At 38.7% G+C, this 57,671-nt stretch carries 57 protein-coding genes; 30 read left to right on the forward strand and 27 right to left on the reverse strand.

Annotation, left to right across the window (positions count from 1 at the left end):
* The 11 genes from ftsY to hemB all read left to right on the forward strand — a co-directional run.
* Window positions 1-1,062: signal recognition particle-docking protein FtsY (gene ftsY, locus ABD005_RS03505; protein WP_343815024.1), on the forward strand; the 1,062-nt coding region annotated here is incomplete at its 5' end.
* Window positions 1,063-1,142: 80 nt separating this feature from the next.
* On the forward strand, window positions 1,143-1,841 hold the full coding sequence (gene ftsE, locus ABD005_RS03510) for a cell division ATP-binding protein FtsE (protein ID WP_215981147.1): 699 nt from the start codon (window positions 1,143-1,145) through the stop codon (window positions 1,839-1,841).
* Window positions 1,834-2,808 carry a permease-like cell division protein FtsX gene (gene ftsX, locus ABD005_RS03515; protein ID WP_343815030.1) on the forward strand — a complete coding sequence of 325 codons (975 nt, stop codon included), beginning with the start codon at window positions 1,834-1,836 and terminating at the stop codon, window positions 2,806-2,808. Before ftsE ends, ftsX begins: the two co-directional genes overlap by 8 nt.
* Before the next feature lie 181 nt (window positions 2,809-2,989).
* On the forward strand, window positions 2,990-3,847 hold the full coding sequence (gene rpoH, locus ABD005_RS03520; protein WP_215981149.1) for an RNA polymerase sigma factor RpoH: 858 nt from the start codon (window positions 2,990-2,992) through the stop codon (window positions 3,845-3,847).
* 452 nt (window positions 3,848-4,299) lie between these two features.
* Window positions 4,300-4,560, forward strand: a complete 261-nt coding sequence (tatA, locus tag ABD005_RS03525) for a twin-arginine translocase TatA/TatE family subunit (RefSeq protein WP_215980093.1) — start codon at window positions 4,300-4,302, stop codon at window positions 4,558-4,560.
* A 3-nt stretch (window positions 4,561-4,563) separates the two neighbouring features.
* Window positions 4,564-4,983, forward strand: coding sequence for a Sec-independent protein translocase protein TatB (gene tatB / locus ABD005_RS03530; RefSeq protein WP_343815035.1), 420 nt, complete (start codon window positions 4,564-4,566; stop codon window positions 4,981-4,983).
* The gene (tatC, locus tag ABD005_RS03535; RefSeq protein ID WP_215980095.1) at window positions 4,980-5,753 is read left to right on the forward strand and encodes a twin-arginine translocase subunit TatC; all 774 of its coding nucleotides are present in this window, start codon (window positions 4,980-4,982) and stop codon (window positions 5,751-5,753) included. Before tatB ends, tatC begins: the two co-directional genes overlap by 4 nt.
* 52 nt (window positions 5,754-5,805) lie before the next feature.
* Window positions 5,806-6,363: a hypothetical protein gene (locus tag ABD005_RS03540; protein WP_215980096.1), complete on the forward strand. Its 558-nt coding sequence runs from the start codon at window positions 5,806-5,808 to the stop codon at window positions 6,361-6,363.
* Window positions 6,364-6,372: 9 nt separating this feature from the next.
* Window positions 6,373-7,167 carry a TatD family hydrolase gene (locus ABD005_RS03545; protein WP_343815042.1) on the forward strand — a complete coding sequence of 265 codons (795 nt, stop codon included), beginning with the start codon at window positions 6,373-6,375 and terminating at the stop codon, window positions 7,165-7,167.
* Window positions 7,168-7,208: 41 nt separating this feature from the next.
* A complete protein-coding gene (locus tag ABD005_RS03550; protein ID WP_343815045.1) occupies window positions 7,209-8,093 on the forward strand; it encodes a GGDEF domain-containing protein in 885 nt (294 codons plus the stop codon).
* A 34-nt stretch (window positions 8,094-8,127) separates the two neighbouring features.
* Window positions 8,128-9,180: a porphobilinogen synthase gene (hemB, locus tag ABD005_RS03555; protein WP_215980098.1), complete on the forward strand. Its 1,053-nt coding sequence runs from the start codon at window positions 8,128-8,130 to the stop codon at window positions 9,178-9,180.
* Between the two features lie 79 nt (window positions 9,181-9,259).
* Here the strand turns inward: hemB and ABD005_RS03560 are convergent, their stop codons facing one another.
* Entirely contained in the window at window positions 9,260-9,922 is a 663-nt protein-coding gene (locus ABD005_RS03560) for a glutathione S-transferase family protein (protein ID WP_343815048.1), read from the reverse strand.
* A 190-nt stretch (window positions 9,923-10,112) separates the two neighbouring features.
* Between ABD005_RS03560 and ABD005_RS03565 the strand changes: the two genes are divergently transcribed.
* From ABD005_RS03565 to ABD005_RS03580, 4 genes are all read left to right on the forward strand, one after another.
* Window positions 10,113-10,661 carry a TetR/AcrR family transcriptional regulator gene (locus ABD005_RS03565; RefSeq protein WP_343815051.1) on the forward strand — a complete coding sequence of 183 codons (549 nt, stop codon included), beginning with the start codon at window positions 10,113-10,115 and terminating at the stop codon, window positions 10,659-10,661.
* Between the two features lie 16 nt (window positions 10,662-10,677).
* Entirely contained in the window at window positions 10,678-11,253 is a 576-nt protein-coding gene (locus ABD005_RS03570; RefSeq protein WP_343815054.1) for a histidine phosphatase family protein, read from the forward strand.
* 155 nt (window positions 11,254-11,408) lie between these two features.
* Window positions 11,409-12,074, forward strand: a complete 666-nt coding sequence (locus ABD005_RS03575) for an alpha/beta hydrolase (RefSeq protein WP_343815056.1) — start codon at window positions 11,409-11,411, stop codon at window positions 12,072-12,074.
* A gap of 1 nt (window position 12,075) precedes the next feature.
* Entirely contained in the window at window positions 12,076-12,369 is a 294-nt protein-coding gene (locus ABD005_RS03580; RefSeq protein ID WP_343815059.1) for a hypothetical protein, read from the forward strand.
* Between the two features lie 2 nt (window positions 12,370-12,371).
* Here ABD005_RS03580 and ABD005_RS03585 read toward each other — a convergent pair whose 3' ends face one another.
* Both ABD005_RS03585 and rhlB read right to left on the reverse strand, forming a co-directional pair.
* Window positions 12,372-13,373, reverse strand: a complete 1,002-nt coding sequence (locus tag ABD005_RS03585; protein WP_343815064.1) for a Ppx/GppA phosphatase family protein — start codon at window positions 13,371-13,373, stop codon at window positions 12,372-12,374.
* Between the two features lie 33 nt (window positions 13,374-13,406).
* On the reverse strand, window positions 13,407-14,684 hold the full coding sequence (gene rhlB / locus ABD005_RS03590; protein WP_343815066.1) for an ATP-dependent RNA helicase RhlB: 1,278 nt from the start codon (window positions 14,682-14,684) through the stop codon (window positions 13,407-13,409).
* A gap of 178 nt (window positions 14,685-14,862) precedes the next feature.
* On the opposite strand from rhlB, the gene trxA reads away from it, so the two are divergent.
* From trxA to ABD005_RS03615, 5 genes are all read left to right on the forward strand, one after another.
* On the forward strand, window positions 14,863-15,189 hold the full coding sequence (gene trxA / locus ABD005_RS03595) for a thioredoxin TrxA (protein ID WP_215980105.1): 327 nt from the start codon (window positions 14,863-14,865) through the stop codon (window positions 15,187-15,189).
* Between the two features lie 301 nt (window positions 15,190-15,490).
* The gene (rho, locus tag ABD005_RS03600) at window positions 15,491-16,750 is read left to right on the forward strand and encodes a transcription termination factor Rho (protein WP_215980106.1); all 1,260 of its coding nucleotides are present in this window, start codon (window positions 15,491-15,493) and stop codon (window positions 16,748-16,750) included.
* A gap of 117 nt (window positions 16,751-16,867) precedes the next feature.
* Entirely contained in the window at window positions 16,868-18,361 is a 1,494-nt protein-coding gene (ubiD, locus tag ABD005_RS03605; RefSeq protein WP_343815072.1) for a 4-hydroxy-3-polyprenylbenzoate decarboxylase, read from the forward strand.
* A 31-nt stretch (window positions 18,362-18,392) separates the two neighbouring features.
* Window positions 18,393-19,100, forward strand: coding sequence for an NAD(P)H-flavin reductase (gene fre, locus ABD005_RS03610; protein ID WP_215980108.1), 708 nt, complete (start codon window positions 18,393-18,395; stop codon window positions 19,098-19,100).
* A gap of 177 nt (window positions 19,101-19,277) precedes the next feature.
* On the forward strand, window positions 19,278-19,679 hold the full coding sequence (locus tag ABD005_RS03615) for a GNAT family N-acetyltransferase (RefSeq protein WP_215980154.1): 402 nt from the start codon (window positions 19,278-19,280) through the stop codon (window positions 19,677-19,679).
* A 25-nt stretch (window positions 19,680-19,704) separates the two neighbouring features.
* Here the strand turns inward: ABD005_RS03615 and ABD005_RS03620 are convergent, their stop codons facing one another.
* The 5 genes from ABD005_RS03620 to cyaY are packed head-to-tail and all read right to left on the reverse strand — an operon-like array spanning window position 19,705 to window position 24,397.
* Entirely contained in the window at window positions 19,705-20,916 is a 1,212-nt protein-coding gene (locus ABD005_RS03620) for a heme biosynthesis HemY N-terminal domain-containing protein (RefSeq protein ID WP_343815075.1), read from the reverse strand.
* Complete coding sequence (locus ABD005_RS03625) at window positions 20,913-22,247, reverse strand: uroporphyrinogen-III C-methyltransferase (RefSeq protein ID WP_343815077.1); 1,335 nt, start codon at window positions 22,245-22,247, stop codon at window positions 20,913-20,915. Before ABD005_RS03625 ends, ABD005_RS03620 begins: the two co-directional genes overlap by 4 nt.
* A 35-nt stretch (window positions 22,248-22,282) precedes the next feature.
* A complete protein-coding gene (locus ABD005_RS03630; protein ID WP_343815080.1) occupies window positions 22,283-23,077 on the reverse strand; it encodes a uroporphyrinogen-III synthase in 795 nt (264 codons plus the stop codon).
* 8 nt (window positions 23,078-23,085) lie between these two features.
* On the reverse strand, window positions 23,086-24,033 hold the full coding sequence (gene hemC / locus ABD005_RS03635; protein WP_343815083.1) for a hydroxymethylbilane synthase: 948 nt from the start codon (window positions 24,031-24,033) through the stop codon (window positions 23,086-23,088).
* A 40-nt stretch (window positions 24,034-24,073) separates the two neighbouring features.
* Window positions 24,074-24,397: an iron donor protein CyaY gene (gene cyaY, locus ABD005_RS03640; RefSeq protein ID WP_215980113.1), complete on the reverse strand. Its 324-nt coding sequence runs from the start codon at window positions 24,395-24,397 to the stop codon at window positions 24,074-24,076.
* 157 nt (window positions 24,398-24,554) lie between these two features.
* Here cyaY and ABD005_RS03645 point away from each other — a divergent pair, with 157 nt between their 5' ends.
* The 6 genes from ABD005_RS03645 (at window position 24,555) to ABD005_RS03670 (ending at window position 30,791) form a co-directional block, all read left to right on the forward strand.
* Complete coding sequence (locus ABD005_RS03645) at window positions 24,555-24,746, forward strand: LptM family lipoprotein (protein WP_343815086.1); 192 nt, start codon at window positions 24,555-24,557, stop codon at window positions 24,744-24,746.
* Window positions 24,746-25,576 carry a diaminopimelate epimerase gene (gene dapF, locus ABD005_RS03650; protein WP_215980115.1) on the forward strand — a complete coding sequence of 277 codons (831 nt, stop codon included), beginning with the start codon at window positions 24,746-24,748 and terminating at the stop codon, window positions 25,574-25,576. Before ABD005_RS03645 ends, dapF begins: the two co-directional genes overlap by 1 nt.
* A 49-nt stretch (window positions 25,577-25,625) precedes the next feature.
* Entirely contained in the window at window positions 25,626-26,336 is a 711-nt protein-coding gene (locus ABD005_RS03655; RefSeq protein WP_215980116.1) for a DUF484 family protein, read from the forward strand.
* A 13-nt stretch (window positions 26,337-26,349) separates the two neighbouring features.
* The gene (locus ABD005_RS03660) at window positions 26,350-27,114 is read left to right on the forward strand and encodes an HAD-IA family hydrolase (RefSeq protein WP_215980117.1); all 765 of its coding nucleotides are present in this window, start codon (window positions 26,350-26,352) and stop codon (window positions 27,112-27,114) included.
* A 196-nt stretch (window positions 27,115-27,310) separates the two neighbouring features.
* Complete coding sequence (gene uvrD / locus ABD005_RS03665; protein WP_343815093.1) at window positions 27,311-29,485, forward strand: DNA helicase II; 2,175 nt, start codon at window positions 27,311-27,313, stop codon at window positions 29,483-29,485.
* A gap of 49 nt (window positions 29,486-29,534) precedes the next feature.
* Window positions 29,535-30,791, forward strand: a complete 1,257-nt coding sequence (locus tag ABD005_RS03670) for a diguanylate cyclase (RefSeq protein ID WP_343815096.1) — start codon at window positions 29,535-29,537, stop codon at window positions 30,789-30,791.
* Between the two features lie 83 nt (window positions 30,792-30,874).
* Here ABD005_RS03670 and rarD read toward each other — a convergent pair whose 3' ends face one another.
* The 7 genes from rarD to ABD005_RS03705 form a co-directional block, all read right to left on the reverse strand.
* Complete coding sequence (gene rarD, locus ABD005_RS03675; RefSeq protein WP_343815099.1) at window positions 30,875-31,789, reverse strand: EamA family transporter RarD; 915 nt, start codon at window positions 31,787-31,789, stop codon at window positions 30,875-30,877.
* Between the two features lie 65 nt (window positions 31,790-31,854).
* Window positions 31,855-32,217 (reverse strand): DUF1304 domain-containing protein, encoded by a 363-nt coding sequence (locus tag ABD005_RS03680; protein ID WP_343815102.1) that lies wholly within the window; start codon window positions 32,215-32,217, stop codon window positions 31,855-31,857.
* Between the two features lie 36 nt (window positions 32,218-32,253).
* Window positions 32,254-33,489, reverse strand: a complete 1,236-nt coding sequence (locus ABD005_RS03685; RefSeq protein WP_215980122.1) for an ABC transporter permease — start codon at window positions 33,487-33,489, stop codon at window positions 32,254-32,256.
* Window positions 33,490-34,746 carry an efflux RND transporter periplasmic adaptor subunit gene (locus ABD005_RS03690; protein ID WP_343815105.1) on the reverse strand — a complete coding sequence of 419 codons (1,257 nt, stop codon included), beginning with the start codon at window positions 34,744-34,746 and terminating at the stop codon, window positions 33,490-33,492. It abuts the gene before it with no gap.
* Window positions 34,743-35,936 (reverse strand): efflux RND transporter periplasmic adaptor subunit, encoded by a 1,194-nt coding sequence (locus ABD005_RS03695; RefSeq protein ID WP_252738894.1) that lies wholly within the window; start codon window positions 35,934-35,936, stop codon window positions 34,743-34,745. The genes ABD005_RS03690 and ABD005_RS03695 overlap by 4 nt, the downstream gene beginning before the upstream one ends.
* Entirely contained in the window at window positions 35,933-36,898 is a 966-nt protein-coding gene (locus tag ABD005_RS03700) for an HlyD family secretion protein (RefSeq protein WP_343815111.1), read from the reverse strand. Before ABD005_RS03700 ends, ABD005_RS03695 begins: the two co-directional genes overlap by 4 nt.
* The gene (locus ABD005_RS03705; protein ID WP_343815114.1) at window positions 36,883-37,566 is read right to left on the reverse strand and encodes an ABC transporter ATP-binding protein; all 684 of its coding nucleotides are present in this window, start codon (window positions 37,564-37,566) and stop codon (window positions 36,883-36,885) included. The genes ABD005_RS03700 and ABD005_RS03705 overlap by 16 nt, the downstream gene beginning before the upstream one ends.
* A gap of 355 nt (window positions 37,567-37,921) precedes the next feature.
* Here ABD005_RS03705 and recQ point away from each other — a divergent pair, with 355 nt between their 5' ends.
* Complete coding sequence (gene recQ, locus ABD005_RS03710) at window positions 37,922-39,745, forward strand: DNA helicase RecQ (RefSeq protein WP_343815117.1); 1,824 nt, start codon at window positions 37,922-37,924, stop codon at window positions 39,743-39,745.
* 31 nt (window positions 39,746-39,776) lie between these two features.
* On the opposite strand, the gene ABD005_RS03715 is transcribed toward recQ, so the two are convergent.
* The gene (locus ABD005_RS03715) at window positions 39,777-40,994 is read right to left on the reverse strand and encodes an alpha/beta hydrolase-fold protein (RefSeq protein ID WP_343815120.1); all 1,218 of its coding nucleotides are present in this window, start codon (window positions 40,992-40,994) and stop codon (window positions 39,777-39,779) included.
* Between the two features lie 115 nt (window positions 40,995-41,109).
* Between ABD005_RS03715 and ABD005_RS03720 the strand changes: the two genes are divergently transcribed.
* A complete protein-coding gene (locus tag ABD005_RS03720; protein WP_343815123.1) occupies window positions 41,110-43,188 on the forward strand; it encodes a winged helix-turn-helix domain-containing protein in 2,079 nt (692 codons plus the stop codon).
* A gap of 415 nt (window positions 43,189-43,603) precedes the next feature.
* Here ABD005_RS03720 and ABD005_RS03725 read toward each other — a convergent pair whose 3' ends face one another.
* From ABD005_RS03725 to ABD005_RS03745, 5 genes are all read right to left on the reverse strand, one after another.
* Complete coding sequence (locus ABD005_RS03725; protein WP_343815126.1) at window positions 43,604-45,772, reverse strand: prolyl oligopeptidase family serine peptidase; 2,169 nt, start codon at window positions 45,770-45,772, stop codon at window positions 43,604-43,606.
* 198 nt (window positions 45,773-45,970) lie between these two features.
* Window positions 45,971-48,430: a fatty acid cis/trans isomerase gene (locus tag ABD005_RS03730; protein ID WP_343815128.1), complete on the reverse strand. Its 2,460-nt coding sequence runs from the start codon at window positions 48,428-48,430 to the stop codon at window positions 45,971-45,973.
* A 47-nt stretch (window positions 48,431-48,477) separates the two neighbouring features.
* Window positions 48,478-48,897, reverse strand: coding sequence for a VOC family protein (locus ABD005_RS03735; protein WP_215980130.1), 420 nt, complete (start codon window positions 48,895-48,897; stop codon window positions 48,478-48,480).
* A 44-nt stretch (window positions 48,898-48,941) separates the two neighbouring features.
* Window positions 48,942-49,313, reverse strand: a complete 372-nt coding sequence (locus ABD005_RS03740) for a VOC family protein (RefSeq protein ID WP_343815131.1) — start codon at window positions 49,311-49,313, stop codon at window positions 48,942-48,944.
* A gap of 13 nt (window positions 49,314-49,326) precedes the next feature.
* Entirely contained in the window at window positions 49,327-49,959 is a 633-nt protein-coding gene (locus ABD005_RS03745) for an NAD(P)H-dependent oxidoreductase (protein ID WP_343815134.1), read from the reverse strand.
* 187 nt (window positions 49,960-50,146) lie between these two features.
* Here ABD005_RS03745 and ABD005_RS03750 point away from each other — a divergent pair, with 187 nt between their 5' ends.
* Window positions 50,147-50,764, forward strand: a complete 618-nt coding sequence (locus ABD005_RS03750; protein WP_343815137.1) for a helix-turn-helix transcriptional regulator — start codon at window positions 50,147-50,149, stop codon at window positions 50,762-50,764.
* A 19-nt stretch (window positions 50,765-50,783) separates the two neighbouring features.
* On the opposite strand, the gene ABD005_RS03755 is transcribed toward ABD005_RS03750, so the two are convergent.
* Window positions 50,784-52,022, reverse strand: coding sequence for an ATP-binding protein (locus ABD005_RS03755; protein ID WP_343815140.1), 1,239 nt, complete (start codon window positions 52,020-52,022; stop codon window positions 50,784-50,786).
* 238 nt (window positions 52,023-52,260) lie between these two features.
* Between ABD005_RS03755 and ABD005_RS03760 the strand changes: the two genes are divergently transcribed.
* The gene (locus ABD005_RS03760) at window positions 52,261-52,989 is read left to right on the forward strand and encodes a GGDEF domain-containing protein (RefSeq protein ID WP_343815143.1); all 729 of its coding nucleotides are present in this window, start codon (window positions 52,261-52,263) and stop codon (window positions 52,987-52,989) included.
* A 16-nt stretch (window positions 52,990-53,005) separates the two neighbouring features.
* Here the strand turns inward: ABD005_RS03760 and ABD005_RS03765 are convergent, their stop codons facing one another.
* From ABD005_RS03765 to ABD005_RS03785, 5 genes are all read right to left on the reverse strand, one after another.
* On the reverse strand, window positions 53,006-53,935 hold the full coding sequence (locus ABD005_RS03765) for a mechanosensitive ion channel family protein (RefSeq protein WP_343815146.1): 930 nt from the start codon (window positions 53,933-53,935) through the stop codon (window positions 53,006-53,008).
* Window positions 53,936-54,081: 146 nt separating this feature from the next.
* Window positions 54,082-54,222 (reverse strand): type B 50S ribosomal protein L36, encoded by a 141-nt coding sequence (gene ykgO / locus ABD005_RS03770; protein ID WP_215980137.1) that lies wholly within the window; start codon window positions 54,220-54,222, stop codon window positions 54,082-54,084.
* Between the two features lie 2 nt (window positions 54,223-54,224).
* Window positions 54,225-54,485, reverse strand: coding sequence for a type B 50S ribosomal protein L31 (locus tag ABD005_RS03775; RefSeq protein ID WP_215980138.1), 261 nt, complete (start codon window positions 54,483-54,485; stop codon window positions 54,225-54,227).
* Window positions 54,486-54,978: 493 nt separating this feature from the next.
* A complete protein-coding gene (locus tag ABD005_RS03780) occupies window positions 54,979-56,082 on the reverse strand; it encodes a hypothetical protein (protein ID WP_343815151.1) in 1,104 nt (367 codons plus the stop codon).
* Window positions 56,083-56,250: 168 nt separating this feature from the next.
* A complete protein-coding gene (locus ABD005_RS03785) occupies window positions 56,251-57,603 on the reverse strand; it encodes an alanine/glycine:cation symporter family protein (protein ID WP_343815154.1) in 1,353 nt (450 codons plus the stop codon).
* Window positions 57,604-57,671 lie beyond the last annotated feature (68 nt).

Raw genomic sequence — 57,671 nt, forward strand, 5'->3', positions numbered from 1 at the left:
GAGCCAGAGCCAGAGCCAGAGCCAGAGCCAGAGCCAGAGCCAGAGCCAGAGCCAGAGCCAGAGCCAGAGCCAGAGCCAGAGCCAGAGCCAGAGCCAGAGCCAGAGCCAGAGCCAGAGCCAGAGCCAGAGCCAGAAAAGAAAGGCTTTTTTGCCCGCTTAAAACAAAGTTTAACTAAAACTCGCCAAAATCTTGGTGGTGGCTTAATTGACTTATTTCGCGGTAAGCAAATTGACGATGATTTATTTGAAGAGTTAGAGGAGCACTTATTATTAGCGGATGTGGGCGTTGAAACCACAACTAAAATAATTGACTCATTAACCCAGAGCGCTAGTCGTAAAGAGCTTAAAGATGCTTCTGCGTTATATGAATTACTTAAAATAGAACTTAAAAAAACTATTGAAAATGTTAGCGTGCCACTGGATGTTACTAATACCGATGGGCCTTTTGTCATGCTAATGGTTGGTGTTAATGGTGTTGGTAAAACCACGACTATTGGTAAATTAGCTAAGCAATTTCAAGCAGAAGGAAAATCAGTAATGCTAGCGGCTGGTGATACTTTTAGAGCGGCTGCTGTTGAACAATTACAAGTATGGGGTGAGCGTAACGACATTCCTGTTATTGCTCAACATACTGGCGCTGATAGTGCCTCGGTTATTTTTGATGCTATTAGTGCCGCTAAAGCACGTAAAGTTGATGTACTAATTGCTGATACCGCCGGACGTTTGCAAAATAAAGCGCACCTTATGGAAGAGCTTAAAAAAGTAGTGCGAGTAATGAAAAAGCTCGACGTTAATGCACCTCATGAAATTATGTTAACTCTTGACGCTGGCACAGGGCAAAATGCCTTAAGTCAAACCAAGCTTTTTGATGAAGCTGTCGGTTTAACAGGGCTTACTTTAACTAAGCTTGACGGCACAGCGAAAGGTGGTGTTGTTTTTGCGATTGCTGATAAGCATCAAATCCCTATTCGTTATTTAGGGGTCGGTGAAGGCATTGATGATTTAAGACCATTTAATGCGGACGACTTTATTGAAGCACTTTTTAGTAAAACTGAAGAGTAAATAAAAGTTAAGATAAGTAGAATAATTATGTTAAGTTATTCTACTTATCGTTAAATCAACAATAAAAACAACAACTCATCATGATCCACTTTAATAAAGTAAATAAAACCTATCCTGGCGGTTTTTTAGCGTTGAAGCAAGTAAGCTTTAACCTTGAAGCGGGAGAAATGGCGTTTTTAACGGGTCACTCTGGTGCCGGTAAAAGTACCTTATTAAAGCTTATTTCTATGATGGAAAAGCCAAGTTCGGGTAGCATTCAAGTTAATCACAATGAACTGGCAGACATTCAATATAAACAAATCCCTTACGTGCGTCGTGGTATTGGTATGATTTTTCAAAGTCACAACCTACTTAAAGACCGCACTGTGTTTGATAATGTTGCACTGCCACTTATTATTGAAGGGGTAAGCCACAGCGAAATTCGTAAACGCGTTGCTACTGCCCTTGAAAAAGTACATTTAGGCAGCAAACAAAAATGTTTTCCACATATGTTGTCGGGCGGTGAACAACAGCGTGTTGGTATTGCTCGAGCCATTATTAATAAGCCACCGATTTTACTTGCCGATGAGCCTACAGGTAATTTAGATCCCAAATTGTCTCTCGATATTATTCGCCTTTTTGAAGAGTTTAATGCCGCTGGCGTAACCGTATTAATTGCAACTCACGACTTAGGGCTAATAGCGCGGATGAAATACCGCACGTTAACATTACGTGAAGGTACTATGATTAATGACGGTATTGTTGATGGATTACAGTCGCAAGGAATAACTGATGAGTAATACCCATAATAGCGGTTTAAGTCAGCGGGGTAGTTTATGGCAACGACTATTAATGTTGCCAATAAGACATTTGCAACAGGCTGTAGGCAGCCTAGGAGACTTATGGCGTACCCCCTTTACTTCGGTTATGACAGTATTTGTTCTCGGTATCAGCTTAGCGCTACCTGCAACTTTGCACCTGTTTGTTAAAAATGCTCAACATGTTAGTGAGCAGTGGGACAGCTCTTCTCAAATTACCTTATTTCTAAAGTTATCGACTTCAGAAAAAAGTGCTAAAAATTTAGTTAACCGTATTCGTTTGTATAACGAAGTGAGTGAAGTGCATTATATTTCAGCGGAACAAGCGCTAAAAGAATTTAAAATGCTTTCGGGTTTTGGTCAGTCATTGGAATATTTAGATAAAAATCCTTTACCCGCAACGGTATTAGTGACGCCAACACAGCGTTCAAGTAAAGCACAAGCCGCTAATGAGTTACTTGAAAAATTACTTAATGAGCGTGAAGTAGAGCAAGGAAAGCTAGATGTTGAATGGCTAACACGCCTAGAAGCTATGGCTCGCCTAATTGAGGACATTGTCTTAGGGGTTGCCTTATTGCTTTGTCTATCAGTGGTGTTAATTGTTGGCAATACTATTCGTTTAGCTATTTTGAACCAAAAAGACGCTATTGCTGTAATGAAATTGGTTGGTGCTACCGACAGCTTTATTCAGCGACCATTTTTATATGCCGGTATTTGGTATGGGATTTTTGGCGGTATACTTTCTTGTTTGTGCGTTGCATTATTAGCGCAATATTTAGAAAGTGCAATTACTGAGCTGACCGAGCTCTATCATAGTAGTTTTGAGTTACAAGGTTTAGCCTTTAATGAAGTGATGTTATTAATCGCTTTTGCCGTAACTTTAGGGTTATTAGGTAGTTATTTATCGGTAAGTCAGCACATTAAAGCTATTGAACCTAACGCTGATTAATTTTTTGTGAGTTCACGCTAAACTTTTACTTACAAATCGTCACAATAATTTCATTAAAAAAAGCCCTCACCAACTTGTGTTGCTGTTTCTATTAGGCTAGTGTACATGTTCTGTTGTTCGCATCAGTGATGTAGCTGTGTTAAAATAGCGGACGCAAGTAGAATTGAAGAAGGAGAGTTTTATGAGTCAAACAATGCAACTTACATTACCTAAAAGCGGTAGTATTGAATCGTATATGCAGTCAGCGTATAGCATTCCTATGCTTACGCCTGAAAAAGAGCATGAATTGGCTACTCGTCTTTACAATGAAAATGATTTACAAGCGGCACAAGAGTTGATCATGTCGCACTTACGTTTTGTTATTCATGTTGCTAAAGGTTATGCAGGCTATGGTTTACCACAAGCCGATTTAGTACAAGAAGGTAACGTAGGTTTAATGAAAGCGGTTAAACGCTTTAACCCTGAAGTAGGCGTACGTCTAGTATCGTTTGCTGTGCATTGGATCAAAGCAGAAATTCATGAATACGTACTGCGTAACTGGCGTATTGTGAAAGTTGCGACAACCAAAGCTCAACGTAAATTGTTTTTTAACTTACGTAAAAATAAAAAGCGCTTAGGCTGGTTTAGTGCAGAAGAAGTAAACACAGTTGCTGAAACACTAGGTGTAAGCACGAAAGATGTTATGGAAATGGAATCTCGTATGAGCAACCATGACCAAGCGTTTGAATTATCTAACGATGATGATGACAGTGTTGGCGCAGGTAACTTTTCTCCAGCACAGTACTTAGAAGACAAGCAATCTGATTTAGCTGATGAAATAGAAAGTGCTAACTGGGAAAATCATGCCAACAAGCGTTTATCTACCGCATTAGTGACATTAGATGACCGTAGCCAAGATATTATTCAAACTCGCTGGTTAAACGAAGATAAATCTACGCTGCAAGAGCTCGCTAATAAATACCAAATCTCAGCTGAACGTGTACGTCAGTTAGAGAAAAATGCGTTAGGTAAATTAAAAAATACTATGGTCTTTGATTAATCAATACGTATTAATCAAGCCAAAAACCGACGTTCATCGTCGGTTTTTTTATGGTTACAGTTTAGCGCTAGCAAAATTACTTACAGTTAGTGCTGCTGAAATTGAATAAAGCTTATCTTAAATCATCATTTGTTTATCTATTAAATGCTTTTACTCGTTTCATTAGGTAAATTAGGTATATAATGTTGCTAAGTTAACGTTATCTAACCTGAACTCGGTTTAAGAGATATTTAACAAATTGAAATATCAGCAAAAATTACTTTTCTGAATCGCTAGCTTGATAGTTTTTCTTTTTTCATATGATAAGCAAGGCAAATTTCTCGTCAATAGCTGGCTTATTGCAAGTAAATTTAACTAAGAAGTTAGGAAAAGTAACTGCTAGAGAAACATTTGTTAAGCCGAACTCAGGTTATTTAGTTATCGCAACACTAAACAGTAGGAGTATAGTTATTATGGGTGGTATTGGTATTTGGCAACTTATTATTGTCGCCGTTATTGTCATATTATTATTTGGTACTAAAAAGCTACGTAATTTAGGTGGTGATTTAGGCTCAGCTATTAAAGGCTTTAAGAATGCAGTTAGCGATGATAAAGAATCAAGCGCTAGCACAGAAAAAACGTCAGAAGCACTTGCTGATAGCTCACCAGAGCAGAATAAAGCACAGAAAAACACCGCAGACACCACAAAAAACACAGAAAACCATCAGGCGTAAATTATGTTTGATATAGGTTTTTGGGAGCTCATGGTTATTGCCATCATGGGCTTAGTTGTTTTAGGTCCTGAGCGTTTACCTGTTGCTGTGCGCACAGTGAAAAGTTGGATAACAGGGGTTCGCCGTTTTAGTGATACCGTAAAAGCGGAAGTCACCGAAGAATTACGTATTCATGAACTGCATGCAAACTTAAAAAAAGCAGAACAGAGTAATTTACAAAACTTAAGCCCTGAAGTCGCTGAATCACTGAAATCTTTGCAAGAAGCAGCAGCTATGGTCAATGAGCCTTACAAAAAAGTCGATGACTCAACCGACAATGAACCATTTTCGAATGAAAAACATGATACAAAAACGTTAGATAATTCGGTTGATAAAACATCTAGCTCTTCAGATAATTCAAAGAGTAATAAAACGGATTCATGAGTAATTCTTCCACCCCTAATAGCACTCAAAGTGCTAGCTTGTTTGATCACTTATTAGAGTTAAGAAATCGCTTATTGCGTTCTATTGTAGGCGTATTGGTGGTTTTTTGTTGTTTAGCCTATTTTGCTCAAGATATTTATCAATATTTAGCACAGCCTTTATTAGCGACTATGCCTGCCGGCTCTCAGATGATTGCAACGGATGTTGCATCACCCTTCTTTGCGCCATTTAAATTAACTATTGTTATTTCAGTGTTTATCGCGATTCCTTACATTTTATTTCAGCTTTGGTCATTTGTGGCACCAGGGTTATATAAAAATGAAAAACGTTTAATTGCCCCATTAATGCTGGGTTCCACATTACTATTTTATGGTGGTATAGCCTTTGCCTACTTTGCTGTATTTCCGGTGGTGTTTGCCTTTTTTACCTCAGTGGCGCCAGAGGGAGTGGTGATTGCAACCGATATTAGTAGTTATTTAGATTTTGTTTTAAAGCTATTCTTTGCTTTTGGTGTTGCCTTTGAAATCCCGATAGCCATAATTTTGATGTGTTGGACTGGGGTGACCACACCTGATAATTTAAGGGAAAAGCGTCCTTATGTTATTGTTGGCGCCTTTGTTATTGGTATGTTATTAACACCACCAGATATTATTTCTCAAACTATGTTAGCTGTACCTATGTTATTGTTATTTGAAGTAGGTATTATCATCGCTGCTATTTACTCAAAACCAGAAGATGATATCGCACCAGATATTGAGTCAAAAAACTAACTACAATAAGTCTAATTAAAAAATTAGTATTAAAAATACAAAGGTGTCGCTTGTGAATAATTTCAATAAAATTTTATGTCTTTCTTTAATAGCATTGCTTGGCTCTACAGGCGCTTATGCGATTGAACATGCTGATATTACTGAGGAAGTAAAACGTTGCGCTGGAGAAAATGATAATACTAAAAGGCTAAGCTGTTTTGATGCATTGTCTCAATCAGTTAAATCTACGCCAGTTATTTTAGCACCTGCTGCAGTAGGTAAATCTAGTACAAGTACTGTTACTACAGACACTCAAGTGGCTGAAAAAAACACAGCTCCTATTGTCCTAACGCAGCATGAAAAAGAAGAAGCTTTTGCTAAATCAGAAGAGGCAGCTTCAAATGAGCCTGAAATTACCAGTATTACTTTAACTATCGCCTCATTAAAGAAAATGCTAAGAGGTGAATGGAAAATCACTTTTACCAATGGTCAGGTTTGGAAGCAAAAAGGTAGTGAACGTTTATCTCTTAAAGCTGGACAAGAAGTCCAATTAAGTAAAGGTGCTTTAAGCGCTTATTACTTACAAAAATTGGATAGTAATAAGCGCATTCAAGTTAAACGATTAAAGTAGCGCAGAATTTTGATAGATATCGGGGTAAACCTAACCAATCAACGTTTTGATAAAGATCGTGTTGAGGTTATTGAGCGCGCTAAATCTCTTGGTATTCAGCAGCTATTGATTACTGGAACTAATGTTGAGGAAAGCCAAAAAGCGTTAGCCCTTTGTCATGAATACCAGCAGCAGTGGCAGGACTGTCTTTATGCTACGGTGGGAATACACCCTCATGATGCCGATCATGTTAGCGCTGATTATATTGAGCAACTACAAATCCTTGCTAAAGATGATGTCATAAAAGCTATTGGTGAATGCGGCTTAGACTTTAACCGTAATTTTTCAGCGCCAGCCCAGCAAATAAAAGTTTTTAATGAGCAGGTCGTTTTAGCTGAACAGTTGCAAATGCCATTATTTTTACATCAACGCGATGCGTTTGAACCATGGTTTAATACACTCACTCCCTATTTTAATCGCATTCCTGCGATGGTTTCTCATTGTTTTACGGGCAATGCGGATGAATTAAAGCAGTGCTTAGATGCCGGCATGTATATAGGTATTACCGGTTGGTTATGTGATGAACGACGCGGACAAATATTACGTGATATTGTTAGTCATATTCCATTAGATAAGTTGTTAATAGAAACCGATGCACCTTATTTAACCCCTAGAACTATTAGGCCTAAACCTAAAAGTAGCCGTAATGAACCTAGTTACTTACCTTATATTGTCGCAGAGATATCAAAGATCACAGGTCTTGACCAAGATGAAATAGCTTGCCAAACTACGATTAACGCTAAACGAGTATTTAATTTACCTTAATGTGTTTATCTTTTTATAACGTAACCAAAGAATAAGATTATATGAAATTTGTAATATTGCGGTTTCTCTGGGTAACGCTAATGTTAGGCGCATTCTATATACCTGTCTGTCAAGCTAGCACAGTTGCAGCACCTCCTTCTCAAATATTAAACCTTACTCTGAGCTTTATATTGGGCGCCATCATAATGGGGCTTTTTGCTTTTTATCAGTGCCGTGCAACACGTCGGCAGTATCAAAAGAAAGACCTTGAATTAAAGCAAGCAATTACAGATATCGAACAGTCAAAGGTCGCGCTACAGGCTTTAGTGGAAGAGCAGAAACAAAGTCAGGATTTACTAGAAGATCGTGTGCAAGAGCGAACATTAGAGTTAAATATTACCCTACAAGAATTAGAAAGTGTTAACCAAGAACTCGAACGAAAAAACGTATCCGATGAGCTAACAGGTTTACATAATCGTCGTTTTTATGATCAAAAAATTCAGGCAGAATATCGTCGTAGTCGTCGTAATTTAACGCCATTAAGCTTAGTCATCATTGATATAGATCACTTTAAATCAGTTAATGACACGTACGGACATTTAGTTGGTGACCAGTGTTTAATTTGGCTGAGTAAGCATATTCAAAAGAGCTTAAAACGTAGTACCGATAAAGCCTTTCGTTATGGTGGCGAAGAATTTTGTTTGATCTTACCTGATACTGATTTAACCGGTGCAATTGCCTTAGCTGAAAAGCTACGTGAAACTATAGCAACAGAGCATTTCCAGTTTGAACAGGCTGACTTTTCGGTCACTATTAGCTGTGGTGTTAGTACTTATCAACAGCAAAATGACGTAACTCCAGAGCAACTTTTTTCAGTTGCCGATAAAGCGTTATACAAAGCTAAACATAACGGACGCAATCAAACTCAATATCACCAATTTACATAAATACATTCTACTCTTTTTATTTTAGGAACTTGTTATGAACCACAGTGGCAATACACTTTTTGGTCAATTTCCCGCTAGACGTATGCGCCGTATGCGCGTTGATGACTCAACTCGCCGCCTAATGGCTGAGTCACAATTAACGGTTAACGATTTAATTTACCCTGTTTTTGTGCTTGAAGGTCAAAATCAACGCGAGGCGATTGCCTCAATGCCAGGAGTTGAGCGTAAGAGTATTGATTTATTGCTTGAAGAGGCACAAGAGTTAGTCGACTTAGGTATTCCTGCCATTGCCATCTTCCCGGTAACACCAAGTGAATGTAAATCGTTGATGGCTGAAGAAGCCTATAATCCTGAAGGGTTAGCTCAACGTACAGTACGGGCGCTAAAAGCAAAATTTCCTCAACTAGCGGTTATTACCGATGTTGCACTTGATCCATTTACCACCCATGGACAAGACGGAATTTTAAGTGAGAGCGATGATAATCAAGCAGGTAAAGCGGGTTATGTTGTTAACGATGTCACCAAAGAAATTTTGGTTAAGCAAGCTTTGTCTCACGCAGAGGCAGGTGCTGATATTGTTGCCCCATCAGATATGATGGACGGTCGTGTAGGTGCTATTCGTGAAGCCTTAGAAAACCATGGGTTTGTTAATACAAAAATACTCGCATATTCAGCCAAATACGCGTCAAATTATTACGGCCCTTTTAGAGATGCGGTTGGCTCAGCCGGTAATATTAAAGGCGGTAATAAATACACTTATCAAATGGATCCTGCGAATAGTAATGAAGCATTGCATGAAGTCGCACAAGATATTAGCGAAGGCGCTGATATGGTGATGGTGAAGCCTGGTATGCCTTATTTAGATATAGTGCGTCGTGTAAAAGACACTTTTCAAGTGCCTACTTATGCTTATCAAGTTAGTGGTGAATATGCGATGCATATGGCGGCAATACAAAATGGCTGGTTAGCTGAAAAACCTTGCGTTATGGAAGGCTTGTTAGCCTTTAAACGTGCGGGTGCTGACGGTATATTAACTTATTTTGCTAAACAAGTGGCTCGTTGGATTAAAGAAGAGCATAGCAAGTAGAGACATTAAACGGACATAAATCGAGAGACACTTTAAAAGCTGAGTTACGAAAGTAGCTCAGCTTTTTAGTTGAGTGATGCTATATTTTAGCGATAGATTTATCAGGATTAGCGGTAAGTACTTTTTGACAAGAATCATGTGTCATTAACCGTGCTAAATACTCAGTGAGATTCGGAAAATCCTCAAGTAAATTAAAACCACTTGGTACGCTAGATAAATAAGCTAACATTGGTGCGAGCAAAGCATCGGCTATGGATAGGTTTTTACCGCCAATAATATCTCGCGTTGTTAGTTGTAACTCTATAACTTTAAGTGCGTTAGTTGCAGCTGGAATTGCTTGTTTCGCCACATCAAGTCTGACCTCACCATTTTCTCCCTTTGGGAAGGCAAACTCTATTAAGTAATCACGTATTAAAGCTTTATCAATATCTATTGATAAATGCGCGCAAAAAGCATCGTGTCGCGCGCGCGTTTTACTGTCATGAGGCTGCAATGCTTTGTCACTATCTAAATAGCGGCAAATACTCGCTGTTTCAGGCAGTATAAAATCATTTTCAACTAATACTGGAAACTTACCAAAGGGGTGTAGTGCAAAGTGCTGCTCACTATGAAATGGCACAGTAATAGAATTTACCTCGAACCCTGTTGTATAAGTAATATTCTTTTCTTCACAAACGAGCATCACCGAACGAACAAAGTTTGAAAAGCTAGCGCCGTAAATATGTACTTGTTTTGTTGTCATTGTATTTTCCTTAATGTTTACACTAGCAAGATGCAATAGTGTATTTATTTAAACTAGGATTACTGTAGAATTAATCAAAATATGTTCAAGAACATATTTTGATTTTGTGAAATACTCTATTTGAGCTTTGGTTAAGGGGTTATTCCTAGGAGTTCGAGTAGAGTATTTTTATTAAGGGAGCTAAAAAATCATGGCTTGGCATAAAACGCATAAAGAAAATTCAAAAGATAAAATATTAACCAGTGCGGCAATGCTGTTTACACAGGGCGGCTTTGAGCAAGTCTCTATTGATGATGTCATGAAAAATGCGCAGTTAACTCGCGGCGCTTTTTATAGTCATTTTCGCTCGAAAAGTGATTTATATGCACAAGCTATTGCTAAAGCAGCGCAGAACGCTCAACAACGAAGACCAGAAAGTAGTAAGGCTGATATGGCGTTATATGCGCAGTATTATTTAAGTAAGCAGCATCGCGATGATGACCTAGCACAAGGCTGTCCACTGGCATTTTTAGTATCCGACATCACCCAACAAGACGAACAAGTTAGGAGAGCTTATACTGAAACATTACAGCGCTTTATTGCCCAAGCAGAGCAATCTATCGAAACACGGGAGCAAACCCTGCAAAGTGTGGTTATGATGATTGGCGGCTTAGCTATTTCTCGAGCACTGAATGATACCGACCTCAGTAATGAAATTCTGGCAGCATGCCAGCAAGGCGTTTTTTCTTGTTCAAAATAAGCATTATGGAAGCACAATGGAAATTGTACTAATACGTCACGGTAAGCCCGTAACTGCTGAACAAGGTGAATATTCACCCAAACTATCTGCAGCAGGTTATGCTGCTTGGGTTCATGCCTATAATCATTCAAGCGTTATCCTAACAAGCAGACCTAAAGCGACAGCTATGATGAAATATAGTGAACATTATTGTATTGCTAGCAACCTTAAGCGCGCTATTGAGTCTGCGGTTATTTTTACGGGCGCTCAACCTGAACAGCAGTGGTCAATTTTAAGAGAGATGGATATTCCTCGTTATAAACTACCTTGGCGATTAAAGCCTTATAGTTGGTTGGTATTATCGAGAATACTTTGGTTTTTGGGGGTGAAAAAATTAATGAGTACTAATGTTGAAAGCTTTAAACAAGCTAAAATTCGTATTCAAGGAGCTGCACACAAGTTAAATGCTTTAGCTAGTGAGCAAGAGCAAGTGATTGTTTTTGCCCACGGTGTTACCAATCACTTTTTAAAAAGAGAGTTAATGAAACAGGGTTGGGTATTAACGCAAAAAAGTGATAAATTTTGGGGCGAAACCTGCTTGCAAAAAAACTAAGGAGAATAGGCATATTTTTGATGCTTAAAGTTATAATGTTATTGCTATTAGCCATTTATACGATAACTGCTTATATACTGCACTCACAATCGACAGGCTTTTTGTTTCCCTCAATCCCGTTAGTAGAAGTAACGAATGAGGAGCGTGTTGAGACTATGGCTAATGGAACATTGATCAGAAGTTATGGCGATGAGAACGGCGCTTGCATCATTTTCTTTCCGGGACAAAGAGGAGGGGTAAAGTATTATGAACGTACGTTGTTTAATCGTTTTCAATCGGTAGGTTTTCAAGTTTTTTCGCTGTCTTATCCTGGTCAAGAAGGGGCTATAGCTAGGGTTGATAGTGTAGAGCGCTTTATTGTTGAAATTAAAGAGGAAGTTGAGAGGATCTCTTTAGATTGTTTACCTAGTAAAACTATTGTTTATGGACGTTCTCTTGGAGCAACTTTGGCGGCTTATAGTGCAAATACACCATATATTGTAGGGGTGATATTGGAAGGAGCTTCAATCTCGTTAGATAAAGCTATTTACCACTATTTATATAAAAGATGGTATTTGAAACCTTTAAACTTACTACCAATACATGCATTATTAAGAGAAAATTATCCATTACTTGACGCTTTGGTAGGTTTGTCAGAAAAACCCGTCGTTATTTATCAAGGCGAGAACGATGAAGTGACACCACTGCGCGATATAAGTATCTTATTGAATCATAGCGATACAGTTGATTTAAAAGTGGTTGCCAACGGCAAGCATCATAATACTTATTATTTAGCCTTACCGGATATTATTGAAACGGCAAGCCGCATGGTAAAAAATTAAAATGACTTTTGAATTACCGATCATCGTATTAAATCTGGTGATTATTTTATTAGCCTACTTATGGTTTTACCCTACATCTGTTGGTAATAATATCAATAAAATAGCATGGTATGATTGTTTCGTTTCTGGCTTGGCATTGTTAGTGGTTGGGTTTAAATATTGGGGCTCGGGGCAGGTTTTTTCGTTATTAGGCTGGGAAATGAACTGGTTTTGGTTTACCTTGCTGAGCTTTACCCTAATTGAAATTCCAATCTTGCTTTGGTACTTTCGACAATATCCACCCGAGGGTGAATAGGGCTATTTTATATGACTAAGCCAGCTGTTTTTTGGTAGCAATTCGAAAAGTAAACCTTCTCTTAAAGCGCCATGCGATAGTTGTAGTTCATTAATGTTTAAGCAAGTAAATAATGCGATAAGAATACTAAGGCCGCTGGCTAATACTGGGCAGCGATCGTCTCTTAAGCCAGCTATAGCAATATTGTCAATACACTGACAAGTCATTAAGTCTTTCTGTATCTCTTGTAAAAACGCTAACGTAATCACAGCAGGTTGTTGGCGGTAACGTAATATTTCAGCTAAGGCTTGCATAGTACCAGAGCTACCAACAGTGGTGTGCCACCCTAAGTTGGTAAATTGCGTTTTAACCGAAGATATTTGCGCTGATGCGGCCGTTATTGCTTGTGAAAAATTAGCTTCAGAAAGCTGCTCATCGCTGAAATATTTAGCTCTAAAACTTACACAACCAATGTTCAAGCTCACTAAGGCTTTAGCAGTAACCCCAGAGCCGACAATAATTTCAGTACTCGCGCCACCAATATCAATAACTAAGCGCTTCATTATGTCAGCTGTGCTCGTTAATTTATTTTGTAGAGCAGCATGTGCAGAGGTGTAAGCTACGCCTGCATAAATAGTTTGTGCTTCTTGTTCGCCACTAAAAAGCTCAATGGGTGTTGGCAATATCTTATTTGCTTGCTTTATAAATTGATCGTTGTTACTGGCAATACGCAGAGCTGCGGTAGCAACTATTTTGATATTTTGAACAGGAATGCTTTGTAAGTGTTGAGAAAAAAGTTGTAAACAATCAAGACCACGTTTTATTGCTTCATTACTTAAAACGTTATTGTCATCTAAGCCAGAAGCTAAACGGACTTTGCTTTTTACTTTATCGACGATACTAACTTGATTGCCATGCTTACCTGGCGTTAAGCGTGTAATAAGCAAGTGAAAACTATTAGAGCCTAAATCAACCACTGCATAGTGGTTGTTATCATAGTTTGGTATATTTTCAGGCTCTATCATAGTGAATTGACTATCTGTTTACGAAAGCATTAACTAATTGCGATTACCGCGATAGTTACTGTTACCTTGACGATTACCACCTGATCTATTGGCTGGCTTACCACCTGAGCGATGACGTCGTTGACGTGGTTTCGGCTTAGGTAAGTCTTCTAATAGTGCATCATGATCATATTTAGTAACTGGCAGCTCATGTTCAATATATTGCTCTATGGCAGGTAAATTAAATACATATTGCTCACACGCTAAACTAATAGAGTGCCCAGTAGCACCAGCACGGCCTGTACGGCCAATACGGTGAACATAATCTTCACAATCATCAGGTAAATCGTAGTTAAATACATGGGTTACACTAGGAATATGTAAACCACGCGCGGCAACATCGGTCGCCACTAAAATATCAATAGTGCCTTCAGTAAAGCCTTCTAATATTTTTAAACGTTTTTTCTGCGGTACATCGCCCGTGAGTAAACCCACACGTAACTTATCAGCGTGCAAATGATCAAAAATCTTTTCACAAACATGTTTAGTATTAGCAAAAATAATGGCTTTTTCTGGCCAATCTTCTTCGATTAATGTTTGTAACAAGGCCATTTTATCTTCATTAGAAGGGTAAAATAGTTCTTCAGAAATGCGAGTGTTGGTTTTATCTTCTGGTGCTACTTCAACACTAGTTGGCTCATTCATATGGTCGAATGCCAACTCTTTTACTCGAAATGAAAGAGTCGCAGAGAATAACATGCTCAAACGTTCAGTCGCAGGAGGCATTTTATTAAACATATAGCGAATGTCTTTAATAAAGCCTAAATCGAACATACGATCCGCTTCATCAAGTACAATAACTTCAATGTTTTTTAAGTTGTAAATACCTTGCTTCATGTAGTCAAGTAAACGTCCACAAGTGCCAATAAGAATATCTACACCCGCTTCAAGTTCTAAACGTTGACTTTCATAACCTTCGCCCCCATATACAACACCAAGGCGTAAACCTGTGCTTTTAGCCATTTCTGCTGCATCACGATGAATTTGAATAGCTAACTCACGTGTAGGCGCCATAATCAAAGCACGTGGCTGATTATGTTCAGGTGCAGGCTTTTGTAAAAGGTGATGAAAAGTTGCCGCTAAAAAGGCGATAGTTTTACCTTCACCTGTTTGTGCTTGGCCTGCTATGTCAGTGCCTTGTAACAATACTGGTAAGGATTTCGCTTGAATATTTGTGCAATATTCGAAGCCCATGGCGTTTAATCCGGTCACTACTTGCGGAGCAAGATTTAGGTCAGCGAATTTTGTTTCTGTTAAATGTGTTTTTTTCATGGCGCTAGCTTAACACCTTTAGTTAAGTAATCACTAATTAATTGCATAGTTGACAGGTAAATTAATTGTTTGGGTTATAGGCTATATTAAAAAATAACTTGAAAATATAGGCATTAAATAATCTTAAATGTATAATCGAAAATATAAGGCGCTTTAGCCATAACGAACGGAGAATGTGATGAGCGATAAAATTGTTCAGCTAACTGACGATAGTTTTGAAGCAGATGTATTAAATGCATCGGATTTAGTATTAGTTGATTTTTGGGCTGAATGGTGTGGTCCATGTAAAATGATAGCCCCAGTACTTGATGATATTGCTACTGAATATGAAGGTAAAGTGACTGTTGGTAAATTAAATATTGACCAAAACTCAGAAACACCACCTAAATATGGTGTACGTGGTATCCCAACATTATTGTTATTCAAAGATGGACAGGTTGCCGACACTAAAGTAGGTGCCTTATCAAAAACTCAATTAAAAGAGTTTTTAGATAAAAATCTTTAATAGTAAAAAAGCCTAACAATAGTTGTTAGGCTTTTTTGTTTAATTAGTTTGTTGAGTAAGTAGTAGCTCAGTAGCAGATTTAGAGATAGTTTAATCTTGGGTAGTTTAAAAATATTTGCTTACATTTTAATCGTACCTTTACCTCTTCAAATTTTAATGCTAAATTTAACTCCTGAGTACAAAATAACATCTCATTTTATCCCTATTCTTATTGTAATTTATAAACATAAACACATTTGAAATATATTGTCGTCGGCAATCGCCCCAGACACATCACTTAAAATAGTCTAAGAAACCCCCTATGAACCTTACTGAACTGAAAGAAAAATCCGTTAGTGAATTGGTTAAGCTTGCTGAGTCATTAAAGCTTGAAAACCTTGCGAGAACACGTAAACAAGATATTATTTTTGCTATTTTAAAAGCACACGCTGAAGGCGATAATGATATTTTTGGTGGCGGTGTATTAGAAATATTGCAAGATGGTTTTGGCTTTTTACGCTCAGCCGACTCGTCATATTTAGCCGGCCCAGACGATATTTATGTTTCACCAAGTCAAATACGCCGTTTCAACATGCGTACTGGTGACACCATTCAAGGTAAAATTCGCCCACCAAAGAAAGGCGAACGTTATTTTGCCTTACTTAAAGTCGCTGAAGTAAACTTTGACCGCCCTGAAAATACTCGCAATAAAATCTTATTCGAAAACTTAACACCAATTCACCCAACTGATCGTCTTTCAATGGAGCGCGGAAACGGCTCTACAGAAGATATTACCGCACGTGTTTTAGATTTAGCTTCACCAATTGGTAAAGGCCAACGTGGTTTAATTGTTGCACCACCTAAAGCGGGTAAAACACTTTTATTACAAAATATTGCACAAAGCATTGCTTACAACCACCCTGATGCTGAGTTGATGGTACTACTCATTGATGAGCGTCCTGAGGAAGTAACCGAAATGCAACGCCTAGTACAAGGTGAAGTGGTTGCCTCAACGTTTGACGAGCCAGCAAGTCGCCATGTACAAGTGGCTGAAATGGTAATTGAAAAAGCTAAGCGTTTAGTTGAGCATAAAAAAGACGTAGTTATTTTACTTGATTCAATTACTCGTTTAGCGCGTGCTTATAACACCGTTATTCCATCATCAGGTAAAATTTTAACGGGTGGTGTTGATGCGAATGCGCTACACCGTCCTAAACGCTTCTTTGGTGCCGCACGTAATATTGAAGAAGGTGGTAGCTTAACTATTATTGCTACTGCATTGGTAGAAACTGGCTCTAAAATGGACGAAGTTATTTACGAAGAGTTTAAAGGGACAGGTAACATGGAATTACACCTGTCACGTAAAATTTCTGAAAAACGTGTTTTCCCTGCCATTAATATTAATCGCAGTGGTACTCGTCGTGAAGAGTTAATTACTAAGCCTGATGAACTACAAAAAATGTGGGTTTTACGCAAAGTCGTTCATGAAATGGATGAAATAGGCGCGATAGAATTCCTTATCGATAAGTTAGCAATGACTAAAACTAACGATGAATTTTTTGATTCAATGAAACGTAAGTAATTCAAAAGCTATGTAAGTTAATATAGCCATGCTGTATTGACCGACTGTTTTGCCAATACTTTATTAAACAAAGCCAGTCACATTGACTGGCTTTTTATATTGAAAATATAACGCCTTATGAAATACAGTGATTTAAGAGATTTTATTAATCAACTTGAAAAAATAGGTCAGTTAAAGCGCATTACTGCGCCTATTTCAACACATTTAACAATGACAGAAATTAGTGATAGAACCTTGCGCGCGCAAGGTCCTGCATTGTTATTTGAAAATCCCGTCGATGAACACGGTAAACCGCACGGTATGCCAATTTTAACCAACTTATTTGGCACACCAGATCGTGTGGCGTTGGGTATGGGACAAGATAATGTAAGTGCATTACGTGACGTTGGTAAACTACTCGCTATGTTAAAAGAGCCAGAGCCACCAAGTGGTTTTCGCGATGCTTTAGGTAAAATTCCACTTTATAAACAAGTGTTAAACATGCCGGTTAAGAAAATAAAAAAACCTTTATGTCAGCAAATTGTTTTATCAGGCGATGAGGTAGATCTAACAAAGTTACCCATTCAAACTTGTTGGCCTGGCGATGTTGCGCCTTTAATTACTTGGGGCTTAACTGTTACACGAGGCCCATTTAAAGAGCGTCAAAACTTGGGTATTTATCGTCAACAAGTGCTCAGTAAAAATAAAGTGATTATGCGTTGGTTATCTCACCGTGGTGGAGCATTAGACTTTCAAGAATTTAAAAAAACGAACCCTGGTGAAAAATACCCGGTATCAGTGGCACTTGGTGCCGATCCTGCGACCATTTTAGGCGCGGTAACGCCAGTACCTGATACACTTTCTGAGTATGCATTTGCAGGGTTATTACGTGGTGCTAAAACCGAAGTAGCTAAATCGATTAGTAATGATTTAGAAGTACCTGCAACGGCTGAAATTATTTTAGAGGGTTACTTAGACCCAGAAGAAACCGCACCAGAAGGCCCGTATGGCGATCACACCGGCTATTATAATGAAGTGGATGACTTTCCAGTATTCACAGTAACGCATATTACAATGCGCAAAGATGCTATTTATCACAGTACTTATACCGGCAGACCACCAGATGAACCTGCTATTTTAGGTGTGGCATTAAATGAAGTATTTGTGCCGATTTTGCAAAAGCAATTTCCTGAAATTCAAGACTTTTACTTGCCACCTGAAGGCTGCTCTTATCGCTTAGCGGTAGTGACCATTAAAAAACAATATGCAGGTCATGCAAAACGCGTCATGATGGGGGTTTGGTCGTTCTTGCGACAATTTATGTATACCAAGTTTGTTATTGTTTGCGATGATGATGTTAATGCGCGCGATTGGCAAGATGTCATTTGGGCAATGACTACACGTATGGATCCAAGTCGCGATACGGTACTTATTGAGAATACACCGATTGATTACCTTGATTTTGCTTCACCGGTTTCGGGTTTAGGCTCAAAAATGGGGATGGATGCAACCAATAAGTGGCCAGGAGAAACTGACCGTGAATGGGGCGTTCCTATTGAAATGACACAAGCTGTTAAAGATGAAGTGGATGACCTGTGGGATGAGCTCGCTATTATTCCACCAACAGTATAGACACAACAAAATTAGAGATAAGGTTAACTTAATGAAAACAATTAGCTGTAAAATACAATCACTTAGTTCACTTACGCCACACGTGTTTAAAGTGTTATTAAAGCCAAGTGAAAAAATAGATTTTGTTGCAGGTCAATACTTGAACTTTGTTATGACTGAAAAAGATAAGCGTCCATTTTCAATTGCTAGCTCACCTAATAGCGAATTAATTGAATTGCAAATTGGTGCTTTTGTTGCCGATAGCTACCCAATGCAAGTGATCGACCGTATTAAAGAAAGTGTTGAAAATAATAGCGATGTTACGGTTGAAATGGCATTAGGTAATGCACAATTACGTACAGAAAGCGAACGACCGTTGTTATTACTTGCTGGTGGCACAGGGTTTTCTTACATTAAATCAATGTTTGAATTTTTAGCAGAACAAAAATCACAGCGTCCAGTGCATGTTTACTGGGGTTTGCGTGAAGAAAGCGCTTGTTATGAACTTGCTGAAACGGCGGCGACTATCGCTAAACTACCTAACGCGACTTTTGTACCTGTTGTTGAGCATGCTACTGATAGCTGGCAGGGTAGAACGGGTTTAGTACACCAAGCTGCTATGAATGATATTGCTAGCTTTGAAGGGTACGATATTTACCTTGCGGGTCGTTTTGAAATGGTTGGCGCCATTCGAGGCGACTTTGTTGAACACGGCGCTTCTTTAGAGCATATGTATGCTGATGCCTTTGCGTTTATTTAAATAAAAGGGTGCTGACTCGTGAATTGAAATATAGCTAGATGACTTGTTCTTTTAAACTGAGCTTGGGATATTTAGTTATATTTTAGGATAAAGCTGGGGGGAAGTGTGATAACTCAGGAGAGTAAGGCAAATAATTCTGCCTCGTTAACCTATAAAATAACAACCAATAAAGCTGAAATGAACAATGATGCGGTTCATAGCTATTTATCCCGCTCTTATTGGGCGAAAAATATTCCTAAAAGCGTTGTTAAAACAGCGATAGAAAACTCGTTATGTTTTGCAGTACTTGCGATTATTCAGGGGAAAAGCACACAAGTCGGTTTTGCAAGAATGATCACCGATTATGCAACGGTGGCTTATCTTGCGGATGTTTATATTTTAGAAGAACATCGCGGTCAAGGCTTAAGTAAAAAGCTGATGGCTGAAATTATTCAGCATCCTAAGTTGCAAGGATTACGGCGTATGCTACTTGCGACATCAGACGCTCATGGTTTATACCAACAGTTTGGCTTTAAGGCACTCGCTAGCCCTGAAATATTTATGGAGCTATGGACACCTAATATTTATCAGGTAAGCTAGGCACCGCGAGTGAGCAGCTTCTTATTTATAGTTTATTAGCTTTCAACCAAATCTCGTTTGCGGCTTGATATTGCTCTTGTGCTGTAAGGGCTTGTGCTAGCGCCGCCAAGTCTTGTTTATCGTATTGCACGCCATAACTTTCTTCTTCAAGCTTAATCAAGCTACGTAGGGCTTTTTCGGCCATAGAATATTGTCCGCTGTGTAAGGCTAAATGTCCTAAATAGCTTAACCACTTACCACTATGAATGTTGCCGTGCAATTTCTTCTGCGCTAATACGATAAGTTCATCGGCTTGTTTAATAGGAAAGTTACGTACTTGTTTTAATAGCTCAGCACTTGGTGATTTTTTCAATAATGGCAGCAGCACTTTGGTTAGCGGTGTAATTACATTATGCTCTGCCAGTACCTGACAATAAGTAAATAAAATGCTTTGATGTTGTTTGAGTTTACGGCTAACTTGTTGCCAATTTGATTCTAATTGCGCTTGTCCTTTTGTTGACATACTGTGTTTAAACCAGCCGTAATAAGCCTTTTTTTCCCATGTCTCAACCACTTGTGACGTTAGTTCTTTTTTCTTGTACGCAGTATTTAAATGGGTAATAGCACTTTCAAAGCGCTGTTCAGTTAAACATAAATCTATTTCTAAGCTTAATAAGCGAGCGTCATGACCAATGAGTTTATGATGCTCGTCAATTAATGCTCGGGCTTTAGCATTGGCTTCGGCTTTTTTCTGATTCATTAATAGCTTAATTTTTACAATGACACTTTCTAACCCAAGCTCTTTAAGGTGCATTTTTTCTTTTTCTAACAAGGTAAGATAGTGGTTAGTGTTATCTTCTAAACCTTGTTTTTCAGCCGCAGATGCTGCCAGTAAGTATGCGCTTTGTTTGCGCTTAGAAGGGGCGGCACTTTTCGAAAACAATTGCTCTGCTTGTGCGTAATCTTCTAGCACGTATGCAGCTAAACCTTTATTAAAATTAGCAATGCCACGACGTTGTCCAGCAAAAGCTATTTTGCGCCAACCGCTGAAGCTAAACGCCACACCATGGTGCAATATTTTATAAGTGATAAAACCAAGTACGGTAATTAACGTTAACCAAAAAATGGGCGTATAAGCAGTAAACTCATAAATATAACCGCCAATAGACACAACAACATAACCCGGATCATCAATGAGAAAAGAACTTAGCGCGATAACTCCAAATACGATAAGTAAAATAATGATTAAACGAATCATAACGTACCCTCATCGTTAGCTGCGTCTGCTTTTATTGCTTCAGGCTCAACTTGTTCTGGCTCTGGTGCAACAGCTGACTCATTCAACAGTTGTTTAATTGCGGTTAATGAATCTAAATGACTAGGGTAGTTATAATCAATAACATGCTTTTTAGCCGCTTCTACCGCACTATAGAAGTTTTGGTTAACCGTCGAGGTCATATCAAAAAATTGCTTAAGCCACTCTTGAATATCGAGTAATGTTTGTTTATATATTTCTGGTTTATGTTCGCTAGCTGACCATTGGGCAAGCTGTATTTTTAAACTTAAATTTTGTTTTAAGTTTTGCTGCTGTCCTGGTGCCATTAAAGGCTCTATGTTGCCGGTGCGTCGACGTACTACGATAAAGTCGTTAAAAAATCGCTGCCACGTTTTTCCTAGGTTACTTTGCCAATCACTAATATCGTTTGATAATTCAAGATCTTGTTTGGTGAATGCGTCGTTTGCTTGAGGGACATTAACTTTAGCTAACGGTAATGATGCAACTTGTTTATTTAATGCCATTAAATGCAAAATAGCGTTTTGAGTATCAAGTGTTGGCATTAAGGCTAATGCTTCAATATCTTGGCGAATTAACGAACGTATGGGTAAAAATTTTGGTTGTTTTAACTCTTCAAGACGGCTATCTGCTTCTTTCAGTAAACTAATTGCAGCGCGAGTATCTTGTTCTAACCACATAGTTCTTGCTGCTACACGAATTAAGTACTCACTTTCGTGAATTAACCAGTCACTTGGATCTCGCTGTTTAAGGCTTTTTTCTAGTCGTGTAATTTTATCGTTAAATTGCGCTAGTTCAGCTTGGTTAGCGGCCTGATTTTGTTGGTTGTATTGCTGTAATTGACGACTAAATTCTTGTTGCTGTTTTTGCAATTGAGTTTGCAGTTGCTGTGAAAGCGCAGTACCAAGAGAGCTTTCTAATTGTTGCTTATGGTCTTGCAATGCTTGTGTGGTTTGGGCATTTTGGTTGGTTGCATGCAATGATGATTGCTGTTCTTGCCAAAAATAATGGCCAACTGATGCCGCTATACTAAGCAAGGCAATGAGTAAGGCGAAAATAGCCAGTTTTGATATTTTTTGTTTTGGTGTGACAGCACTTCGACTTGGTTGTACTGTACTCGCGGCAGGTTTTTTATCTGCTGTTTTAGTCTTAGCTGTAGTTCTTTGTTTTGATTGATTTTTTTCTGGTGAGGTTGACGATTGAGCGGTGTTAGTTTTATTTTCAACAACCAGTGTTTTTTTATCAGTAGCGCTGTCACTAGCTTTACTTTGAGTCGGTTTATCTTTATCTAACATAATTTAATTCCATCGTTAGTTAAGCTACAGAGTACTTACATGGTGTTTTTCTGTAATTGCTTGAGTGCATCGCATATTTTTTGGCTATTTGCACCTTGGCTATTGATTACTTGGCGTAAGCCTAAGTGCTTAGCATTATCGGCAATGCGTTGGCTAACCACGACCCAAACACACTGTTCACGCCAAAAACTGTTTTGCTCATCATTATCGTCAATGAGTTTTACTAATGTAGTTAATATATCGTTACTTGTGGCGACAATACAGTTTATTTTATTGCTTTTCCAACGTGTTAGTTGTTTTTGTGACAAGGTTTTCCATACGCGTTGATAGCTTTCAATGTAATGAAGGTCAGCGCCACGTGCCGTTAAAGTATTGGCAATATGTTCTCGGCCACCATTACCGCGAAAAATAACGACTTTTTTATTGGCTACGTTTTGTAGTTCAGGTAGTTGTAATAAGCCTTCGCTTGTTTCGGCTAAAGGTGCTTGCGGCGATAATACATTTTCAATACCTAAGCGCTCTAATGCGACTTGGGTTGCTTGACCCACAGCAAAAAATTGTATGCTTTTATTCGTTAACGTTAATACTGATGTTAATGGGTAACAAGCATCAGTATAGGCTACCGCAGGTGCACTGACAAAAATGACAATATCAACATCAGCCATTACAGCGTTAATGTCTGCTGTGGTTGCACTGGCTTTATAATCAAATAATGGTTGAATAAAGCTGCCAATGTTTACTGTTTGTAACTGTGCGGCGAGCTGTTCTGATTTTTCTTGAGGCCGAGTTAACAATACCGTTAACTCGGTTGTTGCTGTTGTGGGTAGCATATCAATGATTACGCGTCGTTATCGGCATACACTTTTTCGAGTATTTTGTCGGCGCCACGACTTAACAACACTTGTGCAAGTTGCTCACCTAAAGCTTCACCTTGGGCTACGGGGCCAGATATTTCGCTTTCAATTAATTCGCTTCCGTCAACTGCGCCCACTAAACCTCTTAGGTATATAGTGCTGTTATTTTCGCCTTGTAAAATAGCGTAACTACCAATAGGTACCTGACAGCCACCTTGTAGTGCTTTGTTCATTGCGCGCTCAGCCAAAACGCGGGCACGTGTAATAGCACACTCTAGTGGTGCCAATAATGCTTTTATATTTGCATCGTCACTACGACACTCAATACCTACAGCGCCTTGCCCATTAGCAGGCAACATTTCTTCAGGCTCAATATACTGGCTAATACGGTCGCTCATTTTTAAGCGAATAAGCCCAGCAGAGGCCAGAATAATGGCGTCATACTCGCCGTTATCTAATTTACTTAAGCGGGTGTTAACATTGCCGCGTAAATCACGAATATCTAAGTCGGGGCGTTTTGCCTTTAACTGACATTGACGTCGTAAACTTGAAGTACCAACAATGGCACCTTGCGGTAATTCACTTAAATTTTTATAAGTATTTGAAACAAAAGCATCACGAGGGTCTTCACGTGGACAAATAACTTCTAAACCTAAGCCTTCAGGAAAGTCTACTGGTACATCTTTCATTGAATGTACGGCAATGTCTGCACGATCTTCAAGCATTGCTACTTCAAGCTCTTTTACAAACAAACCTTTACCGCCTACTTTTGCTAACGGTGTGTCTAGAATAATGTCGCCTTTAGTGGTCATTGGCACTAACTCAACAGCAATATCAGCATGAAAGTGCTCTAACTGTGCTTTAACATATTCGGCTTGCCATAAAGCAAGAGCACTTTTACGGGTCGCAATGCGTACGGTGGTATTTGTCATGTATGTTTCCAGTGTTCTGTGTATTTAATCTATTATTGAGCTATTCTTCAGCGCTTAATGTTACCGAAACCTCGGCTTGTGTACTTACCGCGCTTGATAAAAACTGCCAAAATTCTTCACCACCACGTTTATCTATCCATTGTTCGTTTTCAAGATGAAAGTGATGACCATTAAACTTGGTCGCGACCCAGATTTCGTGCAAGGGTGCTTGTTTGTTAATAATGATTTTTGTGGTGTTTTTAAAGGTAAGCGTCAGTAGTCCGCTAACACCTTCATAATCAATGTCGACACCGGTATTTTCAATTGCTTCTTCGACAGCAAGTAATAATTCATCGGTGATTAGGTTATATTGACTATCGTTCATTGTTTATCCTTTCCTGGGTGGCAAAGCTTGCCAAACAGATAATGTCTTTAAGTTCGCTAAAGCATGTGAGTATAATAGCAATCAGATAAAATAAATACCTGTTAAGTTAAGCAAAAAAGCTTGATTGAAACGACTTTCATGGCAGAAATGGCAAATTATGCAAAACAAATCCTTAAATTTTGTGCTTTTGGTGACATTTTTAATGCTGACACTCTTGTCTGGGTGCGGTGCTAAAGGTGATTTATATCAAACTCCTGCGCCTGAGGCGGTTGAAAATAACGAAGATGTTGATGAGAGTACCACCAAGAATAAGCAACCTGTTGAAACCCCAGTAAAGAAGTCACCGTAATGTTAGTAAACTTTTCAAAAATGCATGGCTTGGGTAACGACTTTTTAGTGCTTGATAATGTCACACAAAATGTTTATTTATCGAAAGAGCAAATTATGCAGTTTGCTGATAGAAACTTTGGTGTTGGCTTTGATCAACTGTTAGTAGTTGAGCCGCCTTATGATCCCGATTTAGACTTTCATTACCGTATTTACAATGCCGATGGCAGTGAAGTAGGGCAGTGTGGTAATGGCGCTCGTTGCTTTGCTAAGTTTGTGCGTATGAAAGGTTTATGCAATAAGCATAAAATTAAAGTGTCGACCAGCACGGGCAAAATGAATTTGCACATTGAGCGCGACGGTAATATTTCGGTGACTATGCCAGTACCACAATTTGAACCGGCTAAAATTCCGTTTACTGCGCAAAAAACAGAAGGTACCTATATTTTACGTAGCGATAGTGAAACTGTGTTATGTGGCGCAGTGTCTATGGGTAATCCTCACTGTGTGGTAACCGTTGACAGCGTACTTGATGCGCCCGTTGAACAGTTAGGTTACGAGTTATCAACTCACGAGCGTTTTCCTGAAGATGCCAATGTTGGCTTTATGGAAATAGTTGCTCCCAATTATATTAAATTACGGGTTTATGAGCGAGGCGCGGCTGAAACATTAGCCTGTGGCAGTGGGGCTTGTGCTGCTGTGGCTATTGGCCAAATGCAGAAAAAACTCGCTAAACAAGTCACGGTAGAATTACCCGGTGGAAAATTACGAATTTTTTGGCAAGGCCCAGGTCACCCGGTAAAAATGTCGGGGCCAGCGGTGCATGTCTTTGATGGTCAATTATCAATTTAGATAATACCCCTATAATTATTAATAGCAGTGACTAATAGAAAGAATAACTATGAATGATGTAAACGATATACAGCAAAGTATTAATGCCGACGAAATACCGTTAACAGATGAGTTGGTACTCACTTACTTGCAAGATAACCCTGAATTTTTTAATCGTAATCCAAGCTTAATGAGTGGTTTGCGTTTACAAGATGAGCAACGAGGCACTGTTTCTTTAGTTGAGCGACAGCAGCAGCAATTGCGTGTAAAGGTACACGGCTTAGAAGATGAAATTACGCAGTTAATGTCGGTTGCTAATCATAACGAACAATTGTTCTCACTTTATAGTGATTTATATTTACGTTTACTTGATTGTCAAAGTGCGGGTGAGTTACTTGATTGCTTACACCAAACTACCACTGAATTATTATCATTGTCGGCGTTTAAGTTATGGCTAGTTGATAGCAGCACGGCAGGTATATCGCACCATTGCTTATCTGAAAATGATTGTACCGGTGTAATGCAAAACCGCTTAACACACGAAGAATATTACTTTGGTCGTTTACAAGCGAGCGAACAAGCGCTGATTTTTTCTCAGCAATGCACGGGATCAGTGGTATTAATTAAGCTGGTACATGATGAAAAAACCTTAGGATTTTTAGCGATTAGCAGCAAAGATGCCCATCACTTCGATCCTCGTATGGATACACTATTATTGAGCCAGTTTAAGCGCTTAGTCGCTAAACTATTAATGCAGCACTTAGCTTTACCTACCGCTTAGAGACCAATTATTAATGCAGTTTTATCGCCGTTTAAATACTTTTAAAGCCATTAGTTTTGACCTTGATGATACCCTTTATAACAACAAGCCCATCATGATCGCTATTGAGAAAAAAATGGTGAGCTATTTCGATGACTTGTTAAATACTGGTGTTACTGAAAAAACCGTGTTTAACCGCCGTTATTGGGCGCAATATCGCGATGCAGCGATTAAGAAGTCGCCCGATATCACGCATGACGTGGTGGCACTACGCTATGAAAGTTATCGCTTGGGGTTATTAGATCGTAACTTTGATGACACAACAGCTCAACAGCAAGCAAAAGCGGCATTAGATTATTTTATTGAGTTACGTAGTGACTTTAGTGTACCGCAGGCAAGTATTGATTTGCTTGCAACGTTAAGTCAACATTACCCGTTGGTGTCGATTAGTAACGGTAATGTTGATACCAAAGCCTTAGGCATAGATCAGTATTTTATCCATATTTACCATGCCGGCTATCAGCCTGAAGAGTTTATACAGCAGCATCAGCAACAGGGCGAATTACTCAAACAAAAACCCGAAACTGATATGTTTGATCGCGTTTGTCAGCAACTTAATATTTTACCTAGCGAATTATTGCATGTCGGAGATTGTGGCTTAGCTGATATTCATGGTGCCCTTGAAGCAGGCTGTCAAACCGTGTGGCTACCACATTACGGCGTGGGTAAAGCACTAAAGCAGTTACCGCATATTGAACTAAATGATGTGTGCGAATTAACGCGATTGCTTAACTACTAGCATTCACTATTTTATGCATGTTTTACTAATGCTAATCTACTGTATATAATAACAGTTTTTCGTAAGGCTTTACCATGAAAAGAGCCTCAACAAACCTAATGACTAAGTAAGCTTGCAACAAATAAATACCATAACAGCGGCCACTTTTACGCAAGGTTAGCCCAATCACAGACCAAAATTTAAGGCTTTTCTCCCTATGGATGTTTCAGAACTACTCGACTCTCTTAATGACAGACAACGTGATGTTGTTGCCGCACCAAAGCAAAATATGTTGGTGTTAGCGGGGGCAGGATCAGGTAAAACTCGTGTGTTAGTACAGCGTATTGCTTGGTTGATGAAAGTTGAAAACGTCTCTCCTCATAGTATTTTAGCGGTAACGTTTACCAATAAAGCCGCAGCTGAAATGCGTGCTAGGGTTGAGCAAACCGTTGATGGTAATACTCATGGCATGTGGATTGGCACTTTCCATGGGCTAGCGCATCGTTTGTTGCGTATGCATTTTCAAGAAGCTAAATTACCGCAAAGCTTTCAGGTATTAGACAGTGACGACCAAATTCGTTTGGTTAAACGTATTGTTCGTTCATTAGAATTAGACGAGAAAAAATGGCCACCTAAACAGTTTGTGTGGTACATCAATGGCAAAAAAGATGAAGGCTTACGTCCACAGCATATTGATGCACAGTTTGACCCAAGTGAAGAGCTGTTTGTGAAAGTATATAAAGCCTACCAAGACACCTGTGACCGTGCAGGTTTAGTCGATTTCGCCGAATTATTGTTACGTGCACATGAGTTGTGGCTGCATAACCCAGAATTACTGTCACATTATCAACAGCGTTTTGCTCATGTACTGGTGGATGAATTTCAAGATACCAACGCTATTCAATATGCGTGGTTAACTATGCTAGGTAAAGCGCAAAGCAAAGTGATGATTGTTGGCGATGATGACCAATCAATTTATGGCTGGCGTGGCGCAAAAATTGAAAATATTGAACGATTTTTAGCAGAGTACAATGATGCCCAAACGATACGATTAGAGCAGAACTATCGCTCGACCGCTAATATTTTGAATGCGTCGAATAAATTGATTGGCAATAACAGCAACCGTATGGGTAAAGAGCTGTGGACTGATGGCGATGCCGGCGAGAAAATTTCAATTTATACAGCCTTTAATGAAATTGATGAAGCACGCTTTATTGCTGGACGCATTAAACAATGGCGTGATAACGGTGGCAAGTTAGATGAGGTAGCGATTTTATACCGCTCTAATGCACAATCACGTTTACTTGAGGAAGCCTTATTACAAGGGCAGTTACCGTATAGAATTTACGGCGGTCAGCGCTTCTTCGAACGTCAAGAAATTAAAGATGCGCTAGCGTACTTACGCTTAATTAATAATCGTGATGATGATGCGGCTTTTGAGCGCATTATTAATACACCAACGCGCGGTATTGGTAACCAAACCGTGGCAATTATTCGCGATGCGGCACGAGGTGCTGAAACTACGTTATGGCAGGCCTGTCAGCAAATGCTGCAAGCAGAGCAGCTGAAAGGGCGTAGCGCTAAAACGATTACCAGCTTTATTAACTTAATTGATCAACTAGAAGATGACAGCGGCAATTTAGATTTAGACCAACAAGCTAACTTAGTGATTAATCAAAGTGGCTTAAAGGCAATGTACCAAGCCGAAAAAGGCGAGCGTGCAGCGCAGCGTATTGAAAACTTAAATGAGCTAGTCACAGCGTGTCAAACCTTTGAAAGTGATCCAGAGTTACTGGAAGAACAAACACCGTTAACTTCATTTTTAACGCATGCAGCGTTAGAGTCAGGTGAGTCGCAAGCAGATGAATATGAAGCGGCTGTGCAACTAATGACCATGCACTCAGCGAAAGGCTTAGAATTCCCATTAGTCTTTATTGCAGGTCTAGAAGAAGGCATGTTCCCATCACAACAATCGGTTGAAGAAATAGGTCGTTTAGAAGAAGAGCGACGTTTATGCTATGTCGGCATGACAAGGGCGATGAAAAAGCTATACTTATGTCATGCAGAAAGTCGCCGCCTTTACGGACAAGAAAAATATCATAAAGCGAGTCGCTTTTTACGTGAGTTACCAGAAGAATGCGTTGAAGAAATACGTATGCAAAGCCAAGTATCACGACCTAAAAATGTTGGCAAGTTTTCAAATACTATAACCTTAGAAACCTTTGAAAACACAGGGTTCAAATTAGGGCAAAATGTTAAGCATGCTAAATTTGGTGAAGGCGTTGTACTTAACTATGAAGGTAGTGGCGCGCAAAGTCGTATTCAAGTGAACTTTGCAGACGTAGGTAGTAAATGGTTAGTTGTTGAGTACGCTAACCTACAAGCAATATAGTCGATATGTAATAACTACACTTCGGCACTATTATTTATTCGAGGTAAATATGTCACAAAGATTGTTAGTTGTAGAAGACAGTAAACCCATTGCTACGGTAATTAAACAAATAGCCCGTTCTTTGAAGTATGAGGTTGTGGTAGCGACCAGTCTAGCAGAAGTTGAAGAGTTACTGTCTCACGATAATGACTTCTTTGTGGCAACCATTGATTATTCTTTACCTGATGCTCTTGATGGTGAAGCCATTGCCTGTGTCTTATCACATGGTATTCCTGGCGTGGTTATTACCGGGAAAATGGACGATGACACTCGTCAAAAAATTCTTGCGCAGCCAGTTATTGACTATATCCCTAAAGAAAATAGCCAAGCTTTTTTATACTTAAAACGCATTTTACATTGGCAACAAACCAATGGTGACAACGCAATTTTGGTGGTTGATGACTCATCTGCGGCGCGTAATCATATTGTTGAGTTATTAAAACGTCGTAATTTTGTGGTGCATACCGCTAACAATGGTATACAAGCGCTGGAAAAATTAGCGCAGCATAAAAATATAAAAATGGTGATTACCGATCTAGAAATGCCTGAAATGGGTGGTATTGAATTAACCAATGAAATACGTAAAAAGTATTCGCGCGAGCAGCTTGCCGTTATTGGTATTTCAGGGGCAAGTAATGGCATTCATTCGGCTCGTTTTATTAAAAATGGTGCTGATGATTTCTTACGTAAACCATTTTGTCCGGAAGAATTTTATTGCCGTATTACGCAAAACATTGAAAGTTTAAATAATATTGCAAAAATTCAACATGCGGCAAATACCGACTATTTAACAGACCTTTCGAACCGTAGATCCTTTTTCCGCAGTGCTGAGCAGCGTGTTGTTGAGTATGTTAAGCGTAAAGTCCCGTACGTATTAGCCATGATAGACATAGATCACTTTAAGAAAGTGAACGATAACTATAGTCATGAGGCAGGTGATCAGGTTTTAAAAGTTATTGCATTATATATGCGTAAACATTTTGGTGCCGGTTTAACAGCGCGTTTAGGCGGTGAAGAATTTTCGGTGTTATTACATGGTGTAGATACTGACCAACTTTATAATAAACTTGATGATTTTAGACGAGAAATAGCCGTCGCTTCAATGCCGATAGGTGAGGAGCATATATCTACTAGTGTTAGTATTGGCGTGGTATTCGATAGTAGTGAAAGTTTATCACAGCAAATTAACTTGGCTGATAGTGCCTTATATGTCGCCAAAGAAAATGGCCGTAATCAAATAACAATATCAGGGGCAGAAGAAGAGTAAACACCTTGTTAAACAATGTAGTTTTTATTGCTTGTTAAATAGCCCAAATACTCGATAAACAATAAAAACTACGCTTTTATCTATTAAGCCATTTTGGCTCGCTTCATCGTTTTCCACGAGTCTAGGCTATATAAAGCCAATGCTGCCCAAATACAAATAAAGGTCATCAACTCAGCAGGTTTTATTTGCTCTTGATAATAAAACGTTGCCAGTAAAAACATAATACTAGGGCCCATATATTGAAAGAAGCCTAACGTAGATAAGTTTAAGCGCTTAGCTGCGGCAGTAAAGCACAATAAAGGTGCGGTAGTCACTAACCCAACAACAATTAATAGCGCATTAAGGTTCAAACTATTATTGAACATGTTACTGGTATCACTATCAACGAAGAACCACCAAAAAATAATGGCAACGGGTAGCATTAATAGTGACTCAATCAGCAGGCCGATAAACGAGTCTATTTGCATTTTCTTTCTAATCAAACCATAAAATGCAAAGCTACTTGCGAGTGCCAGCGAAATTATTGGTAAAGTGCCTAAGACGACTAATTGTATTAATACGCCCACGAAAGCTAAAGCAACAGCAATCAGCTGATTATTACGTAAACGCTCCTGAAAGAAAATCACGCCTAACAGCACGTTAAACAAGGGGTTAATGTAATAACCTAAGCTGGCATCAAGCATATGATTGTTATTGACAGCCCAGATAAATAAAAACCAATTAACCGCGAGCAAACTTGCAGATAAAGCGAGCTTGGCAATAATTTTCGGTTGCTGGCAAGCATTGATAAACTGGGGTAACTTTTTCATTACCACAACCAGTAACAGTAAAAAGACACTCGACCATAAAATACGGTGAATTAATATTTCACCGGGGGCAATATCGGTTAATAATTTGAAATAGATGGGCGCAAAGCCCCACATCACATAAGCGCTTACGGCATTAATGTAGCCGCTGCGGTTATTATCTGATGTAGATAATGTGGAAGGAGAACTCATTGTTTTTGTCGAAATAAAGGCAATACACCAAGCTATAATAGCATGCTATCAATCAGCTATAACGCTTATACCAAAAATAAACTCACCAGTGCTAATAATGCAGGTAAGCCTTGAATCAGCAGAATGTTCTTTTTCACTGAAAAACCGCCGTATAAAGCCGCCACCAAAACACAAGAAAGGAAGAATATTTTGAGCTGAAGAGCAAAAAATGGCTCCGGGTGTAATAAAGACCAGAGTAGCCCGACCGCTAAAAAGCCATTATAAAGCCCTTGGTTAGCGGCCATTTTTTTTGTGATTGCGACGTTTTCTGGGGCTATACCGAATATTTTTCGTGTTCGTGGTTTAGTCCATAAAAACATTTCTAACACCAGAATATATAAATGTTCAAGTGCGACTATAGCTACTAACAACGTTGATAAATATTCCATAATATTTGACCTGTTTAAAAAATGGGTAGCTTTAGCTTAATCACTTTGTAAAGCGTCAATAGGATTTAACTTTGATGCTTTAATTGCAGGATAAACGCCAAAAGTTAAACCGACAATAGCACAAATGCTAAACGACAGTACAATTGCGCTAATAGACCACGATACTGCCCATTGTGAATACATGGCAATTAGTTCTGAAAGCGCAATGCCAAAAACAACACCGAGAATGCCGCCTAAAATAGAAATGGTGAAACTCTCAGCAATAAACTGTACTTGAATGTCTTTTTGCGTAGCGCCAATAGCGCGTAGCAATCCTATTTCTTTGGTGCGCTCTAATACAGTCGCAAGCATAATATTCATAATGCCGATGCCGCCCACTAACAGTGAAATACCAGCAACGCATGACATAACAATATTAAAAATTTGCTGGGTTTGCTTTTGTTGGGCAAGTAATGCCGCAGGTACTACTAAATTGTAATCGTCTACTTCATTATGGCGTCGATTTAATAAATGACTAACCGCTTTGGCTGCGGCAATAGCGTCTACACTTTCCTCTAATTTTATTTTAAGGCTAGTGACTTCACTTGCCAAAGGTGAACTGGCGAATTTATGCATTGCTGTTTTTAGTGGGATAAATACTTGGTTTTGATCACCGCCGAGTTTGATACCTTGGAATTCTTCTTTTTTAAGGTATGGTGACGCTAAAACGCCAACAACATCAAACCACAAATGATTTATTTTGATTTTATTACCGACAGCGTCACCCATAGGAAAAAGCTGCTTAGCAGTTGATGAGCCTAATAGTGCAACTTGAGAAAATTGATTATTGTCTTGTACATTAAGTAATCTCCCAGCAGTTAAGCTAAATTGAGATAATTCAAAAAAGCTTGGGCTCACCCCTACCGCTTCACCATCACTTTTGCCTTGGGCGCTAAAAATAGTGTAGGTGTCAATAAGCTTTTGCGCGCTGTATTGGCTCACAAAAGGCAGTGATTTAGTAATAATGTCGCCATCGCGAATGGTTAAACCACTGGAATGTTTACGCTGTTCTTGCAGCTCTTTATCATCAAAAGTTTTTCCCTCAATAATAATGTTGTGTAAGCCCATGGTATTGATCATTTTCATGGCCTCACGTTCGGCGCCTTCGCCTATATTTAACATGGCAATAACGGCGCCAACACCAAATATCATACCTAATAAGGTCAATAATGTGCGTAGCTTGTGCTCTCTCAGCTCAGCAAAAGTATCGATTAATAACGCTAAGTACTTCATCTAGTTTTTGTCCTTATCAGTTAGCGCAATTTGCTGATTTTTGGTTAAGCCGGTAATCACCTCAACATGACTCAAACTGGCTTCGCCTAAAGTGACAGGCTGTACCAAAAAGTCGTTATTTTGGTAAAGATAGACATAGGTTTGGTTCTTCTTAGAAAAAACACTTTGCAGAGGGATAAGCAGTTTATTCTTAGACTTAGCGATAATAATATTGGCATCTATTTTACTGCCAGGCATAAATAGCGCGGTATTTTGTGTGGCTAAGTTCACAATCACTTCAAAGTATTTTTGAGGGTCGCCACGCTTAATTGTTTTAGGAAAAGGTGCAACAGACTCAACAGTACCTTGAAAAACTTGCTCGCTATATGCATTTAAATGAAAAGTGACGGCTTTATCTTTAGTTAATGACAACGCTTCATTTTCTAATACAAATACTTTTGCTTTCATGACTGTAATGTCGGGCAGTTCAGCAATTTTTTGCCCTGGCCATAATGGCTGGCCTTCTCTTACTTTTTCACCACGCCAATTGGCTTTATATACTAGTAAACCATCATGGGGTGCTTTTACTTCTAATTGCGATAGGCTGCTATCGAGTTGTGATAGTTTGTCGCTTTGCTGCTGCTCTTGCATTTTTAATAAGCTCATATCCCCTTTAGAGCTATCGCCAAAGCGATCATTTTGCCAGTGTAAATGTTCGCGTTTAGTACTGAGATAGGCGAGGTTTTGCAGTGAGTCGATAATATCTAATTTAGAGCGAATTCGGACATCATCTATTGAAAATTGCTCAGCAAAAGACTCTTCTTTATTCACTATACCAATGTCTTTATTAATATTATTTTGCTCTAAAGCAAGTTTTGCCTGCATTTCAATAATATCTTGCTGGGTTAAGGCTTGTTTGTTTTTATGATGTTCGCTACTTAATTGCATTGCTTCGCCATCAAAGCGGGCAATGACATCACCGGTTTTTACGGTTGAAAATTCAGGGGCTAACCAAGCAATCATTTGTACGCCGTTATTTGACATAGGGGCGCTAATAACCGTTGAGGTATCAGCAAATAATTCGCCTTTAGCCGGTACCGTAATAAGGTGCTCTTTTTCTGTTACGGTATAAAGTATTGGGGTGTCTTCTGGTTCACTGCAAGCAACGATATTGCCAGCAAGCAATAACGCCATCAATACTCGTGTGATACGGTGTTTTTTGTAAGCACTGGTGAGTTGAAATACAGCTTGTTTAATAAGGCTTGTGAAAATAATCATAATGCAACCGTATCTCCTAGTGTAACACCTGACTTTATAACAACTTTTTGTTCAAGTACTGCTGAAGTTTCAATAAGAGCTTCGGTTTGGTTGAAGGCATTAATAATAGTGACACTAGACTGATTATTAGTGGTTTTTATTGATGAGATAGGTAAGGTGAGTGCGTTTTCAATAACCTGGGTAATTATCTCAACACGGGCGACCATACCTGGTCGCATAGCCGCGATATCATCAGCCGAAATGTTATTATCTAAGGCAATGGTAGTATCAAAAATTCGACGCTTATCGCGTGTCGATTTATCTCTAAAAACACTGGCTAATTTAACGATTTCTCCTTGAAAGCTTTGTTCTTGCACGCTATCTATGGTGATTTTAACTTTTTGCCCGAGGGCTATTTTTCCACTGTCTGGCTCTGAAATTTGCGCTTTGAGCTGTAATTCATCGGCAACGGCAAGCTCAATAACAGGTTGTCCAAATTGAATGCTTTCACCTTTTGCGGGTTTTTCTCCTTGCCAGTTGGCAATATAAATAACCATTCCATCCATTGGGGCTTTTACTTGCAGACGTTCAATGTCACGTTGTAAAACAGCCGACTCTGCAGTTAATCGCTCAACTTTAGCAGTGGCTATTTTTAGGTTAAGTAAAGTATTGGTGCGATGAAATTTGAGCTTTTCTTTTGCAAGAAATAAATCATTGGTAGCGATGGTAAAATCAATTTCAGATTTTTTTCTATCGTTAACTGAACGGCTATTATCAATAATTTCGGCTCTGCGTTTCGCTTTTTCAAATTCCATTTGCATTTCGGCTAACGCTAACACCAGTGTTTTTTCATTCGCAGATTCTTGAAAGGTTTTATTTTCTAATTCTTGTTTAGCTTGTTTTAGCTCGGCATTTTTATCAATAAGTAAATCGGAAACTTTTTTGCTATCAAAGGAAACGAGTAAGTCTCCTTTTTTTACTTCACTGTTTTCGGGAATAATTTGCTGTATTTGGTATTGCCACATACGCTTTACTGACGGAGGTGAGATCAAAGCGGTTTTCTTTGATTCTACTTCAGCGCTTGTGGTTACTGTAAGTTCTACCGTTTCTTGCTTTACGTTTATGGTAGCAACTTGTTCGCAGCCACTTAACGCTAATAGTGAAGCAATTAATAGCCCAGATAAACGGACTTGTTTGGCCATTAATTTCATGATTGCTTTTCCTGTAGTTCAAGTAATGCACTCATACCGGGTAGTGGCGTAATGTTGCCGGTGTTGCTAAAAGTAAATACAGTACGATAATAAACATCATTTCCCCACTCTTTACGTTCTTCTGGCTGAGTTGATATCTCAGTAAGTTTGGCTGAAAAGGTACTTGCAGGGAAAGCATCAAAAGTGAGGCTCGCACTGTCGCCTAATTGTATTTTTTTATAATCGACTTCATGTACCCAAGCTTCAATAAACAGATCTTTTAATGATGGAATTTCTGCTATTTTCCATGAAGGTTGCGCGGTCATACCGACGAACACCTTTTCGCCATTCCAAGGATGAGTACCGTAAAGTACTGGTCCGCTGCGTTGCGCATAACCACTCATTTGGGTAAGCTTTATTCGGTTATATTCAAGTTGCTGCAACTCGCGTGTTATTTTTAATTTTTGCTTGGTAATAGCGACGTCATTTTTGATTTGAGTACGCTGATATGATTCTTTTGCTTTGAGGTTATCAACTAAAGCTTTCTCGAAGTTTAATTGATTTGTTTCAAACTCAAATTGACTGAGAAACTCTTCGGTAATGGCTGCATCAATACGAGCTTTATCTAATAGTAATGCGGTACGTTTGGCGGCAAATTCGGCTTCCAGTAAGTCTTGTTTAGCTTGACTGGTAATGCGGTGTAACTCTTCTTGTGCGGTGATTAAGTTGACTTCACCTTGTTCTATTGCTGATTGGATAGAGCCACTGTCAAAAACAATAACTAAATCACCTTTTTTGGCAATTTCGCCTTCAGGTAGCATCCACTGTAATTGCACACGCCAGTTATCGGTTTTAGGGGCGTAAAATGTTTGGTTGTCAGCCGCATTTATACGTCCAGAAAGCAGTAGCTTTTGCTCCGCATTACTGACCAAGCTTAATAATATTAACGAGGCGCTTAGTAAAAGAGTTATTGTTTTACGCATGTTTTATCCTCAATAACATGACCATCTTTCATGCGAATAATACGGTTAGCATACGCGGCAATGTCTTCTTCGTGCGTTACCATAATAATAGTTTGGCCTTGTTGGTGTAGTTTACAGAGTAAGTCCATAATTTCGTGGGAGGTTTTTGAATCAAGGTTACCCGTAGGTTCGTCGGCAAAAATTACTTTAGGCTTATTAACTAACGCCCTAGCGATGGCGATACGCTGGCGTTGTCCCCCAGACATTTCAAAAGGTTTGTGATGTGCGCGTGAGGTTAGTCCAACTTTTTCAAGCATTTCTATGGCTCTGCTATCGGCTTCTTCACTGCCAACATGACTATAGCGTAATGGTAAACTGACATTATCTTGCGCAGTTAGTCGAGGTAATAAATGGAAGGTTTGAAAGATAAAGCCTATTTTTTGGTTACGAATTTGCGAGAGGGATTCGTCATCAATATTTTTTACAGACTCGCCAGATAACAAGTATTCACCGCTGTCTGGTGTATCTAAACAGCCTAAAATATTCATTAGGGTCGACTTGCCTGAGCCTGATGTGCCCATAATCGCGACGAATTCGTTTTCTTCTATATGTAAAGATACATTAGAAAGCGCATTTACTTGCGCACTTCCTTCGCCGTAAATACGACTTATATTATTAACGGTTATCACAGGCGCTCTCAATTTTTATGCAGGAATTAATTTTAAACCTTTATCAGCGCTTAAAACTTAGCCTAGTAATGTATTGTTAATTTTTTGTGAAAGCAAATAACGAATAAGGTTGCTCTTCATTATTAACTGTAGATGATGCTATTACTGAGAAAGTAACGATGCAATAAGCCTTTGTTTTTGAGCTGAGATAACGAAATCATTAAGAAAAATAAGCTGCAATCACAAATGTAACAAAGTGTGTATTGGCACACTTAAACGAACAGTATAGGCTTAGATAAAATAAATATTTTTTCAGCGGCGCTGTGAGGTAAAATACTTTTATACTCTGACCTGTAATTATTTGAAGATCTTCCTGTTGAATACCCAAACCCCAGATACAAACACTGATAACTCAGCGCTATTACTTGAAACACTACAACACCATTTTGGTTATACGAGCTTTCGAGTGGGGCAGGAAGATATTATTAACAATTTACTGCAAGGGCGAGACTCTTTAGTGTTAATGCCAACAGGTGGCGGTAAATCAATGTGTTACCAATTACCGGCAATATTATTACCCGGTGTTACTGTGGTGGTATCTCCGTTAATTGCGTTAATGAAAGATCAAGTTGATAGCTTAACTCGCCAAGGTATTTCAGCGGCGTTTATTAATTCGAGTTTAGCACCCGAAGTGATCAATGAAATTTTCACTAAGTTAGGGCAAGGTGAAATTAAACTGCTGTATGTGGCGCCAGAGCGCTTAACCAATTATTACTTTTTACAAAGCTTACGTCAGTTACCATTGAGTTTGTTTGCTATTGATGAGGCGCACTGTATTTCCCAGTGGGGCCATGATTTTCGTCCAGCATATACTAAGCTGCAATGCTTAAAAGAACAGTTTCCTTATGTGCCGGTAATGGCATTAACGGCTACTGCAGATGTTACTACCCGCAAAGATATTCTAAACCAGCTGGCGCTGCACAACCCTTATATTCACTTAGATAGCTTTGATCGAAAAAACATCCGCTTTACCTTAGCGCAAAAATATAACGGTGAAAAACAGCTACTTGGTTATATCAAAAAGAAGGGTGAAGACAGCGGTATTATTTATTGTAATAGCCGCTGGCAGGTAGAAAAACTCTCTAAATATTTAGGAGCAAGTGGTATTAACTGCGCCGCTTATCATGCGGGTTTGGAGAGTGAAATTCGCTCTATGGTGCAAGAAGGTTTCACCAAAGATAATATTCAAATAGTAGTGGCAACTGTTGCCTTTGGTTTAGGCATTAACAAACCCAACGTGCGTTATGTTATTCATTATGAGCCACCACGTACGCTTGAGTCATACTATCAAGAAATAGGTCGCGCGGGGCGTGATGGCTTAAATGCAGAAGCGCTATTTTTAGTCGATGAAAAAGATGTTGCCCGTATTAAAAAGCGTATTAGCGAAGGTGAAAATCCGCAACGTGTGAATGTAGAAATGCAGCGTTTTGAAGCAATGAACGGTTTTATTGATGCCCAAACTTGTCGCCGACAAGTGGTACTTAATTACTTTGCTGAATACACAGAAAAAGGTTGTGGTAACTGCGATATTTGTCTTGATCCACCAAGCCAATTTGACGGTACGGTTGAGGCGCAAAAAGTATTGTCGTGTGTATTTCGTATCAAGCAACAGGGTGATATTAACCATGTGATTGATGTGTTGCGCGGTGAGTTAACCGCTAAGGTTAAACAGTTTGAGCACGACAAGGTTTCTACCTTTGGTATTGGCAAAGGTAAAACGCCGGGTTACTGGTACGCCATTATTGGTCAGCTCATTCACTTAGGCTACTTACAACAAGATATAGAGCAGCAATCAACGTTATGTTTAACCGAAGCTTCACGGAGTGCGCTAAAAGGCGAAGAGCCGTTAATGTTAGCGAGCCCACGTTTACAAAAAGCCAGTTACTGGCAACAGAAAACGCCGCAAAAAAGTTACGATCGTGCCTTATTTACTAAGCTGAGAGAGCTACGTAAAACCATTGCTGATGCTGAAGATATTGCGCCGTTTATTGTTTTTAACGATGCCACACTCTCTGAATTAGCTAGAGTACAACCAACCACCAATAATCAAATGCTTAGCGTTAGTGGCATTGGTGAGGTTAAACTCGCCCGTTATGGGCAACCGTTTTTAGCCTTGATTAAAGAACATGCTCAACACTAAGACGTGTTGAGCAGTAAATACGTTCATCGGTTTACTTTAACTTAGCTTCCGCTGTTGTGATCATATCTTTTAAATAGTCAATTACAGTGTAGCTAATGCCTGTTTCCTGTTTCGATATTTCCAGCGCTTTTTCAAAGTTTTGCTTGGCTAATGCATATTGCTTAGTTTTCATATAAGCATGTGCTATATTTTGATGTGCATAACTTAATTCAGGATAGGATTTGACAAAATAATTGAGTGTATCAAAGGCATCAGATTCATTTTTGGCAGCTAGCTGTAAGTCCGCTAATTCTACAAATGCTTGAATAGGGATCTTAACTTCAAACATGTATTTCTTAGATAAATCATCATAATACTCAACTAAATCAGCTAAACGAACGTATTTGTTTGCTGTGCTTGAGTGATCGAAATAAAAATCTTGATAGAGCGTTGAGAGCCCATTAAGAATACTAGGGTATATGGTTGTTTGATGGGTTTGTTCTTGTAAATGTTCAAAGTACCAAGTAAATGCTTGCGAGGAATTACTAGAAAAGTTAGCGGCAAATCTGGCGGCGTGTGAATAATATTTACCGCTTTCGTTTGCAACCGTGAGAAAAACATTATGGGCAATTTGAGGCGCATTACTTTCTTGTTTGGAGAATAAGCTATCGATTTCTTGATCGCCCCACCAAGGTGCAGGACTTATAATAAGATAATTAGTGAAAAGGGTTGGGTGGGCTAGTAAGGCATGTAGGCCAAAAACGCCGCCATTTGAGTGACCGATTAATGTGCGATTTGGTAGGGTTGAGAAGTTTTGCTCAATATAAGGAAATAGCTCTGTTTCTAAAAATTGCACGAAGTTATCGGTGCCGCCAAAGCGTGGAAATTTAGTTTGAATCCACTTTTGTTGAGCGCTTAATGGTTTGTCTTTAATTGGCGGTAAATAATCCCTTACCCTAATAGATGTTTTGATCGCCACCACTATTGAATCAGGCATTAAACCGGAAGCAACTAATGAACTAACAATACCAACCGTTGGAATAAAATGGTATCGACCATCTAATAGGTAAATTACCTGATACTGTTCACTAGGATGGTAATCGCTAGGGGTATATATCAGTAACTCCCTTTCTTCTTTAAGTACTGTAGAGTTTAGTATTACTTTTTCACCGATAACGATGTCGCTTGTGCTGATGTTTTTTGCGTGTAGTGCCTTTGAATGTAAGGGTAGTAAAATAAATGCTAATAATATTAATAGAATGCGATACATACTTGTTCCTTTAAGTTGATTCTTTAATTATGCTAGGATAAAGAACCACCGACACTTAGGGCAATTTTTATGGCTGATTTTTGTCTGATTTCTCCCTGATTACCATAATAATTGCATGAAAAACATCCAATATCGAATTGAAAGCTGCCATATAGACTTTTCTCGTAATCAAGTTACTGTTCATGGCGAAGTGATTATATTACCGCCAAAAGTAATGGCTGTTCTAGCTGTGCTCATTGAGCGCCAAGGTGAGGTTATTGCTTTTGACGATTTACTCAAAGCTGTTTGGGCAGATACTGTTGTCACAGTAAATACGTTACACCGCTGTATTTCTCAGTTACGAAAAACCTTTGCGGATGATAGTAAACGTCAAAGGGTTATAAAAACCCATGCTAAGCAGGGTTACAGTTTGCTCATACCTGCATGTGTTGTTACAGATGAAGTAGCGGTTAAGCTTACACTCAATACCAATACCAATAACAATACCAATACCAATAACAGTGGTGTAATCAGCGTAATATTTGCAGTATTGGTGTTACTGGTTTTATTTGGTTATCAAGAAATTACCAGTGACACTAAAATATATGCTCAGGTTAATGTATTAACAAGCAGTGATGATAATGAAGCTTATGGGAGTTATTCACCTGATGGCAGGTTTATTGTATTTCAGCGAAATATTGATGCTTGTTATAGCGATCTGTGGGCAAAAGACTTAGTTAGTCAAGAAGAGTTCAAGCTGACCCGTCGCACTGGAATATATGGTCAAGTAGATTGGTCACCTGATGGAAATCATCTTTTATTTTCGGAGCGGAATAATTGTCCGCATCAAGACACGGTTTCGAGTCATTGCTGGTCTGTTAATACCTTGGATTTTACCAGTGCGAGAACTAAGCCCCAGCAAATAGTCAGCATTCTTGATTGTAATGATCATTACACCCATAAACCGCAATGGTTATTAAATGGCGAAATTAGTTTTTTACAAGAAAATCATAATGAGCACGTTTCTTTATTAAGTTATAACCCAAGAACAACAGAAATAAAAAACATTTACACACCAACAGCGCAAACTATTTATAGTTACGACTATTCTTTTAGCGATAAGAAATTTGCAGTACTTAGCTTTTCAGCTGGTAATCAACATAAAATTGAAGTGCTTAATAACCAAGGTGAAATACACTCGAGTAATGTGATTGAATTACCTAAGGGAGTTTCAATTTATCAAGCATTAGAGAGTGAATATCATCCTACCGCTGACTACTTAATTACAGCCACTAGCCAAGGACTATTTCGACTTTATCCAGATGGCAAAATGGCATCAATCGCTATTACGCAACGCCACAGCTTACATAACCCAAGTTTTCACCCTGACGGTGAACGAATTGTTGCAACCGAAGCGATTGCAGATACCGATATTCTACTAGTAAACATTGACGATATTGTCACTAAAGCTGCAGAGATCTTGAAGTTAACTCCGTATAAAATAGCCAGATCAAACCTAAATGATGATCATGCTATTTTTCAGCCCACAGGAAATGTTATCGCCTTTACTTCAAAAAGAACCGGGACAAGGCAGCTATGGGTGAAAAATGGTGAAAGGCTCATTCAACTTAGTGATATTGAATCAGGCATACAGAAAAAAGCGATTACGTGGTCGCCATCGGGTAAAAAAATAGCAAGTTTAGCGGATAACAAGATTCATATTTTTACATTGAACCAAGAGGTCGACGTAATAAATAGCTCACTACTTATTAGTGCCATTATGGACTGGCCAACGACAACGGAGCTTTTAGTTAAAGCCATTGATAAAGGTAAAGAAGGTCTTTATCTTTTTGATGTGACAACTCTTCACTTTACAAACTTAAACGAAACCGATGTTGCTTGGGCAAATAAGCTGTCGGATACGCAACTAGTCTACTTGGACTATAGCAACAAACTCTGGCTAACAGGCGCAAAGAAAATAGAAATTAAGGCATTATTCGACCAACTAGAACGACCTGTTTTAGCCTTAGATAATCGTTATTTATTTGGCATTAATAAACAAAGGCAGCTATGGCGCTACTCCCTTGATACTGAAAATTTCGAAGTCATTAGTCAATTACCATTAAGTGCTAGGTATGTGAGTGATGTTAGTGGCAACAGGGTGTTGATTACACAGATGAATGAGTTTAGAAAAGAGCTTATTGAGTTAAATTAATTTTGCAAGTCGCAAGGTAAGTAACCCGAGTGCGGGTTAATTAATGTGGGCTTGTATTACCGAAAAAAGCCACGTCACCTCTTATAGGTTAGTGGCTTTGTGATATTGAATTTCTGTATAGTTGAACAGCCCAGAACAAAAAAGCAATTAGTCTTTTTCAGCTGTATCAGTTTGCTCTGTAGTGCTATCTTGCTCTTTTTTCTCATCGTGATCTTCGCCACCACATCCACCACAACATCCCATAAATCACTCCTATTACTTTTCAATTAATCAATAATGTATTTCTATAATGATAATACTTGAGTGATTTACTCGGGTACTTGATATAGATCAGATTTTTAAGCAATAGAAAAACAAAAACCCAAGCAATGCTTGGGTTTTTGGATCACAATCCTTTTAACTACAGGTTAAAAAACTACTCAGGTAATTTTTCAAAACCCATGTTAAATAAGGTAAACGCAAATAAATCAGCGTATAAGTCAATGGTTTTAGATACTGGCGTACCCGCACCGTGACCACCGTCAGTTTCAATACGAATTAACGTTGGTGCAACACCAGCTTGTTTCGCTTGTAACTCAGCGGCAAACTTAAACGAGTGAGCAGGAACAACACGGTCATCATGATCGCCCGTTGTTACCATAGTCGCTGGGTAGCTTACGCCATCTTTAACGTTATGCACTGGTGAGTAAGCTTTTAAGTAGTTAAACATTTCTTCGCTTTGCTCAGCTGTGCCGTAATCGTATGCCCAACCTGCACCCGCAGTGAAAGTGTGGTATCTAAGCATGTCTAAAACACCCACCGCAGGTAAAGCAACTTGCATTAGATCAGGGCGTTGCGTCATCACAGCACCTACTAATAAGCCACCGTTTGAACCACCTTGTACTGCTAGGTAATCGCTAGAAGTGTAGTTTTGGTCAATTAAGTACTCACCGGCAGCAATGAAATCATCAAATACATTTTGTTTATTAAGCTGTGTACCTGCGTTGTGCCATTTCTTACCGTATTCACCGCCACCACGTAAGTTAGCTACTGCGTAAATACCGCCTTGCTCCATCCATACCGCGCGAGATACGCTAAATGATGGCGTTAAGCTCACGTTAAAACCACCGTAAGCGTATAAAAGAGTAGGGTTTTTACCATTAAGCTCAATACCTTTTTTATGGGTAATGATCATCGGTACTTTTGTGCCGTCTTTTGAAGTGTAGAATACTTGCTTAGACTCAAACGCGTCGCTATCAAACTTAGCGCCTGATTTGCGGTAAACGTCACTTTCGCCTTTATCTATGTTGTAGCTATAGATAGTACCTGGTGTTTTGTAGTTGCTGAATGAGTAATATAAAGTATCAGCATCTTTTTCACCTGAAAGGGCAGTTGAGCTACCAACACCAGGTAATTTAATTTCACGTACTTTGTTACCTTGGTAATCGTATTGGTATACTTTAGAAATCGCATCAACCATGTATTCTGCGAAGAAGTAACCGCCACCGGTAGAAGCGCTTAATACGTTTTCAGTTTCAGGGATTAAGTCTTTCCAGTTTTCACGTGTTGGTGTTGTAGCATTTACCGTAACAACTTTTTTGTTAGGCGCATCAATGTTAGTTACTAAAAATAACTTATCGCCTTCGTTATCAATAACGTAAGTATCACCAAGGAAACCGTCAGCAATAGTCACTAATGGGCTGTTTGGCTTAGTTAAGTCTTTAATGTAAAGGTTGTTACCTGACGTAGATACTGCACCAGAAATAAGTAAGTAACGGTTATCTTCGGTAACGCTACCACCCACATAACGATGTTTTTCTTCAGCGGTTGCACCAAAAATAACTTTGTCGTCTTTTTGTGCTTGGCCTAACTGGTGATAGTAAAGTTTGTGTTGATCAGTTTTAGCTGAAAGCTCGCTACCTTTTGGCTTGTCGTAACTAGAGTAGTAAAAACCTTCGTTTTTGTACCAAGAAATACCTGAGAATTTCACATCAATTAATGGCTCTTCTAATACTTCTTTGGTTTCAGCATCAATAATGATGATTTTACGCCAGTCACTACCTGCTTCAGAAATTGCGTAAGCGGCAATTGAACCGTCTTTAGAAAAACTTAACTGGCCTAACGAGGTAGTGCCTTCTTTATTGAAAGTATTTGGATCTAAAAATACTTCCGCTTCGCCGCCGTCTTTTTGACGATAAACAACATATTGGTTTTGTAAGCCATTATTTTTGTAGAAGTAAGTGTAATCGCCTTCTTTAAATGGTGCGCCTACTTTTTCGTAGTTCCATAATTCACCTAAACGTGATTTTAATTGGTCACGGTAAGGGATTTGATCTAAATAATTAAAGGTTAATTTGTTCTGTGTTTTAACCCAAGCGCCAGTTTCTTCACTGCGGTCATCTTCTAACCAACGGTAAGGATCTGCAACGTTAGTATCAAAGTAAGTATCTACTACGTCACCTTTTTTTGTTACTGGGTAAGTCACGTTAATACCTTGTGTTTTTGCTGCTACTGCCGTTGTATTTTGTTCAGGTTCATTACCAGAACACGCTGTTAAAACGCTAGTTACTAACACGCTGGTTAATAATATGGCCTTATTTTTCATTCAGTTTCTCGCTTGATTGATTGAATTGACTTAAGTCATTTTATTGTTGTGAAATACAAGGTATCGCTTAAGTGTTTTCACAATTATTTTACATCTGTTCGCAGTTTAGCAGAAGTGCTATAAGCAAGACTATGGCTTGCTTTAATTATTGATGCCACAAGCGGAATTTTTTTGTTACAGCACATTTTTTGATGCAGATTAACGATTCTCTAAGCGGTTAAAATCTAACAAACCAGCAGAATCACGCTGATACTTTTTATACCAAGCATGTAATTTGTCAGCGAACGCCCAGAAATTTTTATCGGTACGTCTCACGGAAAAATTGTCTTTGAGGTGTTGATAATCTTGTTCGGTTTTAAGTTCGCTTACGGCCTGTACAAAGGCGGTTAGCTGCTCAGTTGTTATTTGGAAAAAAGCATTCGGGTAAGTGCCAACAATACCGCGTAGTATACTTAGGTTGTCTTCCTTAGGTAAACGGCGTTCGGCTTCTGCAAATAAATGTGCAACATTACTATGAGCAGAGTTACTGATTAAGCTATAAAAATAATCCCCCTCAGGGCTGGTTATTGCAACATAACTTACTTGGGGTAATAAAGTGGCTGGCGCGCCTACTAAGTGCTGTAATTGTGCTAATTTTTGTTCAATACCTTTATGACTTGGAATTTTACCTTGGTGCTTTGTTTTTGAAGCTCTATTGCGACTTTTATCCTCAATATTGTAATCATTTAGCGCTGAGTGATTAGTATGTTCTGCGATTAAATCATAGAGCTCAAGTAGAGGGGTGTCGGTTTTATATTGAACTCCTGTTTCTGGTAAGTGATCAAAATTATCTGAGAAAATATAATCTTTGATCTCAGGGTTTGTATCTCTATACCAATACTCATGTACCTTACGACGTTGTGCTTTCGGTAAAAGGGTTATGAAATTACCTTCGGCTTCCATCCGTAAGAAGTCCATATAAAGTCGGGTTTTAAGTTGATGACTAACATTGCCATAAACATCGAAACCAGCGACAAGTAAGTAGTGAATACGCTCTAATAATGAATAAGAAATTACCCAAGCGGTTTTAGGGGGTTGACCAACAAAACCTTGTAATACCGAAGCGCTATCGAAATGTCTGTATACGGTTAATGTTGCATTGGGGTTGCCATTACCTGCCCAAAGTAAGTTTAACCCCAGTTCTTGAGGCTTTAAGTTAAGTGATTTTATGTAGTGTAGTTTGTTGGTTAAGTACTCTTGCTGGCTTTTCGCGTATTGGCGCCAGTAGAGCAGTGAGAGTGTTTTGTCGCTTGTTGAAGCAGGCAATTGTAAAAGCTCGCTATTATCAGCAATAAAATCATTGCTGTGGTATTGGTCTAAATAATCGGGATCTAAAAAAGCGACCCAAAAATGGTCTTCAATAACATTGAGAGCAATTTGTCCTCGACAAACTGGACCCTTAATAAAGTTCATAATAGAGAATTGTGCTTGTTCAAGTAAAAAGCGATAGCGTGCTTTTGCAGGAATAGCTTTAAAAGTAATAAAGGGGTTTGCAGACGTTTCGAGTGCGTAATCGGGCAGAGCTTCTACCTGATAATCAGGTTGATAAAATAGCTCTGTAAGGTAGTTTAATTTAGCTAAACCGAATGGGTAGGGCATATGTCTTTTAGCAACCACCACATTGTTGTTTTTTATAAGGCGGTAGTAGAATGGCGCTTTCTTAGTTGGCGGATCAAATGGTCTTCGGCTTTGAATAAGTGCTACTGCTTCTCCTGGAGGCGTGGTAGATCGCACTAATTTGAAATAACTATCACTGTTTTCTTGAAAGTATAAATTGGCTAAAAATAAATGCTCAAATAGGTAGCGAGCAATGAGCTTTTCTTTATTTGATTGTCCGTTAAGTAACTGCTCCCAACGCATTATCATTTTTTCTTCAGCTTGCGTTGGTGAAGATGGCTCTGGCAATTTAGCCCCTTGCGCTAACCAATTTACTAAGGTGTTATGTTCTTGAGTTGATAATGCTGGCAATCCATAAGGCATGCCAGCGAGAGGGAAATCTCGCTGGTATTGTTCAAACTCTTCAATGGTTGGGCATTGCTGGTCTCGGTCTAATGACAAATCAAAGCTGTTATTAAGTAAAGCATCATCAGGCAATGGGTGTTGTTGTTTAAGTGCGAGCATTCGATAAAAAACGCTCGCTTGAGTATTAGCCGTAGCACTTTGCTGGCGCTCATTTAGTACCGGGAAAAAACCTTGTGCACGTGTTTTTTGTAGTATGTCACTGTTAATAGAATTCAACTCGGTTAACCCTGTTGGTATCTTTCCAGTAAGTAAGCGCTCGCCATTGTAAACTAATTCTTTATTAGCACCGCGCTCTATACCTGAAACATTTTCCATTTTTAACTGGCATGGTGCATCGTAGCAGGCGTGACAAACCACACAGCGGCTTTCTAAAATAGGTTTTATATTTGTGTGAAAATTCTGTATTTGCGCAGGAGAAATATTTGTTTGATTTATTCTATTTTCAACATTGGCTTTACCGTAAATTTTATCGTATTCCATTATGCCAATAGCAGCACAACCCGATACCAGTAACACAAAGAATAACAGTTTAAAGTGCGTAATAAATCGAAACATAGAATAAGGTAAGTCGTTAATTGCAGAAAAAGTATAAGACAAGTGTAAGCAGCTAATGTAGTGCTGTAAAGCTTGTCTTATTTTAAGCTCTACTCATAGCGGTTTCTTAAGTTGGGCAGGTCGCTATGGTACTGCACAAATTCTACTTCGTAACCATCACAGTCAATAAAGTAAACATTTTCACGATAGGGATCTTCTGCGCCATTTTTATCTATAGCAAAGCCAGCTTGTGCTAAACGATTAATAACCCCTTGTAGGTCATCAGTAACAAAAGCAAAGTGTGCTAAACCAACTTGATGACCTGTTAGGTCTCTATTGTCGCCAACGCCATTGTCATTTAAGGCAATGTACTGGGAGTCATCACCAAAATGTAGCCAGTTTCGTGACTTTCCGTACCACTGACCTTGGCCACCGCCTCTAACCTCCCAGTGGGGAAATACCGCCTTATAAAAGCTTAAACTTTTTTCTATATCAGTTACGACTAGATTAACGTGCTCTAATTTAATCATATTATTCTCCTATTTTTTATTAAGGTGCTCGTTATTGAGCTAGGCTAGGTGATTCTCCACGGTGGATATAACCGGTTTTCCCCTGCCCAATATAATTTTATTTTATTGCCGCTGGGATCTAACAGCGTTGCTTCGCGCCATAAGTAGCTCTTATTGGTTGGTAGCTCCTCAAATTGAACGCCTAACCCGATTAACTCTGTTACCCAAGCATCTAACCCTTGATGTTCAAAATAAATAATCGCGCCGTTATTAAAGTTTTCTTGCGTTAGAGCGAGTGAAAAACTAGCGCCGTCATCAGGGCATGAGAATCGCGCATAATGTGGTGTATCTACAATCAGTAAAAAGCCAAGGCGACGATAAAAATTAGTGCTTTCAGTCATATTCTTTACCGGTAAAGTAACTTGATTCATGTTCATTAGGTGCTCCTTATTACATTCCGTAAGTGTATAATTCTTCATTGTTAAATGGTTGCTCAGAAAGGTTTTTTCGGAGGTTTTTCAAGGCGCTGGCATAATGGAATAACGTATGTATGCTATAAGCGATACGATGGCGAAGCCGTTTATCACGAGTGGAAAGATCAAGCTTGACGTTGTTATTTTCAAAACGGGCATCGTTTAATACCTCTTCAACATTTCTGATGATGAGGTGATCGGGAATGGCAACTAATTTATTATTACTAAATGCATTCATTCTTAGCTCTGCAATAGGGTAGGCGCCACTAACACCGTTAACAACAGAAACAATTAATACCGGTTTATGACCAGTTTCGTGTATTTCACACATCATTAAAAAATTTTTGAGTAAGGGGGAGGCTGTTCCACCCCATTCGGGGGTAACTACAACCAATGCATCGGCATCGGTTAGTTGTTTACTTAAACGTGCCCAGTTACTTTGCGGGTTAAATTTACTTTCATCGCAGCCATCCCACATTGGTAACGCTTGCTGGTATAAGTCTATATGTTCTATATCGGTAAATTGTTCACTGTTTTTTGCTAAATAAATGGCAACTTTTTCACTTTCTGATTGAGATCGTTGACTACTACTAACAATAATTAATTTCATATTACTCTCCCATTGATATAAAAAAACCATTAAGTAAGTTTTTTTGTTTACTTAATATTTAATAAAGTAAAATGTTTATTTAATTAAGTCAACAAAATAATAAATAAAAAAGTTTATTTAATAATGAAGTTGTTGCAAATATGATTAATAATAGTGAGTAAGCATGAGCTGATATTTAGGAGTGGTGATGAAAACACATGAAAAAATAATGCAATTATTAAAAGTGCAGGGCGCGCTAACCGCTAAAGCACTTGCTGCAGAACTTGATTTAACCACTATGGGTGTTCGCCAGCATGTTCAAGCGTTGGAAGAATCTGGAGAAGTTAGCTTTAGAGATGAAAAAGCGCCTCGAGGTAGACCAACACGTTATTGGTTTCTTACAGAAAAAAGTAATGAATATTTTGGTGACCGACATAATGAACTTACCGTGCAATTAATTGATTCGGTGGTGACATTATTTGGCGACGAAGGCCTAGAAAAAATTATTGCTCACCGAGAAAGCGAGACCATGAGCAACTACCGTGTAGCCTTAGCTGATAGGTACGGTATTAAAGAAAAACTAACCATGTTAGCTAAGTTGCGTACAGCAGAGGGGTATATGGCAAGTGTTGATCAACAAGATGAAGTGTTTTGGCTGATTGAAAATCATTGCCCTATTTGTGCAGCAGCTAGTAAATGTTTGAATTTTTGCCGTTCAGAGCTACAAATGTTTCAAACATTGTTGAGTGAGGTTGCCACCGTGAGCAGAGAAGAACATATTATTGAAGGGGCGAGGCGCTGCGCTTATAAAGTAATGCCTATTTAATAGCGATTTTTTTGCGCTACTATTCGCTTTTAAATGAGTAAATAAAATGTGCTCCTTTACCGCTATTATCCACGCTAATATCGCCTTGAAGTTTGTCTTTAATAAGCTTAGAAATAATGGACATGCCTAAGCCTATTCCTCCCTTATCACGAGCTGTAGTGTAAAAAGGCTCAAACACATGCTGAGCAGCAGCATCAGAAAGCCCAGCACCATTATCACGATAATTCACTGCTATCTCGTTAGCTGATTTTCGAACTATTTCAATGGTAATCTTATTACTGGTACTCATACTGTTTGATTCAGAGAAACCATGGCGTGCGCTATTACTGATTAAGTTTGTGATGATTTGCGCGTGGATTCCAGGGTAGGTTTTCACCAAAATACTATCATCACACTCTAGCGTCAATGTGATTTGTTGGGGCTTTAATAGCGCGCGTAATGTTGATATTACTTTTTGATAGTAATCTTTAACGTTAATGTTTTCTAGCTCTAATCTATGTTGATCTGTCGCAGTTTTTTTGAAGTTTTCTATGAGCTTTTTAGCCCGCTCTAAATTTTCTCCTTGCATTGCTAAGGCACTTTCAGTGGCTTCAATATAGTGATTCATGGCCGATAAGGTTAAATCTTGATTTTTGATATGCAAAGCGAGATTTTGACATTCACCCTCTAAAATACTGTGTGTTGTAATTGCAATACCTAGCGGAGTGTTCACTTCATGGGTTATACCCGCAACTAAACTTCCAAGCGAAGCCATTTTTTCTGATGTTTGCAATTGGTTCTTTAATAATTGCTGGTCATGTAAGTGGTTCAGCTCGGCAGATAGTCTATTTGAAATGCCATTAAACACCTCCACTATTTCATCTTTATTATTAATGACCTCTCTGTACATGACACAGAGTATACCAATACACTCACCATTAATTCCTTTGATTGGTGTTCCTAGGTAGGTCTTGATAATTGAATCATTCAATCGCTTGTCTTTAGGAAAATCAGTACTAACATTATTAGTGTAATAGGAAATTTCATTGGTGCTTTCGGCGCAAGGAGTGCCAGCTAAGGTGTATGTGAAATTATCTTCTACTTCGTGATTTTTCACGTTAATAATGGTTGTAGCGGTAAACTTTTTATCATCAACGCTGGCAATAATACATTGATCAGGCTTGAGTAAGTCACTTAAAGACAAGGCTATACTTTTAAAAAAGGCGTTACCATAGCTATTTGAAATAGACTCAAAAACACTACAAACTATGCTGGACATTACTAATCCTGTTTATTTTTTATTTTATAACTATGGCAGAATATACTTTTTTTTCCATAAAACCGTTAATCAATAAGTAGATATCGTTCAATACTTCATCAATAACTTTGTTGATCTAATACAAACTTAGCTCGGTTATTGTACTTTTCGCTCTCATCTTGTATGAATATTGTTTTTTTTTAGTTAATATTAGGTAAATGCTTGTTATTTGAGCACCTCAATTGTGAAGTATGAAATTATGCCCCATTATAAATATTTACATCGTCAAACGGTTATTCGTGATGCTTTATGGCTGAGCGCGATTAACGTACTGCTATTTATTATTTATGCTAAATACGATTTTTTTGAGTGGGTTTTAGATCAAGTAGAACAATACGAGTATTTAGAGTTAGATGAAATTTTGCCGCTAACAGCAAGCTTAACCATTAGCTTACTAATTTTTACTTATCGTCGTATGGTTGAGTTAGGCAAAATAAGTCAGGCTTTTGAGAATTTAGCTAAGTATGACCCTTTAACGAATACTCTCAATAGGCGAGCAGGGTACATTTTACTACAACAATTTAATGACAGCGCTATCAATAAAAATGAGAGCTATAGTTTATTACAGTTGGATTTAGATGACTTTAAACGTATTAATGACTTATACGGCTCAAGTATTGGTGATGAAGTTTTAATTAACCTTGCTAACTTGATTAAGCAACAAGTCCCTAGCGATGCTGAAATAATTCATTGGCATAGTGATAACTTTATTATTGCTATGCCAAGTACTAAACAAGCTCCTTTTGAGTTAGCAAATACCTTACGCTATGCTATTGAAGAAAAGCTTTTTGCTGCAGATAAAACTACTTGCAGCATAGGCTTAACAATGTGGCAATCAGGTACTTCTCTTGCAGATATGCTGCTTAATGTTGAAGATGCGCTATTAGATGCAAAAGCTGCGAATAAGAACACCGTTAAAGTAGCTTAACGATGTAGTGCTTATTTTATACGTACTCCGCTTTTGTCGAAGGCAATAAATGCACATCGCGCTGTGGGAATGGAATGGTAATATTTTCTTGTTCAAAGGCGAGGTAAATAGCTTCATACGCTCGATATTTTGCACTATAAAGCTGCGTGGTTGGGATCCATAAACGTATACCAATATTAATGGCGCTGTCAGCAAACTCATCAATACCGAGTTGAATTTTTATTTCGTCACCAAAAATATCTAGTTTTTTTAACGTGCTTTCAATGAGCTGTATAATTACCATTGGGTTATCGTCGTACGAAATCCCCACTTTTAGTTTTAATAACGTCTTTTTTCGTGAGTTATGTAAAACTTCTCCAACAATATGCTTATTGGGTATAGTAATTTCGGCATTATCTTCATCTTCAATGACGGTATAAGCTAATAATACTTCTTTTACCACACCGGTAACGCCTTGTACTTCAATAGTATCGCCGACGACAAAAGGTCTAATCAGAATAATATTAAATCCGGCAGCATAGTTGGCTAGTAACCCTTGTAGTGCTAAACCTGCACCTAAAGAAATGGCACCAATAGCGGCAATAAATGGCGTAACACTAATACCTAACTTACTTAATGCGACTATCGTAATCATAACCACAATCGCCATTTTAGCAGTACTTGCTAAAAATCGACTTAATGTCACATCAAGGTTTTGACGTTCACAAAGCTTTAATACGGTATTGGCTATTTTCCCGGCAACAAAATAACCCAGTAAAAATATGATTAATGCACCAATTAATTGAAAACTATAGTTAGTGAAAAAATTAATGATTATTCTATATATTTCAGATACCTGATCTAATTCAGTTTGTATTAAATCAGTGGATAATAGGTTTTTAGATGAAGTGACTGTATCGGTTGTATTTGTAGTTGGCTCGGTGATATTACCTATATCAGTAAACATATTTTCTTGTCCTTGAGGGAAAAGCTACATCATACCGATATTTATGTTTTTGACACTAATAAAATAACCTTTAGTGTAATTTATAAGCTACTTGAGTAAGGTAATTAGGTATCAAGTAGCTTTAGACTAATTGTTTCTTTTTGATGTTACTTATTTTTTGCCTTTCCTTGAACTGCTTTGAATCGAGGGTTTTCTTTACAAATAACATAAACACGGCCGCGGCGCTTAACTACTTGGCAACCAGGGTGTCTTGTTTTTGCTGATTTTAATGAGCTAAGTACTTTCATTGTTATCCCTTTTTTGAACTAGTGACTTTGAACTTCTGGTTAAACTTGGCCACACGACCGTCTGATTTAGTTTGTGTTTGCTTACCAGTATAAAAAGGGTGGCTTGCACTTGATGTATCTAAATAACATACCGGGTAGTCTTTACCATCGTGCCATTTCATGGTTTGGCTCGATTGATAAGTCGAACGAATCATAAAGGATGTATTGGCTGACGTATCGTGAAAGATAACGGATTTATATTCTGGGTGAATGTCTGGTTTCATAAGATCCTCAACGCGTTTTTAAAGTTGTGATAATATAACACTAAAGAATTGTTTATGTAAATGATATTTATTTCTATTTGTTTTTTATGTGGCAAGGCGTAGTAAAGTCAAATAAAACTTAAATTATTAAAACTGATTTAATTATTTAAGTATATTGATCAATTAATTATTTTTATTTTTTTGTGATCTTGATGTTCGGTTATGGGGTGGTTTATGGACTTTATAAATAACTTTTGAATGAAAAAACAATGCTTGTTGTTGGATTAATCGATATGTTTAGTTTTTATATTAAAAAATAATAAGGTTTTATTATCACTAAATGGAGTGGCTATATTCTCTGAAAGTAGAGGCATTGATTATTTAGTAGGTTACGCTTGTTTGACAGCGTATTTTTGTTGTACTTGATGGTGATACTATGATTAACCTCTATATTTTTAATCGCACTATTTAAGGTTAACTAGCTGGTGCCTTGACTAAAATTGCTATTCAGTGATTAAAAGCGATAGCCTAGTTGCATCATAAACTGTTGGCGATCACTAAAGGCAAAGTTGGTTTCTGCAATGACGGACCACTCTTCTGTGATATTCCATTGCCCGCCAATTAAATAGTTAGTGGGGGAGCTTGTATGCTGATCAACAAGTACTGCTACCTTGCCGCCTGGCGTTGAAATGGCAATTTGTTGCTCTATATCTTGCTTCATTGCTCCAACCCATAATTGTCCCTGATAGCCACCGATAGTACCATTCCAGCCTATACGCGCGGAATAAACGGTTTGTTGAGTTTTCTCGATAGCGATATTGATATCAGCTTCAGAATAGTTAATATCAAACATCCCGAAAAAATCACCGTAACCACCCGCTATTGTTGTTCCATAGCCAAGCACGGAACCATGAAAATTTAACGTTGTTGCTATGCCTGATTTAGCAACTAAACAGTGACCGGGAGCAGGACCTTCATAAGGTAAATTAACGCTAGTGCAGCGTTTCTCGTTTAAACCATTACCAATGTTGCTAGCAACAAGCAAAAGTGTTGGTACACCTAAGTTAACGTCTAATTCTAACTCTGCTTTTCCTCGTGTTTCTCCTGCAATGCCATAGATGTTCCAAAAAGGGAATATCCAAGTATCAAAACGTAAATTGTAGGTAGTATCAGATACCTTGAGGTTTTTTGCGGTAATACTATCCCCAATAAAGCCATTGATTTTATCGCTCTCTTGTCCGTCAAAAGAGAGTCCTATTTTTGATACTGTAAAGGGTTGCTTTTGCGTAAGTCCTACGATTGAAACCCCAAAAGGAAGGGGAAGTAAGTAGCCTTTTTCTCTTGCTTCAACTCCCCAGATAGGTAAAAAATCAGACCACTTATTTCGAGGAGCTAAGGCATCACTTTTAACGCGTTCATAGCCCACAGACGATGCATTGTTTTGCCTACTATGTACTTGCTCTGTGTAGCTTTTATTACGCTGTTTATTTATAACGCGTAACTCATCATTGGTTGAGGTGTTAACTGGTGTATCAAGTTGAGAGGCTTGTTTTCCATAAGCAGAAAACATAATAGATAAAAGGAGGAGAGTACTTAGAAGCTTAAGTATAGTAGACATAATAGGTTCAAATTACAAAAGGGGAGTGGTTATTTTACATTGTTGCTGGTTTTCTCAAAGACTTATTTATTGATGAGAATACCTTATTAATAATAGGTGGTTCCGGTAGGTTTAGTGACTCATAACTTAGTTATAAGCCACATTCGCTGATACTTGTTATTTATGCCGTTACAAGTGATCTCTGAGGTATTTTTTTGCAGCTATTCTGACCTTTGACGATAATAACAAGGTTGAAATCATGGTCGGAATTGCCATTAATGCGTACATAAACGTAATAAAGTTGATCACCACAGACAATGAGCCAATGGCACCGGCTATGATCAATAGTAAATAAAACAGTTTATAGAAGCGTTCAAAGCTTGGACCAAAGAGAAATTCACTACATTTACTGCCGTAATACCAAAAGCTTAACACGGTACTGACACTGAGAAAAAACACCATCACCATCAACAAGTAACTGCCTAGGTTAGGAAAAGTTGTTTCAAAGGCGTAAACGGCCATGCCAACCCCTTGAAAGTCTGTTTGCCATGCACCAGTCACTAATACGGCTAATGCGGTACAAGTACAAACAATTAAAGTATCGACTATTGGGCCAAATGAGGCGACAAAACCTTCTCTAATTGGCTCGGTTGTTTTGGCCGCGCCATGGGCTAAAGATTCAGTACCAATACCCGCTTCATTTGAAAATGCACCGCGTTGCACGCCAATGATAATCACGGTACCGAGTAAACCACCAGCCGCAGAGCTTGGGTTAAAGGCGCTAGCAAGTATCAAGAGAAAGGTTTCAGGGATTTTCTCATAGTTCATCGCTAATAAGGTCAAGGTCATAATGAAATAACCCACCACCATTAACGGCACTACTTTGGTTGCGACTGCCGTAATACGGGTTAACTTACCCATAACAATCCAAGCGATGAGTAAAAATAAGCCAATGCCAACCACTAAATCAAAAGTAAAGTGGTTATCTGCTGCAGTTAAACCAAAAGGTACGGCAATGACCTCACGTAAAATTTGTACTAATTGGTTTATTTGAAAAAGTGGCAGTGCGCCAAATATACAACCAATACAAAATAGCCATGCCAAAGGTAAGTATTTTTTTCCTAGACCTTCTCGAATGACATACATGGGGCCGCCTTGCAGTTTACCGCTGCGGTCTTCCCCTCGATACATAACAGCCAAAGACGCAGTGTAAAACTTAGTTGCAATACCGACAATTGCCGTTAGCCACATCCAAAAAATAGCACCTGGGCCTCCCATAGTAATGGCAACGGCAACACCAGCAATATTACCTAAACCTAGCGTGCCCGACAGTGCCACAATCAGCGCTTGAAAATGACTTAAATCACCCTTGGCATTTTTTTCATTATCAAACTTACCACTAATAATGCTAATGGCGTGGCTTAACTTGCGATAGGGCAGTAGACGAGAATGAACAACAAAGTAAGCGCCGCCCCCAACAAGGAGTAACACCATGGGTAAACCCCAAGCAAAATTAACTAATGTAACTAATAACTCTTCCATTATAACCTTTTGTAATTTTCACCCCGTCACGAGCGAGGTGCTGAAATCTTGTATGAGCAATGTTCCCA

The sequence above is a fragment of the Colwellia asteriadis genome, from assembly GCF_039523295.1.
Lineage (GTDB): Bacteria > Pseudomonadota > Gammaproteobacteria > Enterobacterales > Alteromonadaceae > Colwellia > Colwellia asteriadis.

Bases quoted from the DNA above. Each gene is read 5' to 3' on its own strand.
- ftsE (WP_215981147.1), top strand. From the start codon at position 1,143: ATGATCCACTTTAATAAAGTAAATAAAACCTATCCTGGCGGTTTTTTA.
- ftsX (WP_343815030.1), top strand. From the start codon at position 1,834: ATGAGTAATACCCATAATAGCGGTTTAAGTCAGCGGGGTAGTTTATGG.
- rpoH (WP_215981149.1), top strand. From the start codon at position 2,990: ATGAGTCAAACAATGCAACTTACATTACCTAAAAGCGGTAGTATTGAA.
- tatA (WP_215980093.1), top strand. From the start codon at position 4,300: ATGGGTGGTATTGGTATTTGGCAACTTATTATTGTCGCCGTTATTGTC.
- tatB (WP_343815035.1), top strand. From the start codon at position 4,564: ATGTTTGATATAGGTTTTTGGGAGCTCATGGTTATTGCCATCATGGGC.
- tatC (WP_215980095.1), top strand. From the start codon at position 4,980: ATGAGTAATTCTTCCACCCCTAATAGCACTCAAAGTGCTAGCTTGTTT.
- ABD005_RS03550 (WP_343815045.1), top strand. From the start codon at position 7,209: ATGAAATTTGTAATATTGCGGTTTCTCTGGGTAACGCTAATGTTAGGC.
- hemB (WP_215980098.1), top strand. From the start codon at position 8,128: ATGAACCACAGTGGCAATACACTTTTTGGTCAATTTCCCGCTAGACGT.
- ABD005_RS03560 (WP_343815048.1), bottom strand. From the start codon at position 9,922: ATGACAACAAAACAAGTACATATTTACGGCGCTAGCTTTTCAAACTTT.
- ABD005_RS03565 (WP_343815051.1), top strand. From the start codon at position 10,113: ATGGCTTGGCATAAAACGCATAAAGAAAATTCAAAAGATAAAATATTA.
- ABD005_RS03570 (WP_343815054.1), top strand. From the start codon at position 10,678: ATGGAAATTGTACTAATACGTCACGGTAAGCCCGTAACTGCTGAACAA.
- ABD005_RS03575 (WP_343815056.1), top strand. From the start codon at position 11,409: ATGGCTAATGGAACATTGATCAGAAGTTATGGCGATGAGAACGGCGCT.
- ABD005_RS03580 (WP_343815059.1), top strand. From the start codon at position 12,076: ATGACTTTTGAATTACCGATCATCGTATTAAATCTGGTGATTATTTTA.
- ABD005_RS03585 (WP_343815064.1), bottom strand. From the start codon at position 13,373: ATGATAGAGCCTGAAAATATACCAAACTATGATAACAACCACTATGCA.
- rhlB (WP_343815066.1), bottom strand. From the start codon at position 14,684: ATGAAAAAAACACATTTAACAGAAACAAAATTCGCTGACCTAAATCTT.
- trxA (WP_215980105.1), top strand. From the start codon at position 14,863: ATGAGCGATAAAATTGTTCAGCTAACTGACGATAGTTTTGAAGCAGAT.
- rho (WP_215980106.1), top strand. From the start codon at position 15,491: ATGAACCTTACTGAACTGAAAGAAAAATCCGTTAGTGAATTGGTTAAG.
- ubiD (WP_343815072.1), top strand. From the start codon at position 16,868: ATGAAATACAGTGATTTAAGAGATTTTATTAATCAACTTGAAAAAATA.
- fre (WP_215980108.1), top strand. From the start codon at position 18,393: ATGAAAACAATTAGCTGTAAAATACAATCACTTAGTTCACTTACGCCA.
- ABD005_RS03615 (WP_215980154.1), top strand. From the start codon at position 19,278: ATGAACAATGATGCGGTTCATAGCTATTTATCCCGCTCTTATTGGGCG.
- ABD005_RS03620 (WP_343815075.1), bottom strand. From the start codon at position 20,916: ATGATTCGTTTAATCATTATTTTACTTATCGTATTTGGAGTTATCGCG.
- ABD005_RS03625 (WP_343815077.1), bottom strand. From the start codon at position 22,247: ATGTTAGATAAAGATAAACCGACTCAAAGTAAAGCTAGTGACAGCGCT.
- ABD005_RS03630 (WP_343815080.1), bottom strand. From the start codon at position 23,077: ATGCTACCCACAACAGCAACAACCGAGTTAACGGTATTGTTAACTCGG.
- hemC (WP_343815083.1), bottom strand. From the start codon at position 24,033: ATGACAAATACCACCGTACGCATTGCGACCCGTAAAAGTGCTCTTGCT.
- cyaY (WP_215980113.1), bottom strand. From the start codon at position 24,397: ATGAACGATAGTCAATATAACCTAATCACCGATGAATTATTACTTGCT.
- ABD005_RS03645 (WP_343815086.1), top strand. From the start codon at position 24,555: ATGCAAAACAAATCCTTAAATTTTGTGCTTTTGGTGACATTTTTAATG.
- dapF (WP_215980115.1), top strand. From the start codon at position 24,746: ATGTTAGTAAACTTTTCAAAAATGCATGGCTTGGGTAACGACTTTTTA.
- ABD005_RS03655 (WP_215980116.1), top strand. From the start codon at position 25,626: ATGAATGATGTAAACGATATACAGCAAAGTATTAATGCCGACGAAATA.
- ABD005_RS03660 (WP_215980117.1), top strand. From the start codon at position 26,350: ATGCAGTTTTATCGCCGTTTAAATACTTTTAAAGCCATTAGTTTTGAC.
- uvrD (WP_343815093.1), top strand. From the start codon at position 27,311: ATGGATGTTTCAGAACTACTCGACTCTCTTAATGACAGACAACGTGAT.
- ABD005_RS03670 (WP_343815096.1), top strand. From the start codon at position 29,535: ATGTCACAAAGATTGTTAGTTGTAGAAGACAGTAAACCCATTGCTACG.
- rarD (WP_343815099.1), bottom strand. From the start codon at position 31,789: ATGAGTTCTCCTTCCACATTATCTACATCAGATAATAACCGCAGCGGC.
- ABD005_RS03680 (WP_343815102.1), bottom strand. From the start codon at position 32,217: ATGGAATATTTATCAACGTTGTTAGTAGCTATAGTCGCACTTGAACAT.
- ABD005_RS03685 (WP_215980122.1), bottom strand. From the start codon at position 33,489: ATGAAGTACTTAGCGTTATTAATCGATACTTTTGCTGAGCTGAGAGAG.
- ABD005_RS03690 (WP_343815105.1), bottom strand. From the start codon at position 34,746: ATGATTATTTTCACAAGCCTTATTAAACAAGCTGTATTTCAACTCACC.
- ABD005_RS03695 (WP_252738894.1), bottom strand. From the start codon at position 35,936: ATGAAATTAATGGCCAAACAAGTCCGTTTATCTGGGCTATTAATTGCT.
- ABD005_RS03700 (WP_343815111.1), bottom strand. From the start codon at position 36,898: ATGCGTAAAACAATAACTCTTTTACTAAGCGCCTCGTTAATATTATTA.
- ABD005_RS03715 (WP_343815120.1), bottom strand. From the start codon at position 40,994: ATGTATCGCATTCTATTAATATTATTAGCATTTATTTTACTACCCTTA.
- ABD005_RS03720 (WP_343815123.1), top strand. From the start codon at position 41,110: ATGAAAAACATCCAATATCGAATTGAAAGCTGCCATATAGACTTTTCT.
- ABD005_RS03725 (WP_343815126.1), bottom strand. From the start codon at position 45,772: ATGAAAAATAAGGCCATATTATTAACCAGCGTGTTAGTAACTAGCGTT.
- ABD005_RS03735 (WP_215980130.1), bottom strand. From the start codon at position 48,897: ATGATTAAATTAGAGCACGTTAATCTAGTCGTAACTGATATAGAAAAA.
- ABD005_RS03740 (WP_343815131.1), bottom strand. From the start codon at position 49,313: ATGAACATGAATCAAGTTACTTTACCGGTAAAGAATATGACTGAAAGC.
- ABD005_RS03745 (WP_343815134.1), bottom strand. From the start codon at position 49,959: ATGAAATTAATTATTGTTAGTAGTAGTCAACGATCTCAATCAGAAAGT.
- ABD005_RS03750 (WP_343815137.1), top strand. From the start codon at position 50,147: ATGAAAACACATGAAAAAATAATGCAATTATTAAAAGTGCAGGGCGCG.
- ABD005_RS03755 (WP_343815140.1), bottom strand. From the start codon at position 52,022: ATGTCCAGCATAGTTTGTAGTGTTTTTGAGTCTATTTCAAATAGCTAT.
- ABD005_RS03760 (WP_343815143.1), top strand. From the start codon at position 52,261: ATGCCCCATTATAAATATTTACATCGTCAAACGGTTATTCGTGATGCT.
- ABD005_RS03765 (WP_343815146.1), bottom strand. From the start codon at position 53,935: ATGTTTACTGATATAGGTAATATCACCGAGCCAACTACAAATACAACC.
- ykgO (WP_215980137.1), bottom strand. From the start codon at position 54,222: ATGAAAGTACTTAGCTCATTAAAATCAGCAAAAACAAGACACCCTGGT.
- ABD005_RS03775 (WP_215980138.1), bottom strand. From the start codon at position 54,485: ATGAAACCAGACATTCACCCAGAATATAAATCCGTTATCTTTCACGAT.
- ABD005_RS03780 (WP_343815151.1), bottom strand. From the start codon at position 56,082: ATGTCTACTATACTTAAGCTTCTAAGTACTCTCCTCCTTTTATCTATT.
- ABD005_RS03785 (WP_343815154.1), bottom strand. From the start codon at position 57,603: ATGGAAGAGTTATTAGTTACATTAGTTAATTTTGCTTGGGGTTTACCC.